At 46.1% G+C, this 57671-nt stretch carries 52 protein-coding genes (2 of these 52 only partly in view); 17 read left to right on the plus strand and 35 right to left on the minus strand.

Features of this window, described 5'->3' with window-relative positions:
- The 3 genes in view from AC4PM4_RS13350 to AC4PM4_RS13360 are tightly spaced (at most 47 nt apart) and all read right to left on the minus strand, a layout consistent with a single transcriptional unit that may run on beyond the window.
- Positions 1-494, minus strand: partial view of an extracellular solute-binding protein gene (locus AC4PM4_RS13350; protein WP_491613797.1) — the 5' portion only. The gene continues 1066 nt to the left of window position 1, outside the view; only the first 494 of its 1560 coding nucleotides appear in the window; its start codon is at positions 492-494; its stop codon lies off the left edge, out of view.
- 47 nt (positions 495-541) lie between these two features.
- Positions 542-1411 (minus strand): carbohydrate ABC transporter permease, encoded by an 870-nt coding sequence (locus AC4PM4_RS13355; RefSeq protein WP_072734581.1) that lies wholly within the window; start codon positions 1409-1411, stop codon positions 542-544.
- Positions 1412-1424: 13 nt separating this feature from the next.
- The gene (locus tag AC4PM4_RS13360) at positions 1425-2393 is read right to left on the minus strand and encodes an ABC transporter permease (protein ID WP_491613799.1); all 969 of its coding nucleotides are present in this window, start codon (positions 2391-2393) and stop codon (positions 1425-1427) included.
- A gap of 265 nt (positions 2394-2658) precedes the next feature.
- Between AC4PM4_RS13360 and AC4PM4_RS13365 the strand changes: the two genes are divergently transcribed.
- Entirely contained in the window at positions 2659-2916 is a 258-nt protein-coding gene (locus AC4PM4_RS13365) for a hypothetical protein (RefSeq protein ID WP_491613801.1), read from the plus strand.
- Between the two features lie 369 nt (positions 2917-3285).
- On the opposite strand, the gene AC4PM4_RS13370 is transcribed toward AC4PM4_RS13365, so the two are convergent.
- Positions 3286-3960, minus strand: coding sequence for a hypothetical protein (locus AC4PM4_RS13370; protein ID WP_079696279.1), 675 nt, complete (start codon positions 3958-3960; stop codon positions 3286-3288).
- Positions 3961-4307: 347 nt separating this feature from the next.
- Between AC4PM4_RS13370 and AC4PM4_RS13375 the strand changes: the two genes are divergently transcribed.
- On the plus strand, positions 4308-6593 hold the full coding sequence (locus AC4PM4_RS13375) for a helix-turn-helix domain-containing protein (protein ID WP_491613802.1): 2286 nt from the start codon (positions 4308-4310) through the stop codon (positions 6591-6593).
- 75 nt (positions 6594-6668) lie between these two features.
- Here the strand turns inward: AC4PM4_RS13375 and AC4PM4_RS13380 are convergent, their stop codons facing one another.
- On the minus strand, positions 6669-7694 hold the full coding sequence (locus tag AC4PM4_RS13380) for a hypothetical protein (RefSeq protein ID WP_491613803.1): 1026 nt from the start codon (positions 7692-7694) through the stop codon (positions 6669-6671).
- A gap of 181 nt (positions 7695-7875) precedes the next feature.
- On the opposite strand from AC4PM4_RS13380, the gene AC4PM4_RS13385 reads away from it, so the two are divergent.
- Positions 7876-9060: an aminotransferase class I/II-fold pyridoxal phosphate-dependent enzyme gene (locus AC4PM4_RS13385; RefSeq protein ID WP_274567973.1), complete on the plus strand. Its 1185-nt coding sequence runs from the start codon at positions 7876-7878 to the stop codon at positions 9058-9060.
- 124 nt (positions 9061-9184) lie between these two features.
- On the opposite strand, the gene AC4PM4_RS13390 is transcribed toward AC4PM4_RS13385, so the two are convergent.
- The 3 genes from AC4PM4_RS13390 to AC4PM4_RS13400 all read right to left on the minus strand — a co-directional run bounded on the left by AC4PM4_RS13390 (position 9185) and on the right by AC4PM4_RS13400 (position 12999).
- The gene (locus AC4PM4_RS13390; RefSeq protein WP_491613804.1) at positions 9185-11233 is read right to left on the minus strand and encodes an iron ABC transporter permease; all 2049 of its coding nucleotides are present in this window, start codon (positions 11231-11233) and stop codon (positions 9185-9187) included.
- Positions 11230-12225: an ABC transporter substrate-binding protein gene (locus AC4PM4_RS13395; RefSeq protein WP_072734586.1), complete on the minus strand. Its 996-nt coding sequence runs from the start codon at positions 12223-12225 to the stop codon at positions 11230-11232. Before AC4PM4_RS13395 ends, AC4PM4_RS13390 begins: the two co-directional genes overlap by 4 nt.
- A gap of 231 nt (positions 12226-12456) precedes the next feature.
- Positions 12457-12999 (minus strand): CueP family metal-binding protein, encoded by a 543-nt coding sequence (locus tag AC4PM4_RS13400; protein WP_072734587.1) that lies wholly within the window; start codon positions 12997-12999, stop codon positions 12457-12459.
- A gap of 281 nt (positions 13000-13280) precedes the next feature.
- On the opposite strand from AC4PM4_RS13400, the gene uppS reads away from it, so the two are divergent.
- Positions 13281-14051 carry an undecaprenyl pyrophosphate synthase gene (gene uppS / locus AC4PM4_RS13405; protein WP_090809769.1) on the plus strand — a complete coding sequence of 257 codons (771 nt, stop codon included), beginning with the start codon at positions 13281-13283 and terminating at the stop codon, positions 14049-14051.
- 2 nt (positions 14052-14053) lie between these two features.
- Here the strand turns inward: uppS and AC4PM4_RS13410 are convergent, their stop codons facing one another.
- On the minus strand, positions 14054-15007 hold the full coding sequence (locus tag AC4PM4_RS13410) for an alpha/beta fold hydrolase (RefSeq protein ID WP_491613805.1): 954 nt from the start codon (positions 15005-15007) through the stop codon (positions 14054-14056).
- A 111-nt stretch (positions 15008-15118) separates the two neighbouring features.
- Between AC4PM4_RS13410 and AC4PM4_RS13415 the strand changes: the two genes are divergently transcribed.
- The gene (locus AC4PM4_RS13415) at positions 15119-15832 is read left to right on the plus strand and encodes a MerR family transcriptional regulator (protein ID WP_491613806.1); all 714 of its coding nucleotides are present in this window, start codon (positions 15119-15121) and stop codon (positions 15830-15832) included.
- 116 nt (positions 15833-15948) lie between these two features.
- Here AC4PM4_RS13415 and AC4PM4_RS13420 read toward each other — a convergent pair whose 3' ends face one another.
- The 4 genes from AC4PM4_RS13420 to AC4PM4_RS13435 all read right to left on the minus strand — a co-directional run bounded on the left by AC4PM4_RS13420 (position 15949) and on the right by AC4PM4_RS13435 (position 21130).
- Entirely contained in the window at positions 15949-16986 is a 1038-nt protein-coding gene (locus AC4PM4_RS13420) for an NAD(P)/FAD-dependent oxidoreductase (protein WP_063565413.1), read from the minus strand.
- Positions 16987-17961, minus strand: coding sequence for an ABC transporter substrate-binding protein (locus tag AC4PM4_RS13425; protein ID WP_491613807.1), 975 nt, complete (start codon positions 17959-17961; stop codon positions 16987-16989).
- Positions 17962-18073: 112 nt separating this feature from the next.
- Positions 18074-19666: a helix-turn-helix domain-containing protein gene (locus AC4PM4_RS13430; protein ID WP_491613808.1), complete on the minus strand. Its 1593-nt coding sequence runs from the start codon at positions 19664-19666 to the stop codon at positions 18074-18076.
- A gap of 105 nt (positions 19667-19771) precedes the next feature.
- Positions 19772-21130, minus strand: a complete 1359-nt coding sequence (locus AC4PM4_RS13435; protein WP_488731489.1) for a PTS transporter subunit EIIC — start codon at positions 21128-21130, stop codon at positions 19772-19774.
- Positions 21131-21461: 331 nt separating this feature from the next.
- On the opposite strand from AC4PM4_RS13435, the gene AC4PM4_RS13440 reads away from it, so the two are divergent.
- Positions 21462-24113, plus strand: a complete 2652-nt coding sequence (locus AC4PM4_RS13440; RefSeq protein WP_491613809.1) for a cation-translocating P-type ATPase — start codon at positions 21462-21464, stop codon at positions 24111-24113.
- 154 nt (positions 24114-24267) lie between these two features.
- Positions 24268-25611 carry an MFS transporter gene (locus AC4PM4_RS13445; protein WP_063565409.1) on the plus strand — a complete coding sequence of 448 codons (1344 nt, stop codon included), beginning with the start codon at positions 24268-24270 and terminating at the stop codon, positions 25609-25611.
- 117 nt (positions 25612-25728) lie between these two features.
- Here the strand turns inward: AC4PM4_RS13445 and AC4PM4_RS13450 are convergent, their stop codons facing one another.
- Together AC4PM4_RS13450 and AC4PM4_RS13455 are read right to left on the minus strand one after the other, a co-directional pair.
- Positions 25729-26193 carry an SMI1/KNR4 family protein gene (locus AC4PM4_RS13450; protein ID WP_491613810.1) on the minus strand — a complete coding sequence of 155 codons (465 nt, stop codon included), beginning with the start codon at positions 26191-26193 and terminating at the stop codon, positions 25729-25731.
- Positions 26194-26225: 32 nt separating this feature from the next.
- Positions 26226-26882: a DUF2625 family protein gene (locus tag AC4PM4_RS13455; RefSeq protein WP_063565521.1), complete on the minus strand. Its 657-nt coding sequence runs from the start codon at positions 26880-26882 to the stop codon at positions 26226-26228.
- A gap of 131 nt (positions 26883-27013) precedes the next feature.
- Here AC4PM4_RS13455 and AC4PM4_RS13460 point away from each other — a divergent pair, with 131 nt between their 5' ends.
- A complete protein-coding gene (locus AC4PM4_RS13460) occupies positions 27014-28504 on the plus strand; it encodes a right-handed parallel beta-helix repeat-containing protein (protein ID WP_491613811.1) in 1491 nt (496 codons plus the stop codon).
- A gap of 135 nt (positions 28505-28639) precedes the next feature.
- Here the strand turns inward: AC4PM4_RS13460 and AC4PM4_RS13465 are convergent, their stop codons facing one another.
- The 3 genes from AC4PM4_RS13465 to AC4PM4_RS13475 form a co-directional block, all read right to left on the minus strand.
- Positions 28640-29623, minus strand: coding sequence for a sensor domain-containing diguanylate cyclase (locus AC4PM4_RS13465; RefSeq protein ID WP_274567997.1), 984 nt, complete (start codon positions 29621-29623; stop codon positions 28640-28642).
- A 29-nt stretch (positions 29624-29652) separates the two neighbouring features.
- Positions 29653-30459: an alpha/beta fold hydrolase gene (locus AC4PM4_RS13470; RefSeq protein ID WP_491613812.1), complete on the minus strand. Its 807-nt coding sequence runs from the start codon at positions 30457-30459 to the stop codon at positions 29653-29655.
- A 187-nt stretch (positions 30460-30646) separates the two neighbouring features.
- Positions 30647-32281: a DUF1593 domain-containing protein gene (locus AC4PM4_RS13475; protein WP_491613813.1), complete on the minus strand. Its 1635-nt coding sequence runs from the start codon at positions 32279-32281 to the stop codon at positions 30647-30649.
- Between the two features lie 369 nt (positions 32282-32650).
- On the opposite strand from AC4PM4_RS13475, the gene AC4PM4_RS13480 reads away from it, so the two are divergent.
- From AC4PM4_RS13480 to AC4PM4_RS13490, 3 genes are read left to right on the plus strand one after another with little or no spacing between them, the layout of a single operon-like run.
- The gene (locus AC4PM4_RS13480; RefSeq protein WP_488731493.1) at positions 32651-33301 is read left to right on the plus strand and encodes a hypothetical protein; all 651 of its coding nucleotides are present in this window, start codon (positions 32651-32653) and stop codon (positions 33299-33301) included.
- Between the two features lie 34 nt (positions 33302-33335).
- Positions 33336-33893 (plus strand): DUF1697 domain-containing protein, encoded by a 558-nt coding sequence (locus AC4PM4_RS13485; protein WP_491613814.1) that lies wholly within the window; start codon positions 33336-33338, stop codon positions 33891-33893.
- Positions 33894-33953: 60 nt separating this feature from the next.
- Positions 33954-34610, plus strand: coding sequence for a hypothetical protein (locus AC4PM4_RS13490; RefSeq protein WP_491613815.1), 657 nt, complete (start codon positions 33954-33956; stop codon positions 34608-34610).
- A gap of 5 nt (positions 34611-34615) precedes the next feature.
- Here AC4PM4_RS13490 and AC4PM4_RS13495 read toward each other — a convergent pair whose 3' ends face one another.
- The 4 genes from AC4PM4_RS13495 to AC4PM4_RS13510 form a co-directional block, all read right to left on the minus strand.
- Positions 34616-35803 (minus strand): MFS transporter, encoded by a 1188-nt coding sequence (locus AC4PM4_RS13495; protein WP_491613816.1) that lies wholly within the window; start codon positions 35801-35803, stop codon positions 34616-34618.
- Between the two features lie 110 nt (positions 35804-35913).
- Positions 35914-36870, minus strand: a complete 957-nt coding sequence (locus AC4PM4_RS13500) for a helix-turn-helix transcriptional regulator (RefSeq protein WP_063565397.1) — start codon at positions 36868-36870, stop codon at positions 35914-35916.
- Positions 36871-37130: 260 nt separating this feature from the next.
- A complete protein-coding gene (locus tag AC4PM4_RS13505) occupies positions 37131-38765 on the minus strand; it encodes a carboxylesterase/lipase family protein (RefSeq protein ID WP_491613818.1) in 1635 nt (544 codons plus the stop codon).
- A 170-nt stretch (positions 38766-38935) separates the two neighbouring features.
- Complete coding sequence (locus AC4PM4_RS13510; protein WP_491613819.1) at positions 38936-40192, minus strand: amidohydrolase; 1257 nt, start codon at positions 40190-40192, stop codon at positions 38936-38938.
- 362 nt (positions 40193-40554) lie between these two features.
- Between AC4PM4_RS13510 and AC4PM4_RS13515 the strand changes: the two genes are divergently transcribed.
- On the plus strand, positions 40555-40920 hold the full coding sequence (locus tag AC4PM4_RS13515; protein ID WP_491613820.1) for a VOC family protein: 366 nt from the start codon (positions 40555-40557) through the stop codon (positions 40918-40920).
- Positions 40921-41049: 129 nt separating this feature from the next.
- On the opposite strand, the gene AC4PM4_RS13520 is transcribed toward AC4PM4_RS13515, so the two are convergent.
- The 9 genes from AC4PM4_RS13520 to AC4PM4_RS13560 form a co-directional block, all read right to left on the minus strand.
- Complete coding sequence (locus AC4PM4_RS13520) at positions 41050-42273, minus strand: GNAT family N-acetyltransferase (protein ID WP_491613821.1); 1224 nt, start codon at positions 42271-42273, stop codon at positions 41050-41052.
- 256 nt (positions 42274-42529) lie between these two features.
- A complete protein-coding gene (locus tag AC4PM4_RS13525) occupies positions 42530-44011 on the minus strand; it encodes a methyl-accepting chemotaxis protein (RefSeq protein ID WP_090953601.1) in 1482 nt (493 codons plus the stop codon).
- Between the two features lie 310 nt (positions 44012-44321).
- Complete coding sequence (locus tag AC4PM4_RS13530; protein WP_491613822.1) at positions 44322-45365, minus strand: pectate lyase family protein; 1044 nt, start codon at positions 45363-45365, stop codon at positions 44322-44324.
- Between the two features lie 197 nt (positions 45366-45562).
- On the minus strand, positions 45563-46702 hold the full coding sequence (locus AC4PM4_RS13535; RefSeq protein WP_491613823.1) for a DUF4179 domain-containing protein: 1140 nt from the start codon (positions 46700-46702) through the stop codon (positions 45563-45565).
- Positions 46692-47240: an RNA polymerase sigma factor gene (locus tag AC4PM4_RS13540; RefSeq protein WP_491613824.1), complete on the minus strand. Its 549-nt coding sequence runs from the start codon at positions 47238-47240 to the stop codon at positions 46692-46694. Before AC4PM4_RS13540 ends, AC4PM4_RS13535 begins: the two co-directional genes overlap by 11 nt.
- 140 nt (positions 47241-47380) lie before the next feature.
- The gene (locus AC4PM4_RS13545; RefSeq protein WP_491613825.1) at positions 47381-47518 is read right to left on the minus strand and encodes a hypothetical protein; all 138 of its coding nucleotides are present in this window, start codon (positions 47516-47518) and stop codon (positions 47381-47383) included.
- A 54-nt stretch (positions 47519-47572) separates the two neighbouring features.
- The gene (locus tag AC4PM4_RS13550) at positions 47573-47707 is read right to left on the minus strand and encodes a hypothetical protein (RefSeq protein ID WP_491613826.1); all 135 of its coding nucleotides are present in this window, start codon (positions 47705-47707) and stop codon (positions 47573-47575) included.
- A 38-nt stretch (positions 47708-47745) separates the two neighbouring features.
- Positions 47746-48375 carry an SMI1/KNR4 family protein gene (locus tag AC4PM4_RS13555; protein WP_491613827.1) on the minus strand — a complete coding sequence of 210 codons (630 nt, stop codon included), beginning with the start codon at positions 48373-48375 and terminating at the stop codon, positions 47746-47748.
- A 35-nt stretch (positions 48376-48410) separates the two neighbouring features.
- Complete coding sequence (locus tag AC4PM4_RS13560) at positions 48411-48860, minus strand: DUF6386 family protein (protein ID WP_491613828.1); 450 nt, start codon at positions 48858-48860, stop codon at positions 48411-48413.
- A 100-nt stretch (positions 48861-48960) separates the two neighbouring features.
- Between AC4PM4_RS13560 and AC4PM4_RS13565 the strand changes: the two genes are divergently transcribed.
- The 4 genes from AC4PM4_RS13565 (at position 48961) to AC4PM4_RS13580 (ending at position 52154) form a co-directional block, all read left to right on the plus strand.
- Positions 48961-49773 carry a MerR family transcriptional regulator gene (locus tag AC4PM4_RS13565; RefSeq protein WP_072734608.1) on the plus strand — a complete coding sequence of 271 codons (813 nt, stop codon included), beginning with the start codon at positions 48961-48963 and terminating at the stop codon, positions 49771-49773.
- Positions 49774-49796: 23 nt separating this feature from the next.
- Positions 49797-50459: a GNAT family N-acetyltransferase gene (locus tag AC4PM4_RS13570; protein ID WP_161490590.1), complete on the plus strand. Its 663-nt coding sequence runs from the start codon at positions 49797-49799 to the stop codon at positions 50457-50459.
- Positions 50432-51595, plus strand: coding sequence for an alpha/beta hydrolase family protein (locus AC4PM4_RS13575; protein WP_491613831.1), 1164 nt, complete (start codon positions 50432-50434; stop codon positions 51593-51595). Before AC4PM4_RS13570 ends, AC4PM4_RS13575 begins: the two co-directional genes overlap by 28 nt.
- Before the next feature lie 181 nt (positions 51596-51776).
- On the plus strand, positions 51777-52154 hold the full coding sequence (locus AC4PM4_RS13580; protein ID WP_063565385.1) for a PilZ domain-containing protein: 378 nt from the start codon (positions 51777-51779) through the stop codon (positions 52152-52154).
- 67 nt (positions 52155-52221) lie between these two features.
- Here AC4PM4_RS13580 and AC4PM4_RS13585 read toward each other — a convergent pair whose 3' ends face one another.
- The gene (locus AC4PM4_RS13585) at positions 52222-53568 is read right to left on the minus strand and encodes a uracil/xanthine transporter (protein ID WP_072734609.1); all 1347 of its coding nucleotides are present in this window, start codon (positions 53566-53568) and stop codon (positions 52222-52224) included.
- Positions 53565-54149 (minus strand): ankyrin repeat domain-containing protein, encoded by a 585-nt coding sequence (locus AC4PM4_RS13590; RefSeq protein ID WP_072734793.1) that lies wholly within the window; start codon positions 54147-54149, stop codon positions 53565-53567. The genes AC4PM4_RS13585 and AC4PM4_RS13590 overlap by 4 nt, the downstream gene beginning before the upstream one ends.
- A gap of 184 nt (positions 54150-54333) precedes the next feature.
- Between AC4PM4_RS13590 and AC4PM4_RS13595 the strand changes: the two genes are divergently transcribed.
- A complete protein-coding gene (locus AC4PM4_RS13595) occupies positions 54334-55227 on the plus strand; it encodes a LysR family transcriptional regulator (protein WP_063565383.1) in 894 nt (297 codons plus the stop codon).
- A gap of 103 nt (positions 55228-55330) precedes the next feature.
- Here the strand turns inward: AC4PM4_RS13595 and AC4PM4_RS13600 are convergent, their stop codons facing one another.
- Both AC4PM4_RS13600 and licT read right to left on the minus strand, forming a co-directional pair.
- A complete protein-coding gene (locus AC4PM4_RS13600) occupies positions 55331-57250 on the minus strand; it encodes a beta-glucoside-specific PTS transporter subunit IIABC (protein ID WP_491613832.1) in 1920 nt (639 codons plus the stop codon).
- A 127-nt stretch (positions 57251-57377) separates the two neighbouring features.
- Positions 57378-57671, minus strand: the 3' end of a protein-coding gene (gene licT / locus AC4PM4_RS13605) for a BglG family transcription antiterminator LicT (RefSeq protein ID WP_053781440.1). 558 nt of this gene lie beyond the right edge of the window; 294 of the gene's 852 nt are visible here — the last part of the coding sequence; its start codon lies beyond the right edge, outside the window; the stop codon is at positions 57378-57380.

Here is a 57671-nt window from a genome sequence, read left to right on the forward strand (position 1 = left end):
CCCTGATTGGGGAACATATACATTTTACCGTCGGCGGACAGGGCAGCCTTCGCTTCCTCGGGATATTGCTTCATCCATGCCTTCAGATTCGGCATACTGTCCATATACTGCATCAGATCCACTAGTGCGCCCTGTTGACCAAACTTATTCGAATCCTTGCGATTGGGCATATACATCAGATCAGGCAGCGTTTTGGAGGCAATCGCCAGGTTCAGGCTCTCATCCAGCTTGCCGGAAGGTGTCTGCACTTCCAGCGTGACGCCCGTCTTTTCCTTCAACCAGCTCCAAATGGGCCAGCTCTTGGAATAAGGAAAAGTGGCATTGTTGTCCAGCAGGGCCGTGAAGGTCTTTCCCGCCCCGGTGGAGTTATCGGTTATTCCGGTACCGTTTCCTTTGGTATCTGTTTGCGGGTCGGCACCCTTGCCGCCACTGCACCCTGCCACCATCGTTACTGCAATCAGCAGGGGAAGTATTACCGATTTCCATTTACCCATAAGCTTCTCTCCCTTAATCTGAATTCGAGGTGCACTTCTTGCCTCACTTAACCTTTAACAGCACCAACCATGGCTCCTTTGACGAAATACTTCTGTACAAACGGATAGATGACCAGAATCGGCAGGGTTGAGACCATAATGGTCGCATACTTGAGCGATTCCTCCACCACCAGATTATCTCCCCCAATGGATGTTACGTCGCCTGAGCTTGCGCTGCCGGCCAGTACGAGATTACGCAGCAGCACTTGGAGCGGAAACAAATCGGGAGACCGTAGGTAGAGCAGCGGAAAGATAAAGTTGTTCCACATACCCACGGCATAGAACAGGGCAATCGTGGCAAAGGATGCCTTGGACAGCGGTACAATAATACGGATGAAGATTCCAATATCGTTCAAACCGTCCATTCGGCCCGATTCCTCCAGCTCTTTGGGGATGCCTGAGAAGAATGTGCGCATCAGAATGAGGTTCCAGGTGCTAACTGCACCCGGGAGAACCATGCCCCATACGGTGTCCACCAGATTCAGGGAACGGACCACCAGGAAGGTCGGAATCATCCCGCCGCTGAAGAACATCGTAATTACAATCAAGACTGTGAAGCTATTACGCAGTGCCATGTCTTTTCTGGACAAAGCGTAGGCTCCGGTGGAGGTGACCACCAGTGAGATCAGTGTGCCAAGCACGGTGTAAATGATCGTATTTCGGTAAGCCGTCCAGATTTGCGGATCGCCCAGCACCAATTTGTACATGCTCAGATTAAAGCCCTTGGGCCAGAAGGAAATATTGTTTTGGATGACGTTTACGTTGCTGCTGAGGGAAACCGCCAGCATATGAAGGAACGGATAGAGTGTAACCACCACAACGAACAGCAGGATCAGCGATGCCACAACGTTAAACCAGGAAAATCGGAGTGAGTTCACGCCACACCTCTTTCTACCATAGACTGGTCTCACTTAATCGGCGGCTGAGCCAGTTGGCCGTATAGATGAATATCAGACTGATGACACCCATGAACAAATCAATGGACGCACCATAGCTGAAATTCCCCTGTACCATGCCTACCCTGTAGACATACGTGCTGATAATATCCGCCGTATCGTAGATCGCCGGATTCTGCATCAGGAAGACTTTCTCGAAGCCGATCTCCAGCACTTTGCCGATATTTAGAATCAATGTAATGACGATCGCGGGAGATATACCGGGCAGTGTAACATGCCAGATTTTGCGCAATCGGCTTGCTCCGTCCATATCCGCGGCTTCATACAATTGCGGATCGATGGCTGTCAGCGCGGCCAGATAAATAATGGTCTCCCAGCCGATATGCTGCCAGATTTCTGACAGGACATAGATGCCCCGGAACAGCCCGGGCTCATTCATGAAATTAATCGGTCCAATGCCGATACCTGCCAGCAAATTGTTAATCAGTCCTCCGGTTGGGGACAGAAACATAATCACCATACTCGCCACAATTACATTTGAGATGAAATGCGGCAGATAGCTGACCGTCTGTACAAAACGCTTGAATGCTGCCTTTCGTACCTCATTCAGCAGAATGGCCAGTAGGATTGGAGCCGGGAAGCCGAACACCAGCTTATACAGTCCCAGCAGAAACGTATTCTTCATCAGCGGCCAAAAATCGGGATTCTCCAGAAACATCCGATAATATTTGAATCCCACCCAATCACTGGCCCAAATTCCTTTAAACAGATTGTAATCCTTGAACGTGATGACCAGACCAAACATCGGCGCATAACGGAAGATCAAATAATACAGGAGGCATGGCAGGAATAGCAGCCATAGCGCCTTGTTCCTGTTCCAGGTTCTGATCAAACGCGACTTCCGCCGAGGCGGCCGGTGCGCTTCTTTTTGCGGTTTGCTTTGCATTACGCCAGCATCAGCCATCGGCATGCCCCCTCTTGCTTAGATGAGTTAATTCGACTTATATGTCAGCTAACTTACCCTGGGATTCCGGGGTTCGTCTCCGAATTATAGCTATAAACCTTTAGAAAGCGCTATCTACATGTTATATAACTTTTCGCCTTTACTCCTTTTTTCCAGATATCCGCGTATAATTCAGTAAAAGTGTATATTGTTTGTGTCAGCTTTATGCCGCTATGATAGGATTAAACCACTCGATCCGGGGCTGTACTCAAGGGGGAATGTCATAATGAAGGGACTGTCTCAAAACACAATTCTAGCCTCACTCAATCGGATACTGACAGCCAACCTGGGCATTATGTACACCAACGTCCGGGGCTGCACTCTTTTGCCCACTTTGAAAAAAGGGAAGGTTTCGCTGGGTGAACTACCGGGAAACGCCAGCTATAGAAGTGAAGAAATTACAGACATCTGGGAAAGAGCAAGATCAGAGAGATATTATGTACAGTACCCATTACAACGAAAAATTGAAGAAGAGGTCGCGTGACATCAGAAAGATCAGCAACTTAATCTAGAAGGAAGTGGCGATACGTGGAAATGCCCGGCGATCAGGTTGCTGGTTGCTTACGTTTACTCATATGAAAGCAAACCAACCACCGAAAGCGATTATGAACGAAACTTCATTACTCAAATGCGCAGACTGCACGGATTGTCGCTGAAAAACAGATGTAAGAAGGCCGCATCTTCGCCCTTCACCGGATGAAGAGATGTAGAGCGGATTTCGCAACTGAAAAACGTGATATGGGACAGCGGTTAGTACTTGTAAATGCGAGGAGTACCCTTTGAAGACATATTTAAAATATGTGCCCGTTTAAACCATTGAAGACAACAATCTAATTGCTACGGGAAAATTCAATCAGTTCATTGTGCTCACCCATTCACTGTTATTCCAGATATCGGGATTGTCAATAATCTGAATTTCTCCACGTACAGTGGAATCATAACTATCCTTACTACTAGTATACCAATCAACAATAACTAACTTTCCATTCAAATTTTGCACAAGAAATTCAGTAGTTTCAGCAAAGTTACCTATATCCTTATGAACACGTGCATCTAATTTCAAATAATAAAAACTCTTATCCCCTCCAACATACTCTACTTGTCTAGCATCAATATCAACGCCTGTCACCTGATTATATGTAAGCTTGTTCTTAAGAAATAAATCATATTGAGATGAAACTTTTTTTTGCGTATATTGTTTAAGGTTTTCGTTATCGATATAAGTATCCAAATCAATGTCCGAGCCGTTCCAAATCGCTTTATAATATCCAGACAGAGCTTCTGCACACATTTTATAAGCCATTTCAGAATCCCCAGCAGATAGATCACTTTCGTTCTGAGCTAAAAATTCTGTGGGAACTTTTGATAAATCCCCTTTTGTGCTCAGCGAAATTTCTGTGTTTTTAGAATCCTTCCCATTCGTATCACCTACAACTACGGCAGTGTTATCTTCATTAGTACTAGTATTAATCTGTTCGCATGCGCTAAGGGTAAGCACAATCATTAATAACAGGTAAGCACGTTTCATTACAATTCCTCCACTGAAAATATTGTTCAACGCCTGTCATTAAGCAGGGGAAGTCCTTTTTGAAGCATAGCACTTTGGAGTGAGGCGCACCCTCTCTTGCTTAGAAGATTGTAAATTGACTTGAATGTGAGGTAACTTCCCTTGTAAATCCAATGTACATCTCCACATTATACCATTTACTAAAAGGAAAGCGCTATCTACATGTTATATAACTTTTCGCCTTTACTCCTTTTTTCCAGATATCCGCGTATAATTCAGTAAAAGTGTATATTGTTTGTGTCAGCTTTATGCCGCTATGATAGGATTAGCCACTCGATCCAGGGCTGTACTCAAGGGGGAATGTCATAATGAAGGGACTGCTTACAAGCAAATTTGCGCTGAATGGACTGTTTGTCAAGCTAATGCTGAGCTTCCTCAGTGTCATCCTGATTTTGGCTTCATTTAATCTGTTCTCCCATCTGTACTTAAGCAACAAGGTCTATCAGGAGATGGTCAGACAAAATGAACTAGGCCTTGCGCAGACCGTTGAAGGGTATGAGAATCATTTCCGACTGACCCAGAACATGATTCTGGCCCTCACTCAATCGGATACCTGGACAGCCAACCTGGGCATTTTGAGCCATATTAAGGAGAACCGCCGTTACGATATTCCCGCAGAGGTGAAGTCGGACCTCTCCACGCTGTACGCCAATCCTTTTCTGCATATCGACAATTTCATTCTCTATTTCAAGCAAGAAGACTATGTACTGGAGAAGGAAGGTCTTAGCAGTGCCAGCGATATGTTCGGTAAATATTATTATAGTAAAGAATATCCTCCGGACTATTGGAAAACTCAAACGATGAACAAACAGTTCCTGAAAGTAATGCCTGCGGCAGCTTTTACGGAAAATACCGTTCACTCATCCCGTTCTCTCGGTCAACTGATGCCCGTCATGATGAAAGCCATTCCCTACGAAGATGTGTACGGCATTGTTATGCTGGATCCACAACGTATGCAGGACACATATGGCGATGCCGCTAATAATCCGTTCTACATTCTGGACAACGAGGGACGCCTGCTTTTTACTACGAAGGAGGGGGAACTGCAGAATCCGCAGCTACCTGCAGACGGAAGCAAACATGAACGTATTGGGAATCAGTATTACTTCTATGAAAAAGGTAAACAAACCGGGTTTACTTATGTCCGGGTCACTCAGGCCGCGGTAATCGCCGCGGAAATGCGCGGCATGCAGCTGCTGCTGGCTTTTCTGCTTGGCGCTGCTGTACTAATTAGCGTGCTCTCCTCCCTGTTTTTCAGCATAAGATTAAACCAGCCGCTCCAGCGCCTTATTGCCGCTCTGGACCGAAATCCGGACAGCGGACCAGACAAATGGAGCAGTGTAAAAGAATTCGCCATGATCGGCGACCGCCTGAGCTCTATTCTGGAAAATAACCGTTACATTCAAAGCGACCTTGCGCAGAAGAACTCTCTCGTACGCCAGTACGCTTATATTCATAAAGTAAAGAATATACCGCTCAGCTCCTATCTGGCGGAGCTTGAGGATGCCCAGCAATCCGAGCAGCCTTATGTCTCCATTCTGTTCAAGGTAGGCTTCAAATTCCAGCCGGATGAATTCGGGCAACATACCCTGTTATTATGGAAGCTGATTCAGAGCCTGTTTACCAGTAGCAAAACCAATAGCGTGGCCATTCAGCCCGAGCAGGACCAACTGCTCTTGCTGCTGTTCGATCCAGGTCCACAGAGTGGTATTCTTCAAGCGCTCGATACACTGAAGGAGTTGCTGGCTGTCGAGGAAACCCTTTATCTGACCATTGCGGTAAGTCCGGTGTATTCCGGAGAAATTCCGTTTACCGATGCGTACAGCAATCTGTCCATGCTGTTAAAAGAGCGCAGGCTGAATGGGGAGACACAAGTTATTGTGGAGCCGCGTGCTTCTTCGTCAAATGCCTTCCATGTGAAGGTCACTTATGGGGAGGAACTGCACAACCTGCTGCAATCCGGCAATGAAGAGGCCGTATTCGCTTGGCTGGATCGCCAGCTGGAGCAACTGCAGCACAAGGATGCGGCCGCAGAAGACTTCCGCACCTTTGCCATCGGTGCAGTCGAACAGATCAGCAAGACGGTGATGAAGCTGAATTTGACGAACATCGAATCCGAGCTTCGATCTTCTCCTCCGGGAGAGGCATTTGCTGGTTTCCATTCCATGCAGCAATACAGAGAATGGCTTCAGGCGTTGGCTCAACCGGTACTTGCGGCAGTACGCAGCCAGCTGGAAACGCGTGATCCGGTTATCACCTTTGTGCTGGACTACCTGGATCATCATTATGGGGAAGACATTAATTTGAATATCGTCGCCGACAAGTTGAATTTAACATCGGGGTACCTCTCCAGTATTTTCAAGGAAAAGACTAACATCAACTTCAGCGAATATCTGAACAATCTGCGGGTTGAGCGGGCCAAAGAACTGCTTGTGAATGTAGATCTGCGAATTCAGGACATTGCGACACAGGTCGGCTATCAAAATGTGAACTCGTTCATCCGCATGTTCAAGCGTCGGTACGGGCTGACCCCCGGAGAATACCGCAAGCGTCATGCGGGTGATGAGCCATTCATCTCCTCTAGCCATGGCTAGCTAGACGTGAGCGGGCAAGGACTGAAGTTGTAAATACACAAATGCCCGCTTCGGAGGCGGGCATTTGTGTATGGTCTACATTAGAATTTTGGACAGGTGCACAAGAGCCATCGAAGGAATTCGATGTCCTTCAGGAATTTGTTCATAGAGCAGGTGCCCTTTCCCCGCTTCAATCATTTGTTGGCGCATAGTAGCAATACGACCCTTACTATGATCAATAAAACGAAAATCCACCTGTTTCAAATTTTGCATTTCGGTCATACACTCAAAAGTTTCTGCCTTTATCCCCTTATGTATCTCTTTCAGTTCCAGCACCTCCAATTGATCCGCAGTCCACAGGTTCTCATTCTCTTGCAGAGACTTCATGAAATCCAGTTCAAGCTGCCGCAGATTTTTCATGTGCGAGAAGTCGCACAACCGCTCAATCTTGGGTAGCGAAAGGTGAAGAAAGACCAGATGATGTAATGCTCCTACTGCATCGATCTCGGTCAGATTCTTTACGGACGATAACCTCAGCATACGGATATTCGATTCAGCCAGTACTTCGAGTGAACCAGCCAATGTACAGTGATCGAGAGCCAAATACTCGATAAATGGTAAGTCTACAACAAAATCAAGCTGATCAATGTCACAGTTCAGGACGAGGGTGCTCAACCGAATGCAGTCCTCAATCGGCGAGATATCGGGAAATTTCCCGCTAAGTGCGAGGTAATTCAAGTATTTGTAATTCCGGATGAAGTTTAGGTTTTGCTTTTTGGGTGAGCGAATGTTCAGAAACTCCATCTTTTGCAGCGCACTCAATATACTCAAATCTTGTGTTTGCTTGAGATCCAGCTGCAAAGCGGTGACATGTTTTAAACCAGCAAGTGCCTCCAGAAACTCTTCTGAATACCGCCCCTTCACATCTGTATTGGACACATTTAAAATCAAATCGGGTCGTTTGGCAAACACATGTTCATCCAGTGTTCGCAGATCATGCATCTCGTCCAGCCCGATAACAAAGCTAATCGTAGCCCTGTTCCGCAGTTGTACGATAGCCTTGTCCATTTTATCCTCGTTCCAGGGAACTCCACTCATCGAAGCGGCCCACGGTTCGTTCATTATTGGTCACCCTCCATGTCTCTGATACTTATCCATGTCTAGCTTTCCTTTAATTGTAAATCAAGAAGAGTACATTGAGAAGTCGAATACACATTTCGTGGTTACTTATCACCTGAAAACTCTGCTATAATACCTCCAAGTGTTATTCCCCAAGGGGAGATCAGGATGGAGGATAATCATCATGAAGTTTGCTAAACGTATGGAACATTTCAGTGAGGGGATATTCACACGTTTGCTGGAAATCAAGAGGCAACGACTGGAGAATGGAGAACCTGTCATCGATTTAAGTGTAGGCACACCCAATATTCCCCCTGCCCAACATATCATGACGGCTTTATGCGAGGCAGCAGCAGATGCTTCAAACTATACATATGCTGTAAATGATCAGAGCGAATTGCTGCAAGCAGTCAGTGAATGGTACAAGCGCCGTTACCATGTTGAACTGAACCCGAAAACCCAAATTTGCTCCTTGCTTGGATCACAGGAAGGACTCGCCCATATTTCTTTGGCGATCGTTGATGAAGGAGATTTAGTCCTTGTACCCGATCCTTGTTATCCAGTCTTTGCTGATGGACCTCTACTTGCAGGAGCCGAACTGTATTATATGCCCCAAAAAGAAGAACATGGATATGTTATTCAACTTCAGGACATTCCTGAAGCTGTTGCGCGCAAAGCAAAATTCATGCTTGTATCCTATCCCAACAATCCGACGACAGCAATGGCACCCGATCAGTTCTATCTGGATCTAATTGATTTTGCCAAGAAATATGACATTATCGTTCTTCATGACAATGCATACAGCGAGCTAGTGTTCGATGGGAAAACGTGCGGTAGTTTCCTTGCTTATCCCGGGGCGATGGATGTCGGCATTGAATTCAACTCGTTATCCAAAACCTATGGATTGGCTGGGGCACGAATCGGCTTTTGTGTGGGGAACCCGGATGTGGTATCTGTGCTTAAAAAGTTGAAATCCAACATGGATTACGGCATGTTTCTTCCGATTCAGAAGGCAGCCATTGCTGCAATCACAGGGGATCAGAGTGAAGTTGAGCGGGTCAGAGATATCTACGAGGAGCGCAGAGATATTCTTTGCGAAGGATTCAGCAACCTCGGTTGGCATATTGCCAAACCCGAAGCCAGCATGTTCATCTGGAGTCGGATTCCAGACCACTACGATACCTCAGAGCAGTTTGCCATGGATCTGGTTACACAAGCGGGTGTAATCGTAACGCCTGGGAGTGCCTTCGGACCTTCGGGAGAAGGATATGTGAGATTCGCTTTGGTTCAGGATAAAGAGACGTTGCAGCAAGCGATCCTATCGGTAGATAACAGTGGAATGCTAAGAGAAAAAACAACGAAGTTATAACACAAATGAAAAAAAGCTATCATAATAAAATATCCCCTCTAGGTAAGCAGTGAGAAAAGAGAACATGTCTACATGAACTCAACACTGAAAACCAGAGGGGATTTTTTATTTAAGGATCGAATGTTTAAGCTGATTTGCGCCAGTTGGAACGATACATTAAATAAAGGAAATACGGCGTTCCAATGATTGCAATTAACAATCCGGATGGAATCTCGGTTGGTGCCATAATGGTCCTTCCGATTGTATCCGCCAGCACCAGCATCACTGCACCGACCAAAGCCGACAGAAACATCGACCGTCTTAACTTGTTTCCCGTCAACAGACGGACCATATGTGGGGCAATTAGCCCGATAAATGCAACCGTTCCCACACAGGCGACTGCACCTGCGGCAAGCAAAACACCAACGGTCATAGCCAGCAGACGCGTCCGACGAACACTCAAGCCAAGACCGGAAGCACTATTATCGTCGAATACCAACAGTTCGAATCTTCGCGCCAGCCACCACGCAAGCGGGATCAAAATCAACAGGAACACCCCAATGATCTTCACTTGATCCCACGTACGTGCATAAGTACTGCCTGTTAGCCAGATAAAACCGCTACTGCCATATACAGCGCCGCGAACAATCAGAACCTGAATGCCTGCGCCTGCAATTGCAGACATGGCGATACCCAGCAATACAACTGCGGAAGGATTGAGACCCTTCTTCCAGGACAAAGAGAATACGACTGCTGCAGCGAGCCCTGCCCCAACAATCGCCGCGATAGGCAGCAAGAACACCGGAAGACCAGGCCATAGGATGATGACCATCATCGCACCCAAGCCTGCACCTGACGATACGCCCACGATGGACGCGTCAGCAAGCGGGTTGCGAACGGCCATCTGAATAAGCACACCGCTGATCGCCAGCGCAGCACCTGCACCTGCGGCGACAAGAGTTCGCGGAATGCGAAGCTGCACAATGGCCGAGTATAGCCCATCCGATTGAAACAGGCTTGGCAGAAGATCAGCCATTGGAATGCGCATCCCGCCAAACATCGTACTAAGGAGAACTAATGCTAACGTTAGTACCGTAAAGATAATAGCAATAGGGCCGAATGCCCAGCGACGCGAACGTGCTCCTGTGCTCATTGAGGTAGACATGCCTGATCCATTTGCTGCCTTCATGCGTGTAAGTACAAGCCAGATTAGCCATGGTGCACCAATGATTGCCATCACGGCCCCTGTCGGCAACTCCAGACTGGAGTTATGAACCATCTTGGCAAGTACGTCTGCACCGACTAGCAGTGCTGCGCCCCACAAGAAAACACCAGGCAATAACAATCGATTTGAACGAATTCCACTCAATCGAACCAGATGAGGTGCCACCAAACCCACAAAGCCAATTGGCCCAATTACACTGACAATGACCGCAGCCAGCAACACAGCAATAATTAACCCCGTGGCACGGGCCATGCCTACTTTTTGCCCGAGTGAGGAAGCAGTTGATTCATCCAGTTCCAACATATCCCACTGCCGGGATAAAACCAGGGCAACGATCGTAATTCCAATGACCCAAGGCCATGCGTAAATTACACCGCTCCAGTCATTCTGAACAAGCGTTCCTGATCCCCATAGAAATAATGCCTGAGTCTCCTGAGAGAAGAAAATATGCAGCGCGCTTGTAAAAGAACCAAGTACCATCGATACAATCATGCCGGACAGCGCAAGTCGCACCGGACTTGACGTTCTCCCCCCGCCCATGAAGTAGGCTGCGGCAGCTGCCAGTAATCCACCGAGTACGGCGAAAAGGAAAGGCGATTGCTGCATCAAGCCTGGGAAAAAAATCGTTCCCAAAACCACGACAAAATAGGCCCCCGCATTGATGCCGAGTGTGTCCGATGCCGCGAGCGGATTGCGTGTAATGGTCTGTAACAACGAACCAGCAACAGCAAGCGCCCCTCCAGCGAGTATACCGATTACTGTTCGCGGCATGCGCAGATCCCAGATCATATTATGTTCCAGTGTGTCCTGCCTGCCCATAAGTGAATCTACAACCGTATGGAGTGGAATTGAAGCTTCTCCATAACACAGGCTTACAAAAAAAAGCACGATGAGAGCGGTTAGACCGCCCCCATAAATGCTTAATGTACGCCAGTTAAACACTGGTCGGGAATGTTGGACCGAACTCATTGGGTAATCGCTCCAACAACCCCGTCAACCAGAGCTTTGGACGAGATAGGTCCACCAAACGTCCATGTTGTGCTATCCAGTTGATAAGTGCGTTTATCTTTGACAAAATTCAGACCTTTCCATACTGAATTGTCTTTCATTGCTGTGCCAAAAACGTCATCATCCGGTTGTGTGATGTAGATGAAGTTGCTGTCCTGAACAGCAGGCAAGGATTCAATACCCACCGTTGAGAAGCCATATCCTTCAATCTTGTCCGGCTGCCAGTCGTTAACCAGTCCAACCTTCGCCAACGTGCCAATTACGACAGCGTTATCGGTAAACATGCGAAGACTTGCTGCATTTTGATACGTAAATGCTTGTGTCAGTACATAATGGAATTCCGATTTGTCGGCAGCAGCAAGTTTATCTTTGGCTTCTGTATAGTGCTGATCGAGTTCATCGAGTACCTTCTTCGCTTGGTCTTCTTTTCCAAGAGCAACCGCGATATTGTTGAACGTTTCCGTCATTTTGTCATAATTATAGCCATCACCCGTATACAGGTCATATTCAAGCGTTGGTGCAATGGCATTGAGCTGATCATAGATATTCGAATTGGAATTGGCGATAATCAAATCCGGCTTCAAAGCTGCAATCGCCTCCAGATTTGGCTCGTCACGTGTTCCAACATCCGTCACCGTGTCATCCAAAGCTGCTTCGGGAGTCACATAGACTTTATAGTTGGCGTTATCTGCACTACCTACTGGCTGAACACCCAGTGCTACTACATCTTCCGTATATGTCCATTCCAGTGTAACAACTCTCTTAGCTGGTTTGTCCAGTTTGAGCTCTCCACCACTATGTTTAACTGTAACAGGACCTGCTGTCTCTTCAGTCGGCGTGCTGCCGGAAGAGGCATTTTCATTTGTATCTGTTGTGCTGCTGGCTTTACCGCAACCTGTCAGAGCAAGCGCCAAAACCGTCAGCAATAAAAATCCGTTTAAGCTTTTTTTCATATCCTACTTCTCCCCTATTTATATGTATTTATATGATAACAATTATCATTATCACTAATGGATTATCCCGTAGGATTGCGATTTTGTCAATTCAAAAGAGTTATTATTTTCATTTTGCAAAATCTTCACTGTCACAGCATAAACAGAAAAAAATGAAAGAACCCGCATTCAAGGCGGGCCTGGATCACATCGAGTCTTTTGAAATGATGTTAGAATGCACCGTACGACGATTTAACTCAACTGCATCGTTGTGATGCACGTATTATCTTCTTCATATGTAGATAACTGTGTCTCTGCAACCTTTCCATCATGCACCACACGAATGAGGTATGACTTATCTCTGGCTAACCAAAAATCCATAAAACCGTTGGAGCCGGCCTTCATCTCAGCATCCTTCATAAGCGTATTTCCTTCAGAGTCATGAATCGTCACAATGAACTTCTTATTCTTCATTTCGCCCTGACATCCGGTCAGGCTATGAATTGCACAAGGATGAGTCTGATCCACATAGGGTGCAATGGAAAGGAAAAACTCCTTTTCAGGCAAGTCGTAGGTTGTCGTTTGGTTACCTTTATCCGTGACGATTAACTGGGTGGCATTAATGGAAGCCGATTCCGGTGTCTCCTTGCCTGTACTGATATCTTCTACTAATTTCTTAATATTGGGTGCTTCCGCGTTACCTGCCTCTTCTGTCCCCACATTGTTTGCAATAAGGAAGGCCCCCAACACAATTACAACCACTAAGCTGGCAATGATCCACATTTGTTTTTTCATCTGGAGTTCATCTCCTCGTCCGTTTTGGTTTATTATAAGGGAAAATACACCAACATTTAAGTGAATAAACGCATACAGCTGGAATGTAAAGGTTTTGATATAAAAAATCCTGGAATACGACGGTCGACTCATGTTCTGCACGATACTAATGTAGTAACCTATCATGGCTTGTCCCTGTGCAATCCTATATAATAACCATAAATTATGGAAATCATTTCGAACATTTGAATCCATTATACGTGTCTAACTTATTCTAGCTTGAGGATCAGGAGGAATTTCCAATGAAGAGGTACCGTGTACATAAAGAAAAACCGAATACACCCCATTCTATCGACTGGAACGGATTAATCCCAAGGCATATCGCAATCATGATGGATGGAAATGGAAGATGGGCTACGCGAAAAGGATTACCTCGAAGTGCTGGGCACTATGCAGGAATGCAGACAATGCGGGAAACGATAAGCATGTGCCACAAAAACGGGATTGCTTCGCTCACTCTTTACGCCTTCTCTACGGAAAACTGGAAAAGGCCCAAGGAAGAGGTCGATTACATCATTAGTTTGGTGGTCGAATTTGTACAGGATACAACTGTTCAGGAACTGAATCAGAATAATATCAAAGTTAATTTTATTGGTGATATCTCAAAATTCCCAGAAGAAACACAGGAAGCGATGCGCAAAGTGGTGGAACTAACCCAAACGAACAGCGGGATGGCTGTGTATTTTGCGATGAATTATGGGGGTAAAAACGATATTGTACAAGCGATCAAAACGTACATCGTAGAAAATAATGAAGAAAACAAAGAAACCTCGGAAATCTCCGAGGCGGATTTTGAAAAGTTTTTGTATACCGGACTCAATCCTGCCCCCGATCTGCTGATCCGAACCAGTGGGGAGAAACGGTTAAGCAATTTTCTATTATGGCAAGCCGCTTATTCCGAGCTCTGGTTCACGGATGTGATGTGGCCGGATTTCAATGAGCAATTGTTATACGAATCCATTCTGGATTATCAGCAGCGCAAACAAAGAGCTTTAGACGATATCACACAGTAATATCAACTTGTTTTTGCCGATCCTGAGCTTAAATGACTTTTTAACCAGGGATGGATAATAGGGAGAACGGTGCTGGGCTGCATGGCTTTGGTGTGATCCATATCCGCTCCCTTGATGATTTCGACGGTCCAGCCGAGGTTTTCAAGAACGGATTTATGCTTTTGCAATCGTCCAGCGATATCCACCGTCACATTGCCAAATTTCTCACCGTACACAATCGTATCTTTCTCTCCTGCAAAAGCCAATCTGGGGATATTCAACTGAGTTTGAATACGTTGGTCATCGAAATCAATTAAACCTTGATACAAGGTCGCAAATTGTTTCGTTTGAGCCGGATCGATCTTTAACTCCAAGTTGTCCCAATCCAATTGATCCGGACTCAATTCTTCAGCTTTCATTAGAGTTTCTGCTGAGTGTATTTCTCCCGTTTCTTCATACTGCTTCAATGCTCCCTCATATGTCCTTATGGTCACTACTCTCATTTCCTCATACGGCCCCTCGTATGGCGGGAATCCTCCCATAATGAGACTTTCCATTCGGTCAGTCCGCAGGGCTAACTGCAGCCCGGCGAGAGCCAGCCAGGAGTATCCATAATAACTAAATCGATTCACATTCATCTGATCCGCAATTCGTAACAAATCCTGAGCGATATATTCGGGCGTAAAATGTTCCGGATGGGGATGTGCCATATAGTGGCCTTCATAATCAAAATGCAGGATCTGAAATTCATCGGAAAGTCCGTCGATAAACTTTGCACCCAATTCAGGATCAACCCCCCATAACTTTAGGGTTTCAGCTTCTTGTCCAGTTACGGACTTTTTGGATATGGGCAGCATTATGACACTACGATCTTGCGCTCCCGTCAGACCCACTTCAAGCTGCGAGCCATTTAACAATGTAATCATTTTCTGCAATTGAACCAGTCCTTTACTGTTGATATCCTCAGTGTATAACATAGATGCAATCTTTCGGTTTTCATTATAAAGTGTGGATAAAATATGGACTTTGGCGCGTTGTATGTTAGTGTAGCACTTGAAGGTTTTACTTGAAGCATGAGGAGAAGAAACATGAACCGAACATATACACCTGGGCAGATTGCCACAAGGCTGGATGTAAGTACAACTACACTGCGACGGTATGAAAAGGAGAACCTGATTCCTGACGTTCCACGGACCGCCAGCAATCACAGGTACTATACCCCTGTTCATCTTCAGGCGTTTGTCGCCATTCGTTTATTATTGAAAGGGTATGAGATTCCCGTTGCATATGAGGTTATGAGAAAAGTAAAACAGGGTGATACAATCGATGCCCTCTGGCTTATAAACCAACAGCTGTACAACAGCCAATTGGAGAAGCATCGAATGGAAGACATATGGAAGATGGTGCAACAGGTGGATTTTGCTAACGATCGAAAGGTTGGAACGACGGAGGCGGTGACGATTGGAAAAGCTGCCGAAGCAGCCGGGGTCAACACTTCTGCTATCAGGCATTGGGAAACAGAAGGCTTGATTTGCTCCGAAAGAGACCCTAACAACGGTTATCGAATGTATACCCGAGCCGAGTTAAGAAAGATATTGGTCATTAGCAGTTTAAGAAAATCCGTCTACTACATTGAACATATGAAAGAGCTTCTGAACACTGTCGGCACGCAGGATTATACACAGATTAATAATGCCTTCCAACTGGCTCTGCAAAAGCTTAACAGCCAACTGTCCCTGCAATTTGCAGGCGTGAAGGAACTTATGACATATATTGAATTATTTCAGGAACCACAGGGGTAACTTATTGGTTAGTTGAGATTGGATGTTTTAATAAAAAAAGCCCGACACATGTTCGAGAAATTATTCTCAATACCGGTCGGGCTTCTTACTGTTACTTCACGTTCTAACATGCTGATTTACAGGGTAGAAATGGCTTTGTTTTTCTCAAAGAACCTTGCATTATGGGACGATACTCCTGCCATATCGGAAGCGGTCGGCTCCAGATAGAGCTTGGCACTATTCACTGCGAGTACGGCATCATTAAATGCACCAGCAATCAGACGGACTTTGCTTCCATAGGTAATGAAATCACCTGCTCCGAAGATTCCCGGCTGACTTGTGCACATTCGCGGATCAACCGAGATACCGTAATCTTCACGTTCCAGTCCCCAATGGACCAGGTTACCGAAATCACGATCGTATCCATGACTTACAACCACTTCATCCACTTCAATTGGCATGATCTCCCCATTGTCTACATGGGCAAGTTCGACGCGGCCTATTTTGTCTCCTGTACCATATAAGCGCGAGATGCTGTAAGGAGTCAAGACTTGGGCAAAAGCTTTCATCTGGGCAACAGGCAGCTCATGTGCCGTAAACTCCTGGCGTCTGTGCACCACAATGACCTCCCGCGCCAATCCCTCCATTTCATTCGCCCAATCTATTGCGGAATCCCCGCCTCCCGAGATCAGCACACGTTTATCCTTGAATCTGGACAGATCCGTAATGGTATAGTGTAGATTCGTCAGCTCATACCGATTTGCGCCTTCAATATCCAGCTTCTGAACCTGCGTCATGCCTCTGCCTGCACATAACAAAATCGTACGCGTGTAATGACGCTCTCCTGTCTTTGAGGTGAGTACAAATACTTGATCATCGCGTCGTTCCATCTGAGCAATTTCCTGGCCGAATACAATGGTTGGATCGAAGGTTCTTGCCTGTCTTTCCAGGGAATCAATCAATTTCTCACAACGAATCGGATCAACTCCACCTACATCCCAGACCAGTTTCTCCGGGTACGTGCGCATAAATCCGCCCAATTCCTCTTTGGCTTCAATGATTTTGGTACGCATGGCTCTCATCCCGCTGTAAAATGCAGCATACATTCCTGCCGGTCCGCCACCAACAATCGTTATATCGTAAATGTCCAATTGCTGCTCTGCTTCAGTATTCATCTAGGGCACCAACTTTTCAACGACATAATCCAACAACTTGGCCGACCCAATAGGGCCCACACCTGTTACAAAATCACTCGTTTTCAGCGGAAAGACATGATTGTCTTTCACTGCGTTCAAATTCGCCCACACTTTGCTTTCTTTCAGGTTATCCATGGATTGCTTCGTATCATAGCCTTTCAGCGTCCTGTCTTCTAGAAATATATAATCCGGGTTCATTTCCGGCAAAAATTCCAGGGAAAACTGGCTAAACCAATCTGTAGAGTCTTTGATGACTTCAGGGCTGTTCAGACCCAAAGTATCATAGAAAAAGACACTGCTGCTTCCTCCTTTGGGACCCATGAAACGGTAACGATTGTGCTCTACTCGAAGAACCAGCACGGTTTTGCCGCCGATGGCTTGAGAAATTTTCTCCTGTGCCTGCTTCGCCTTCTCATCAAATTCAGCCAGCACTTTGGCAGATTCCTCTGTCTTGTCAAAGACGGCAGCCAACTTCGGCATGGCAATCTGCATTTCACTGTTGGAATCCAGAGCCACCGTTGGAGCAATCTTGGATAGTTCATCATATACGCCTTGCTCCATACCTACGCCTGCGGTAACAATTATATCTGGTGACAACGTCAGCAATTGTTCATAATTATATTGATATTGTTCCGCTTCAATCATTTGGACCCCGTGTTCCTCAAAATAAGACGCACGATAGTCCGGTTCAATCTCCGGAACAAATATAACCATCTGCGGTGTAACGCCCATCTCGATCAAGTACTCGGCATAGATGGAATCCAGTACAAGCATATTTTGAGGATTCGTAGGAATCGTCACCTCTCCAAACTGATCCCGAACAACCTTCGTCTCATTTTTCTCTGCCGTTTTTGCTGAAGCTTCCACTTCTTTATCAGAAGTACCGGAACAGGCGGAAAGCACCAAACTTAGTGCCAACAGCACCATTCCCAGACCCTTAAACCTTCGTGACATGATCTACTCTCCCCTTATGTAATGTTGATAATGATAATTATTATCAAATACTAGCAAATAGGAAGAGATCCTTCCATAGGAGATGGTGCGTATTTAGTTGGATTATTGTGCTCTACCATACATTGGTGACCAGACTATTCACAATTTCATTCAAAATCATTTGCTGTCCAATAATTCCACGGCCATCCACCCACAGGCGAGTATCCACGAGAAATACCCTGTTGTTTTTTACAGCCTTCAAGTCATTCCATTGAGAGCTCTCCACTAACTTCTTCATATTTTCTTGAGCACTAAAGTGCTGCATAACTCGTTTCTCCACAAACAGGTAATCGGGATTGGCTTTGGCCAACAAGTCGAGTGAGCAAGGATTAAACCACGCCTCCCCTGCTTGCAGCGGCTGTGGCAGAGTTAAACGGAGCTGTTCGTACAGTAAATGGGATACCCCATTAGAATGACCACCCAAATATCGATAACCGAACGGTTCTACCCTCAGCACCATCACGGTAGAGGAAGATTGGACAAGATGCTGTAGTTGCTGCTGTGCTGCGTTTACTTCCAATTTCATCTGCATATGCAGTTTATGGGCTGTATCTTCTCGATGAAACACGCTTGCCAGTTGATGGAGCAGAGCCTCCACATCGTTATTTAAACCGGTTATAATGGGTGCAATTGTGCGCAGCTTTTGCTTGATCTCTTCTGTCCAAAAATTTCCCATAATGCATTCGGGCTGAACTTGCCGAATCAGTTCCACATCCAGCTCATATTGCGACACTTCCATCATCTTCACCTGATGCATGTCAAATAGTTCACGTAGATGTTCAGGCAAAAGCAAGGGAGTTACTACAACCGCATGTGGAATAACCCCCAAGTGAATCAACACTTCCGCACAAAGCGGGGAAAGACATACGATTTTACGCTGGGGTAACGTTTGTGCATAATTTCTCGGGGACACACCCGTTAACTGTTTGAAACGACGACTGAAATAATGAGCATCCTCGAATCCGGTCTTCTTCGCAATGTCCTGAGATGTTGCCGTTGATAACAACAGCTCCTCTTGAGCACGATAGATCCGGTAATGAGCCAGATAATCCAGAGGCGGCTTTCCAAAGCGCTCACTGAATTTGCGGGAATAATGCCAGGGACTGATGCCTGCGATCTCAGCCAATTGCTTGCGTGTGATGACCTGTTCATAATGCTGCTGCATGTAATCCACAGTGCGGAGAATGCTTTGTTCCACGGTCGGTTCCTCTTCTAACAGCTCCCGGTATACATGTTGCAACAGTTCATACACCAAAAGCTGATTTCCTACACGGATTACATTGGGATTAGGAGAACCATCTCCATTCCAATGTTGGCTAAGACTCGCCAGTGTGCCACCGGTTAATTTTACTTTTTGATACGTGTCCCCTGACGGTACATGCCATTCATATTTCACTACTTCACCTCGGTCTGGGAACATCGCGTATGTATCGAACTGAACATGCCATCCGGCCAGATCCAGATTGCCACCCTCAATCACTTCAATCACGGTGTTTTCTTGCACTGCAACTAACTCCCCATAAGATAGCTGAACCCTATGTCCATTAATATTCCAGATCGCTCTACCATCGAGGATGAGTAGTAAAGCATGACTAGGAAAGTGATGCAGCTTGCCCGCCGTCATCCATTGGTCTGTCAGTGGCTTAGTTGACTTCCATTGAGCCATCCACTCTATGTTGTTGAGCATTTTTGTTATCCTTTCTGTGGCTGTCCTATTATTAACTCTACAATACACGAAAGCCCGCACCATCAGGTACGGGCTTTTCTTAATTTATACGTGTTTCCGTTCCTTTCCTATCATCCAATAGGTGAGCACACCTGACACACAGAAGGAAATAATCAAACCAACACAGACATGTAGCAGATTCAGACTCCCTTCCTCCATAAATAGCGGAATTTCCAGCAGACTTCCGGACCCACCCAATGCAACTGCTTTGACGGACATCAGCCCGAAATACAGTCCTCCTGCAGCACCGCCCAGCAATGCCGAATAAAAAGAGGCCCTCTTTCTCATATTGACCGCATACATCGCAGGCTCTGGGGTACCTAATAAAGCAGTTCCTGTTGCCCAGAAAGCCAGCTTCCTGAATTCCCGCTGTTTGCTTCTTAGCCCAGTAGCGAGTGAAGCTCCTGCTTGTGCAACGAAGGCAACTAACATGACAGGGAGAATGAGGGAGAAACCATTAACCATCAATTCATTGATTATGATAGGTAAAAGCCAGTAATGAAATCCAGCGATCATCATTAGGGAATAAACCGCTCCCAGCAGCATAATTGCTACAATCGGGGCATCATTCAGTAGTGAATCTACCACATCCGGTAAATGCTGATCAATCCAAGTACCAATTGGACCGAGTATCATTAGAACCAGTGGAACTAGAATCAGAAACGTCAACAATGGAGCAAGAATTCCTTTAAAAACTCTTGGGCTTTTTTGCTCAACGACTTTATCCAGATAGGACGCCGCATATATCGTCAAAATCACCCAAATTGAAGCTGAAAAAAAGACCGCTTGTGACACAATGGGTACACCCATAAAATGAACATCCTCTTCACCTGACAATAAAGCGGTCATTTGCGGGTAGAACATTAGTCCGCCAATCGCTGCGGCAACATAAATATTGCTTTTTAACCGATAGGCTGTACTGAGGGCTACCAGGATTGGCAACAGATAATACACACTATCTCCAATGGATTTAAATATCAGGAATGTCTGACTATCCATCAGTGAGGATTCGTTAAATAACGTAATGACGGCTAGAACAATCTTGAGCACTGCAGCTCCCAGGATGGCGGGCATCAGAGGCCTGAACACATCGGAAATAAAATATAACAATGATTTTTTACGGGTACGCCTTGTTTCAGGCAGTCCGTCCCCTTCTGCTTTCCCCACTCCCATGCCCTGTAGCGTATTATTTAGTTGGGAGGACTCGTCCTCATATGCTATGGAGCAATAATCGCCTGTTATACGAATATCGGCGCCAAGATCCAATACATCAGATACTGATAGATCCATTCGAGTACGGTCACGCAATGTCAGCGTAGTGGTATCCATGTCATGCTGCACATGACGAATATTTTCCTTTCCCCCTGCGAGTTTCAATAGTGCTTCGATTTGCTTGTCATTCATATGTACCTTCTCCTTATGCTGCGGTAAACCCGAGTTTTATGATATGCCCTTATCTATATACGCATTTCCATGAAAAAACTTCAATAGGATAAAAAAACTAATTCCCCTTTTATTTCATGGTTTTTGCGCAAGGTACAATGACCTAATCAAAATAAACAGCAAAAGTATATCCAACACACCGCATTGCAAACGAATGAGATTTACCAGACGCGGAGATTCTACCTATGGAGTTCATAAATTTGATAAAGTTTCACTGGTTCTTAGACGCCTGCAAGGTTATATACACAAGGAAACCTAATATCTGAAATCTATGATCCAAGGAGCTGGTCATTTGCAATATTACAGACATAGTGCAGAGGAGACACTTCAGGACGTTCAGAGTTCCACTAATGGGCTCACAACCTCTGAGGCTGCGAAGAGACTGGAGACGGAAGGCTATAACGAGATAAAAGGAAAAGCTGCAACACCAATTTGGAAGCTGTTTATTGAAAATTTTAAAGATCCTATGGTTATCGTGCTGCTTATCGCAGCCACTGTTCAGATTGTCCTTGGACACCTGATCGAATCGCTAATCATTTTTCTCGTCATTCTGTTAAATGCGGTAATCAGCGTTGTGCAGACCAAAAAGGCCGAAAGTTCCCTGGATGCACTCCGGCAGATGTCTGCTCCCGAAGCCAAAATCATTCGTGACGGGCAGAAAAAAACGATTCCCGCGCGGGAACTTGTTCCCGGTGATATTGTCTTGCTGGATGCAGGAGATTATGTCCCTGCAGACGGCCGCATTTTGGAATCAGGCAGCTTGCGCGTCAACGAAGGCATGCTGACAGGAGAATCCGAAGCAGCGGAGAAACATGCAGATGCCATCCCGGAAGAAGCTCCGATCGGTGACCGTCGCAATATGGCATTCAGTGGATCACTGGTGGTGTATGGTCGGGGTACGCTTGTCATTACGGGTACAGCACTGAAAACGGAAATCGGCAAGATTGCCGAATTGATTGAAAATGCAGAGGCGAAGGAAACTCCGTTGCAACGGAAATTGGAATCCTTTAGTAAGAAGCTTGGCTTCTTTATCCTAGGCTTGTCGATTCTTATTTTCGCCATCGAAGCAGGACGTGTCTGGTTAACTGAGGGAACGGAAAATATCGGGCCATCCATTGTGAATGCCCTAATGTTCGCAGTTGCCGTCGCTGTCGCCGCCATTCCAGAAGCCCTTTCCTCCATAGTGACGATTGTATTGTCTCTGGGAACGAACAAAATGGCCAAGCAGCACGCCATCATCAGACGTCTTCCAGCCGTGGAAGCTTTGGGTTCTGCCAGCATCATCTGTACCGACAAAACAGGAACGCTCACTCAAAACAAAATGACCGTGGTGGACTATTACATTCCCCATGGCACGAAAGACCAATTCCCCGATGATCCCAAACAGTGGTCTGCAGAGGAACGGCGCTTGTTACATATTGCAGTACTCTGCAATGATTCGAATATTAACCAGGAAGGCAAGGAACTCGGTGACCCAACCGAGGTGGCGCTCATTGCCTTCAGTAACCGGGTGAACAAGGATTACAATGAAATTCGTGATCAGTTTCCGCGTGAAGCCGAGCTTCCTTTTGACTCGGATCGGAAATTGATGAGTACTGTGCACACATTTGAAGGACAGACGGCTTTGCTGACCAAGGGTGGCCCGGATGTGCTGTTCAGTCGCTGTAGTCATGTTTTTATGAACGGAGAAGTTCAGCCATTGACGCCTGAGATTCGCATACAGTTTGAAGAAAAGAACGAAGCGTTCTCCAAACGGGCCTTCCGTGTGCTAGCATACGCCTACAAAAAGTTTGATGACAAAAATCAGGTCACGGTAGAGGACGAATATGATCTAACACTTGTTGGTCTGACAGCCATGATTGATCCACCGCGTGAAGCGGTATATGGTTCCATCGAAGAATCCAAGAAGGCAGGCATTCGCACGATCATGATCACTGGCGACCACAAAACAACAGCCCAAGCGATCGGTATTGATATCGGACTTGCAGGCCCGGATGATCTGGCCCTTACCGGAGCAGAGTTGGACAAACTGTCGGATGATGAACTCGATCAGCAGCTCGAACATATCTCGGTGTATGCACGTGTATCTCCTGAAAATAAAATCCGCATCGTGCGTGCGTGGCAACGCAAAGGCAAGATTGCAGCGATGACCGGAGATGGCGTCAACGACGCACCTGCACTGAAACAGGCAGACATCGGCGTAGCGATGGGCAGCGGGACGGATGTCGCGAAAGACGCGGCAGCCATGATTTTGACGGATGATAACTTTGTCTCCATCGTGAATGCAGTCAGTGTAGGGCGTATGGTATTCGATAATATCAAAAAAGCCATTGCGTACCTGTTTGCAGGAAATCTTGGGGCGATTATCGCCATTTTGTTTGCACTTGTAGTCGGCTGGGTGAACCCATTTACGGCCCTCCAGCTGCTCTTCATCAATCTGGTAAATGATTCCCTGCCTGCTATTGCACTGGGTACGGAAAAAGCTGAACCGGATGTCATGCGGCGGAAACCGCGGGATATCAACGAAGGTATCTTTGCCGGCGGAACATTGCAGGCTGTCATTACACGTGGTGTTCTGATCGGGGTGGCTGTTATCGTGTCCCAATATATTGGACTTGGGATCTCGGAGGAAATGAGTGTGGCAATGGCCTTCACGACCCTGATTCTGGCACGGAGTCTGCAAACTTTTGCAGCGCGCTCCAACACACAGACGATTTTCCAGGTCGGCTTCACCACTAACAAATATGTCCTCGGCTCCATCTTGGTTTGTCTCTGCCTGTATGGAATCACGCTGATTCCAGGGGTTCGCAGCATCTTCGCCATCCCGGCAGCCTTTGGCTGGAATGAGTTCCTTATCGCAGGGGGACTTGCTCTCGCAGCGGTCATTCTGATGGATGTCATCAAGTGGATTCGCAATCGTGGCACACCAGCTACTACGTCCTAAAAATAATCAGATGAAAATGCTCATGTGCAAAAACGACGTCCTGGGTCAGGACGCCGTTTTTGTTTAACCACCCAATGAATTCGTATGACATTATTGCCATATACATAGATTGAGCGTAAAATGGTTTATTGAATTCATAGACAGGAATGGTTACGTGAAAGATAAAATTGTAATGCCTCTCTGGACTTGCTGCCTATTCATCGTTGTGATGAATACCACCATGTTTAACGTCTCTTTACCCGTTATTATTCATGATCTTCAGATTACATCAGACCTGGGGTCCTGGGTCATTTCAAGCTACTCCATTGGTTATGCCTTGTCGACGGTGATTTACAGTCGATTGTCTGACCGTATTCCGGTACGCAAATTGTTGACGGTGGGATTGCTTATTCTGGGCTTATCTTCATTGCTGGGATTATTTGCGCACAGCTTTGCGATCCTTTTGCTGACACGTATTTTGCAATCTGCGGGTGCAGGAGTCATGGCCGGGCTTGGACTTGTCATCGCGAGCCGTTATATCCCAGTGGAACGACGCGGAGCTGCCATCGCACTGATCTCATCAGGAAGTGCCATGGCGTTTGGGCTTGGTCCCATTGTCGGCGGACTCATTAGTGAGTACTGGGGCTGGAATGGACTTTTCGCCATTACGGTGCTTGTCCTGCTTGCACTGCCCGTACTGCTCTATTTTCTCCCGCGTGAAACGGCCAAACTGGAGAATCCTTTTGATATGATCGGTGCTGCATTAACCGTGATTAATGCAACCACCCTTCTGGTTGCCATTACTCAGCAGTCTTGGTTATGGCTGGCCATCGGTGTCATTTCACTTGTTGTGCACATCGTGTATATTCGCAGGGCGAGCCTTCCTTTTGTGAATCCACATGTATTCCGAACACCCGGGTTTACCCGGCTACTGATCATCGGCTTCTGTGTTCTGGTCGTAAATCTGGGGAATCTATTCCTGATGCCGCTAGTGCTCGCTGATCTGTTTGGACGCTCGTCACTGGCTATTGGTCTGCTGATTGCTCCTGGAGCCATCGTCTCGGCATTCTGTACCCGTTTTGTAGGTCGCTGGATCGATCGTTATGGCAATATACGTTTTCTGATGATCGGACACATTTTGCTTGCCGCAGTGCTTGCTCTGTTTATGCTGGGACTGAATCAGTCTGCCCTGATCATCACCGGAGGATATCTCTTCTTCTCCCCGGCACTCTCCGCCTCCATAGCTTCACTGAATAACGAAGCGTCTCGGGTGCTGCCCAAAGCGCAAATCGGTTCCGGTATGGGCTTGCTGCAGTTGATCCAGTTTTTTGGCGGTTCGGTATCCGTAGCTGTCTGCGGGCTTATGCTGCACGGCATTCCGGGTGTTCCGGTAGAGGAAGCCTATCATTATGTATATGGGTGTCTGCTTTTAGTCTGTCTGATCTCGCTTGTCATCGTGGTCTGGCATAACAAAGCTGCACGATCGAACTCTACGGCTACAATGACTGAGACTGGATAGGTTGTAAACTAGGATGTATTCTATATCATTCAATCACAACATTATTTATTCAATTGAGTAAAAGGCTCGCGCATAGCGCGAGCCTTTTGTTGTTCACCCCATTATTCAAACGGTGAATCACTCAACTGGATCACTCGGTCTGGTTTTTAAACAAGCTATGAATGCATTGAAGTTGGCAGCGATCTCACGTACATTTTCCTCCAGCAGTTGCTGGGCTTCCTCCGGGGTCTCTGATTCACTCTCAGCATCTTCACGCACTATCGCCTCTTCATGATCCATAACCAGTACGGCAGGAGATTCTGAATTCTTTCGGTAATCCAATAAATAGTTGTTGCCGCTGCTGACACTCCAAGCAAACGGAATAATCCGGCGTGGATCGGGATTCACATCATCTACCAGATTGGTGTTATTTGCAATGAACTGATGATCGAGAGCGGAGAAACGAATTTCCCAATCGACAACCTCTCCATTTTCAATCATATCAAATGCTTGAACGCCAGACTCCTGCTGAAACTCCAGATATTCGTGGGGAAACACAATACCGTAATGCTTCTGAATGTTATCGATATTCAAGTTATTCAAACTCTCCCTCCGTACAGCCCTGTCGTACCACATCATTTCCCAGCCAATGCTGCCTTCCAGGCCTCCTCCACCGCTACAGGAGCTTTGCTGCTACTCTCGCCGCCGCCCTCCTCCGTCCAAAGCGGTGGATAATATGCAAATACTTGTCCTGTCTGAAGCTGCCCCATGTCGTTTTGCCAACCCTTCCAGCGAAAGGTCTGATAGTACTGCTCCAGATCACCGTTAGCCAACCAGTTGATGAAGCCTGAATAAGCCAGTTCTGTCGATTCCCATTCCAGCGTGTCAGGGGCAAAATAGTATACATGTCCCGTACGGCCATACTTGCCCATATCCATTCCGAAAAATCCACCCGCGGCATCGTAGGCGACGATCATCATGCCTTCCAATGCGGGTACACACAGCTTGTCTCCCAAACCATTCCAACTGGTCAGACTCCCAAAAATGCGGTCACCACCCGATCCAAGTAACGTAATCCAGCCATCATCCAACAGGATTCCCTCGGTCTCATAGGCAACGGCTCCCAAATAGGATTTGGTGCTTACTTGGAGGCGATAGAGCGCATCCTCTCCGACCTCCCGCTGTGCAGGAATATAGGTGTATTTATTTTGTCCATGGTCCAACAGCTCCTTGAGTTCCTCCCAAGCGTGATGTTCCCGATCCACTAATTCGTTTGCAGATAGTTTATGCATGATCATTTCTCCCTTCCAGCTGCTGCTATTCCTCCACACATGCTTGTTTTGTATGAGCATATCACGCCCTAATTCACCATTCAAATCTGCTATAATAAAACTTCATAGTCAATTCATGAGGAGGAATCAACTTGTATCGTATTACTACAATTGCACTCCTGGCCCTGATCCTGTTCGCAACCGGTTGTCAGAAGGATGAGACTTCATCCGTCCCTTCTCCCGAGGCTGTGCAGGTACCGGATACCCAGAAGATGTATTACATATCACCACAAGGAAACGATTTGAACAAAGGAACCATTCAAGCTCCCTGGAAAACGTTGCAGCATGCTGCCGACCATGCTCCCCCGGGAAGCACCGTTTATTTGCGGGAAGGTGTCTATCACCAAAAAGTCAAAATCACTCGAAGCGGTAATTCCTCCGGCAATCCAACCCTGTTTTCCAGCTATCCGCAGGAGAAGGCCATCATTGATGGTGAAGGTCTGTCGGTACGCGGCATAGAGGGTTTGATTGAAGTCGAAAATGCCAGCTATATTACGATTCAAAATCTCGAAATTCGCAACTTTACAACCTCACTTCGGGGACAAGTGCCTACTGGAATATATGTTCACGGGTCAGGAGAGCACATTCAACTCCTGGGCAATACCGTTCATTCCATTGCCAATGATGCTAAACCTTCAGAACCCAATTTACAGGGCAGGGACGCCCATGGAATCGCGATTTATGGTACGGAGCATCCCCAAGCATTACGGGATATTATCATCAAGGATAATGAACTGTATGATCTCGTGCTAGGTTCAAGTGAGTCACTCGCAGTCAACGGGAATGTGGATACGTTTGCCCTACTCGACAATACGATCCATGATACCGACAACATCGGCATTGATCTGATTGGGTATGAAGGAACTTCCGAGGACGACACTTACGATCAGGCGCGAAACGGGATTGTACGGGGAAACGAAGTCTATAATATTTCTTCCAATCTTAATCCGTCTTATGGAACGAACCTCCCCAATGATAGCAATTCTGCCGGGGGAATCTATGTAGATGGAGGCAAAAATCATATCATCGACCACAATCGGGTATATCGTAACGATATCGGAATCGAGATTGCTTCGGAGCATGCTGGGCGTTCCACCAGCCACATTACGTTGCAGGATAATCTGATTTTTCATAACAGGCTTACCGGCATCGCCATGGGCGGCTATGATGAGGAACGCGGTTCTACGGAGGACAGTACGATTATGTACAATACGTTAGTGGATAACGACCTGCTGGATGCAGGCAATGGGCAGTTATTCTTGCAAGCCCGAACGAAGAACAATACGTTCAAACGAAACATTCTCGTATCGGGCAGCTCTGACGTGCTCATTTACAATGAATACACCAGTAATTCGGGGAATGTGTTTGATCACAATGTGTACTACTCCTCTGCACCACAAGAAGATACGCTGTGGGTATGGAAAAACACGGAGTATTCCGGCTTCACCCCCTACATGGAGGGATCAGGAAATGAGGCACAATCATTGTATGTAAACCCCGAATTTATGGATGAGGCCAACGAAGACTTCACTCTCCGAGCTGGTTCTTTCGCCGAAGGATACGGCTACCTTGCACCGCGATAATGATTATGGAAGAAGAACAACCAATTCAAGTCAGCTGTCCCGTTTCAAACAAAATAAAAGAGCTTGCGCATAGGGGCACTTCCCTTATGATGCAGGCTCCTTAATGTTTTCCTGTTTAACTGTTTAACCCAGCCCTTAATTTCTTACAAGCTCGGCTGCATGGGTCACCCGATTTCGCCCACCCGTTTTGGAGGCATAGAGCGCTTTGTCCGCTTTTTGAAACAAAGACTGATCTGTATCTTCCTGCGAAACCGTAGCTGCGCCAATACTCACTGTAATGTTATACTCGCCCCAATCGGCGGAATCTACCTGTGAACGATATCTCTCCGCTGTAGCCACAGCTTGCTCTCGATCACAATTCGCAAGAATAATGACAAATTCCTCTCCGCCATAACGCGCCACCACATCCGTGCTCCGTGACACCGATTGCAGCAGGCCTGCCAGATTGCCCAGCACCAGATCTCCAATCGGATGTCCATACGTATCGTTGATGTTCTTGAAATGATCAATATCAACGACCAGAAGGGAGAAAACACATTGAGTTTCCCGGAAGAGTGCCAGACTTTCCACCATTTTATCCTGAAAAAACCTGCGGTTCTTGAGTCCGGTGAGCAGATCCGTCGAAGCCATCGTCTCCAACTGATCATTCACTTTGATTAACGCCTGCTGCTTCACCTTATATTCTTCGTGCAGTCGTTCAAGTTCCTTGTTCGCATCATTTGTGGCTTGATACAGTTCCTGAAGTTTCGTCTTGGTGTTCATTATATCCTTCTCATGTTCAATTCGCTTACGCATCACCACAACCACACAATCTACTACGCTTTCCCCATCGCGAGTTTGGCGAATCCCGTTAAGCAAAACTGGGACATCCTGCTGATCACTGGTGCGAAACGTAAAGTACATCTCGTCCACATGTCCATATAACTGGATGTAGGGATAGAAATACGTATGAAAAAACAGCTTGTTGGTCACCGACATAGTGGACTCAATATGCCGTCCCAATAGCTCATTGCGTTCATACCCTAGCATGGTCAGCAGGGTTTGATTAATCGTTTTTATGATGCCCGAGTCAGAAATGGAGAAGTATCCACAGGGTGCCATATCTAATTGTATATCCATGGATTAACTGCCTTTCCTCTCATTTTACTTTACACGCTCTGCAAATACTCTTTAATGAAGCGGCTTGTCTCTTCAGGCTGACTTAAATGTGGATAATGCCCCTTCGCCGTCATCTGTTGAAGTCTACTGTTCTTCAGATGCGCATGCAAGTAATCCCCCACTTCAACGGGAGCGATGCTGTCATCCGAGCATTGAAGAATGAGCGTAGGTACCGAGGCACGCTCCAATTCATTCCGACAATCCGAGAAAAACGTCACCTCCGCAAATTGTCTGGCAATATGCGGATCTCTCGAACAGAAGCTTTTTTCCAACTCTTCCGTCAGCTCTTTCCGTTCCGGATTCTGCATAACAATCGGAGCGAGATAGCTGGCCCAACCAATAAAGTTCATCTGCATCATTTCCAGCAGCTCATCAATGTCACGCCGATCAAATCCGCCATAGTAACCCGGAAGATCGTTTACATAACGCGGGGAAGGCCCCAGCATGACGATTTGCTTGAAATATTTAGGTTCATGAATGGAAGCAAGCATGCCAATCATACTGCTGACCGAGTGTCCAACAAATATGACATCTCTCAAGTCGAGCGCTTCCATAATCTCCAGCACATCCTGGGCATATCCTTGAAGATCACTGTATTTGTTTGAATCATAATAGTTAATTTGAGATTCACCTGAGCCTACATAATCGAATAAAACAACTCGGTAGTTCTCCGTAAAACTCGGAACAATATAGCGCCACATATCCTGATCACACCCAAATCCATGTGCAAAAATAATCGTTTGGCTGCCTTTTCCCAACAATTTCACATTGTTACGCACGAGGACGTCAATCGTCATCCAAATCACCTCTCTGAGGTAGTATCCTTTTGCTTTGACCTATCTGGTTATTATATCGGAAATTGTTGGGTTATGGATAAGAAATATTAATTTTCATTACTTTGGATACATAAAGAACAATCCACTTTGTATGCCAAAAGGCCCTCTCATCACGAAAGGGCTCTTTGTACTCATTTTTTATTTTTGGCTATTTTACAGTGAGAATCACACGTTGATAATGCTTCAACTGATGCTCCCCATCATCCTGTACTTCGGCTACGATATGAATGGTATCGCCCGATTTGGCATCGTCAGGTACGTTGAACGATACAGCATCGGTGTCACTGCCCTCCAATTGAATCGTATCCAACTTCTCGCCCTTCGCCAGTTCACGATGTAATCCAAGTTGCAGATCACCCGCCATCTCAGGCTGAACTTTCTCCTCCTGGACGTTGGAATCTTTGTACGTATCTGCTTCAAAATATCTCCACCATTTGTAGGTGAGCTGATCTCCATCCGGGTCCTTTCCTTCGGCATGAAGGGTTATTTTCTCACCCGGACTGACGGACAGATCCAGTCCTTCCTTAATCGTTAATGACGGATTATGGTTGGCTGCTTCAAAGGTATCTGCTACGGCCCAATCGGCACGAGCCGCAAAATCATTCTGAATATCGTCAAACCATCTCATCAGAGAGTATTCAGCCTCATATCGTTTAGTATACGGATCGTAATCAAGAACGTTGTTCCTGAACAGCTTGTCATTTACCACACCGAAGCGTCCTCCCCATCCACCGAAGGAAGGGTCTTCCATACTGCGCAGCCCATTGTCAATTAGATAGAAGAAGGATGGAGAATCACCCTCGGATATAAAATCGTATTTGTCATATTGCGGATTCTTCTTCAGATATTCAGCACTACCGCGCTGCTCTTCTTCCAGCTCGCCTTCAATCATTTTTCCATCACCCATGGATGCATACATATCCAACAACTTGCCATGACCATCCAGAATGTTTTTGAGCATCCAATCCCCATGCAGCTTGCTGTTGACTTCCTCTGTATGGAATTTCCACGCATAGGCAAAATGCCAGAAGTTCGATTGGTCGTTCAGAATGCGAATGTCAGGCCAATTTTTTGCAATATAGTCGTTATAGCTGTCATCCTGATCGAGGATGATGTATAGCACCAGTTTATCACTGACTTTTTTGCGAATCGTTTCCCACTCAGATGTGCCCTTGTACTGTTCTTCAATCGATTTCAGTGCTCTGGCTGTTGTATTTGTACCGCCCCAGGTCTGCACAATCAGATCTCTGGAATCATCGTCGAGGAAAAGCGTTTGGAGAAATTCGGAACCTTCTGTTTCTTTCTCCATCTCCCCTTTGTCGGAGATATTACCGATTTTGGTCATCTTGCGAAGCTGTTCCGGCTCCGGATATCCCTCTGCATGTTTGGACAAGTTGGGATAAATTTCGCCATAGGCATCAATCATGTCGTAAACCCACTGTGTACCTATCCAGCGGAAAGGTTTGATTCCTGCTTCCTCGTCGCCCGCATAATGATACACTGAACTGGTCAGCACAATGCCCGCCAGATCCATTTCATTAGAATATAATAGAAAACGAATCACCGAGTTCATATCATCCACTTCACCATCGGTTGTAATCACCTTTCTCGCTTTGGTTGCGGAATGATCTGCCGTTTCTGTAGATTCATTTTGTTCCTGTTCTGCCGTCTTGTTGGGCGTTTCAGTAGCCGTTTGCGGTGTTTTGGATGCGCATCCACTGACAATCAGAATCATACTGAGGCAGCCAGCCGCCAAAACGTTTAACCATTTTCTTGTACTCATGTTCGTGATCTCCCCTTTCTTGTGTTCCACGCGATGTGTTTTTGGGAATGTCTGCGATGTTGGTCTACTACTTAATATGGTCCGTAAAATGCAAAAAAACCCAAACATCAATATGAGCTGGACAGAGTCCACGCATATCGACATTCAGGTTTTGCCTGCCAAAGCAGTAACAATCCTCATTTGAGAAAAAGTATAACACTTTTCTGGTTTAATGTAAACGCATTCAATATTACTATATAAATTGAACTAAAGAATATTTATATAACCAGAGGGTGTAAGCTTTTCCCATTTTGATATATGCTTATGCTTATGACTATGAATGAATGTAACTGTTTGAAAATAGCCTAACACCAGGAGGGATCAGACACCTTGGAACAGCTGAATGCTGCCCTAATCCGTTTTGTGGAGCAGCAAGATTTATATAATAAAGCTTATGGACTTTTCAAAAATCATGATCTGCGTCCTCGTGAACAACAACACCAGCTGCAAGTGGACGAACGAATCCCGCTCTCTCCAGAGCTCCAATATCTGTACATCCACTACGAGATGATGGATGAACAGGCCAAGGGCACACTCAAAATGAAAAATGCAGCCGTCGAGATCGGTGATGCAGCTCTAATCTCCTTTGTTGCACCTGAACATCTCCATCGTCAGCAACTAGGTCACCGCTGGATCGGAATGAACGAACCTTATGAGGAGTCAGCCTCTTGGCAAAAAAATCATGTCGTCATTGCGAATTTTAACGATGATCCGATAATTGTAGATACAGCAGCACCGAACTCTCCTGTATATGCTGCTTTTGCAGGTGAAGAACCTCAGCTTATTGCCGATTCATTAACAGTGTTTTTTAATGCACTGGCCATCCTGATTGAAGCTGCACGGGCCTATGCTGGGGAATTGAAGGACGAGGAAACTTATGAAACCAAACCCGAATATCTGGAGCATGTCGAACCTATATTGAATGATTTACTGGGAGAAGAGCATACTGCACATTTATTCGAGTATTTGTCATTTTGTTGAAATTAAAGGATCACAAGATACGGAGGGTTGAATCATGATTTATGTTGCTTTGCTTCGGGGCATTAATGTGGGCGGGAATAATAAAATCAATATGAAGCAGTTAAAAGGAACGTTTGAGCAAGCGGGCTTGCTGGACGTGGTGACGTATATCAACTCAGGCAATATTATCTTTGTCGATCATCAGGAACGCGTGGATGCGAATACGGAATTATCCCAGATTCTTGAACAAGCCATAGCTGTCGATTTTGGCTTACAGATCAAGGTGATGGTACGTAATCTGGATGAAGTTCGAACTGTTATTCAGGGACTACCGGAGGACTGGACGAATGATGCCACGGCCAAAAGTGATGTCATGTTCCTCTGGGATGAAGTGAATGATGTTTCAGTTTTGGACAAACTGCCCATCAAACCGGAAATCGACACATTGCTATATGTTCCCGGAGCCATTTTATATTCCGTCAATAAAGAACTTGTCACCAAAAGTGGTATGAACAAGCTCATAGGCTCCAAGGTCTACAAATATATGACGGTCCGGAACGTGAACACGACCCGCCAGATATACAAGCTGATGCAGGCTGCGGCTGAGAGATGATCAAGGCCAAGTGAAGTGTCTTGCCAGTTTTCAAAGCTTATGTATATCGGAGGGGATTGCATGAATCAGGAGCGGACATGGAACGTTAGCATAAAATCTGTGAAGCGGGAGGACTTTTATTTTGCCCCGAATACGGCTTGGCAGGTGAAGGTACCAGCTTACCGAGTGCACTTCAATTCAGATTGCGAATTAAGGCTGCATGCTCAAGATCAGATTTTGATAACTGTTGGTGAGGTTGGAACAGCAGGCTGGTCCGCATTTATTGGAACGGCAATCAAATGCGGACCTGATTCGATCCTGCTGTACACAAGCCCCCAGTATGAGTCACGATTGATGGAAGCCTGGCAGTTTGAAATGATCTTCTCACCACTCAATTCCATAGAAGGTGCCCAGAACGTGATCGATACGTTGGGGTTCTTCCCACCCTTTCACTACGATGAACTAACCAATGTGAAGCTGCAAAACGCAGATCAAGGCGATAAGTTTGAAAATCTGTCCCTGACGATTACGCATACTTCCACAGACGGGTTGGAACAGCCCCTCGACTTTAATTTTGAAGACGTCCAGTTTAAGGACATCTCTCCCGCCGAGGAAAGCAATGTCTGCTTGCAGCTCAGCTTCGCTTACGAGGGTGAACAGATTGGCGTGCAACTGGACGCGATAACCGGATTCGCAGCGAGATTTCTATGCCGCAAAGTTGTGGTTCAGTTAGGCTAGTAACATTACCCGGCAACGGAATGGGTTTGAGTTTTTCTCGATCCCAACATGACTGCACCCATGACTAGAACCAACAGAGCTACCAGCATGAATGGAATATGTTTATCCACCTGATACAACGTTGTTGTGAGTAAAGGGGTAATCACGGCAGATATGCCCTGAATCGCTGCAACCAATCCGGCTGCGCCGCCCTGTTGTTCTTTGCTGACCGAAAGAGAAGCTCCTGCCATGAAACCAGGCATCATGAGACCCGAGCCCATGCCGAACAGGAAGAATGAGAGATAATAGATGACCAATTGACTGGAGATCAAAAACAAAACCATGCTTGCGAGCAGAAAAAGGGACCCGAGCAAAATCATCGGCCGCGGCTGCCATTTCAACCACTTCATCTGGATCACCTGCATGATCAGCATCGCAGCCCCGGAGAACATCAGTCCGAACGAAACCATTCGGGCTGTAGCCCCTGGAGATAATGCGAGTTGATCCTGAAAATAAAATCCACCTACAACCTGTACCGTCATAATGCCAATCATCGTAACCAACCCGGCAGCAAGATACATACGCAAACCGCGTTGGAGCGGGTTAACCTTGGGCGCTTTCTCCTGAATGACCGGCTTGGCAGCAGGAATGAGCAACAAAGCAATGATAAACGCCGCAACCGCAATAAAAATACCAAAATAAAGCGGCCACAACAGACCGATTATGGTAAAAGCACCTGCAATCGCAGGGCCAAATACAAGTCCCAGCCCATTGGCGGCACTAATAATCGCCATCCCGCTTCCCCGTTCTTCTCCTTCCGTCACATCTCCCATATATGCCTGTGAAGAGGATAGCACTGCCGGAATGAACATACCAATCAAGCTCCGCGTTACAATCAGAAGGGTTAACAAAAGTCCCCCTCCGATCCACGCATTTAATCCACTATACATCGCCAATGCAAACAACGCACAACTTATGGACATGCCTATGAATCCAATCAATATGATTGGTTTTCTGCCTTTCAGATCACTGAATCTGCCCCATACCGGACCCATCACAGCCATGGCGATGGACCCGAGTGAAATAATTAGCCCGGAATGACTTTCTTTCATCCCCAGCTCACGAATAAGTGGCGGCATAATGGGAGCAATAAGCATAAGACCCAACATGGCTGCAAATACGCTAAAAAAGATACTTCCTCTGATTCTGTTCACGCTCATACACTCCTTTATTTTTCAGTACAGTATCCACTGTACCTGGAGTATACAAGGCTGAGAGAATCTCGACTGCCTCCATACGGAACAATTAACGGTTAGACGGATTATTAATATATTTTTTTCATTTCCGATGGCTTCACGCCGAATTTGCGATAGAATTGCTGGGAAAATGCACTGATGTTACTGTAACCAACCGCTATCGCTGCCTCAGTGACGTTATTCTCTTGACTGCGCAGCAATTTCATGGCGTTGTCGAGACGAATCTGGCGCAAATATTCAAATACGGTAGTGCCGAACAGCGCCTTAAAGCCTTTTTTCAATTTAAAATCATTCAGACCCACCTGTTTGGACAACGCCAGCAGGGATGGAGGGTCCACCATACTTGCCTCCATAATCTCCCGGGCGGTATGCAGCTTCCTTATATCCTCTCTGGAAAATCCCGAAGGAATAGGAGCCAGATCAAACAGCTGAATCATAAACCGATTCAATATCTCCAATGCGGTCGCTTCCATCATTAAGGAAGATCTATAGGGGTTGTTCAATTCCCCAATCAGACTTTCAATCATCGTTCGAATTCTGTGATCCAGCTGAAATATGATGGGTTTGAACACACAATGTCCCAAAATGTCCTGAAAACGAATGGACTGGCTCGTTGCCAATTGTGCGCCAGCATAATTGAACAACGAGATCGGAATTCCGATGGCAAAAGAAGTATAGTTCTCCTGCGCAGGCGGATGGAACCAGGCTTCAAAATCACGCATCATGATGAGTGCTCCCTGTCCAGTGGGCAGCGTATATTGCTGACCGGATATGTCTACATAGCGCGCACCTGACAAGGCAAATTGCAGCTCAATGATGGGAATATTCGATGCAAAGAACGTAGAGCATGGTTCACTATAATTAATCTGAGAATACACAATTTCGATACCACTATACGTGGTTACTCTTTTTATATTGCCACTGCCCGCTTTAGCAGAGAGCAGGTACGTATTTTCATCTTGCTGACTGAATGGTTCCTGCGTTAAATAATGTTGGTATACAACGGCTAACGAATCGAAACCCATGTGTTCTCACCTCGTCTATAACTTGATCTTAACTCCAGAAAGAGATTTGTCTAATTGAGAATAATTCTCAATAATTCTACCTCAATTTTTGCTTTTAGACCAGCCCCATGACGAAATTACTACACTTCATACCGAAAAAATCCAGAATCCGCCTGTAGAAATGGAATCTTCACATTGAAGAATGAGGAGATACGCCCGCAACTAAAAAAGGACACTAGAGCTCATTCTCTCGTGTCCTTTCGCATGACTTAATCCCGTCCTTATTCCCAGAAAAAACGTCCGGCAAATACCTTCTTCGTCAGCAACTTGTATGTTTCCTCTGGCAATTCTTTTTTCATCTTCGCCATCACGGCGTCCTTGCCTACATTATAATGCGTAGACATGCCGATCTCCGCTGTCGTATCGGTTGCGTCCAGATGCATAATTGGTGCTTTGGCATCTTTTGTCCAAGGTGTCCATTCGGCCAATTCCGATGATCCACCACAACCCGGGTTGTCTGTATAGAGGAACTGCTTCAGATAAGCTGCCATCGCGGAAGACAATGCCTCACGGCCTGGTTTGTTCTGTTCACTAAAATAACCTTCAGGGAAAAGAGCGGCAACGCCGTCTGCGTGTCCTGTGTAAAAGTCCATATCCGCGCCATGCGGTGCGCCCAGCAATGTTTGCAGCCTTTCGGAAATGACCCCAGGCTTTGTGCCCCATGCAAAACGATAGGCGTATACAGGTGGCTGTCCCGCTTCACTTGTCAGGCGCTCGGCTACCCGCTCCGCATTGAAGCCTGCATAAGCCTCACTGCCATATTTCAGAGCTGCGGCATACTGTTCGGCCTTGGTTTCATCTGTAAACAGAGTTTCATCATGAAATGAGGGTACAAAGTATGGATCACCGAAAGCAAAGCTGGAAAACTCAGTTTCCAAACTGCCCAGCAGAACAGGAACTTGTGCATAATTACCGCTGTTGATGGCATCGAATCCCTCTTTCGGAATGACTGTACCGTCACGGAACAAATGTGGGAATGGCTGCATACGAATCGCCGTTGAACCATATACAGTGACCAGCTTGTCAGCAGGCAACTCACGCAAATAGCTGGCCAGCTGTGCCTGAGACTGCTTGCCGATCCATGTTCCCGCATGTTCAATAGAGGTCACTTTACCCACTTGCACGAGCAATTTCACAAATGCATCCTCGGATTTTTGTTCGCCTTCCTCCGGTGCAGCCGTGGTCAGACCACCACTGAAAGCAGCTAATTTCTGAAATAGCCCTTTGCTTAGCGGTGAGATTAACGCTGCCAGAACATTACGTGCTCCTGCCGACTGCCCGGCCAACGTAACATTGCCTGTATCTCCGCCAAAGCCCTCGATATTATCCTGTACCCACTGCAGTGCACGGAATGCATCAAGTAAGCCATAGTTGCCCGAATCATCAAGGGGATTTCCGGTTTTCAATGCAGCATTTTGAAAGAATCCAAGAGCTCCCAAACGATAGTTCACCGATATGATAATGCTGTTCGTGTTACGCGCAAGTTGTTCACCTTGAAAATCCTTGCCTGATCCGGTCATATTCCCGCCGCCGTGCAGAAACACCATAACCGGAAGCTTCGAACTGGTTGTATTTGGACGCCAAATATTGAGATACAGTGAGTCTTCACTTCCGGCTATCGTTTCACCGGATAACTGTAAGCTGCACGCAGCAAATTCCTTGGCGGTTCGAGTCCCTGTCCATGCATCCGGTTCACGCGGTGCTTTCCAGCGTAATTCACCTACCGGAGGTGCTGCATAAGGAACACCTAACCAGCCGAGCGTACCGTATTGTTCATAGGTTTTTCCATCAATGGCTCCATATTTCGTCTGCTGCAATGTTTGAGGTTTGAACCCCTGATCTTGTTTATGTTTCATCCAACTCTGCTCCAAGGTTCCACCGCCATTGAGCTGTGCCTGCAAAGCTTATGCAGTCGCTTCAGCCAACTGGCGATTGGTACGTTCGCTCTTGCTCCTGCCTTGAAGCGCGTTCACCTCCTTAACCGATATGTAAGTGAAAGCCTCTCCTTGGTTGTAGTTATATCTTTCTAGAGCGTTCGTGCCAATCTCTCCAGCAGTTCCACCGCAGGAGCTAGCACTGCTTCATCAATATCGAATTCCGGATGGTGATGCGGAGCAGGCAGCTCGCTGCCAATAATCATATACGTTGCTTTCCCACCTTGTTCCTGTACACGCCTAATCATGTAACTGGCATCCTCACTTCCGAGTGAAGCACCATCCGAAATAGCCTCCGCATGGGTAAATCCTGCGATGCCTTCACTTTGCTGTACAGCAATCTCTGCAAGCTCCATATCACAGTGAATAGGGACTGCACCGCCAATGACTTCAACCGTAGAGCTTAACTCATGCATCGCCGCGCTGTGCTCGATGATCTGACGCACCCGTCGCTCCAGCTCACGATTCGTTTCTTCTGTCGTTGAACGGGTTTCAATCACCATCCGTGCGTGCTCGGGAATAATATTGGCCCCTGTTCCGCCTTCAAGAATACCCACATTAATGCGTGTATCTGCCGTGCTAAACCGAGGCAACGCATGAATATTAAGGAGTGCTGTAGAGGCTCCCAGCAAAGCATTCCGTCCTTCCTCCGGTGTAGCTCCGGCATGAGAAGACACACCTGTAAAATGGGCTTCCAGCTTGGTCGTTGCCAGGAATCCAGCAGACGCCCCTCTGACATGACCGGATGGCACACCTGTACCCAGATGTATGCAGAACAGACGGTCCACCTGTTCCAGCATGCCTTTTTCGACCATGGCATACGCACCACGCACACCTTCTTCAGCAGGCTGGAACAGCAGACGGATCTTCCCGGCGAACTTTCGGTTACTCAAACGTTCTGCAAGTGCAAGCCCAATGGCTGTATGTCCATCGTGCGCGCAAGCGTGCATAATGCCTTCATGACTGGAGCGAAATTTCCCCGCTTGTGGTATATGTTTGTCTGACTTGCTCTCACGGATCGGAAGTGCATCCATATCGAAACGGAACGCCGTTGTTGGCCCTTCCATTTCTCCTTGTAACTCAGCGACAACCGCCGTAAATCCCCCTCGCATCTGCTGCACAATCGCTGAATCTGCCCCTTCATCGATGGCACGCTGATATGCATCTTCCAACACTTCAGGGTTTGGCAGACCTCGCCGCGATGTGTCATCAATCGCATCTTTTCCATAGGCCACATGGTAACCCAGTTCCGTTAACATCTGCACGACTTTGGTAGCCGTACGAAATTCGGTGAATCCCAGCTCGGGATGTTCGTGAAGGTCTCGTCGAAGCGCAATAATATCAATCATGGTCACTCACCTCTCTCATCAAGCTCTCTATTTCATCATACATACACCTTTACACTACGAATTCTATATTATGGGTCGCTAATCCTGTTTCGCGTTACTTCTACACACATGCTTCACGCCCATAATGGGGACCCTTCGTGTCACAGGATGCGATTGATCTGATTCAATAAAAAAGTTGCCCGCTCATTGAACGGCACTCTTAACCAAACTGCCCAAGAATATTCTTGGGCAGTTTTTCGATTTCACTTTTAAGTGCAACTTCTATAGGCAAAGGTAACGTGGTATGGTAGGCCCACGCACAAGCTTATCGTATAATAAGCATAACGTTGATGAATATGGCGCAAAAAAAGGAGAAGCTCATGATGTTGATTAGACTAAATTGGATCACACTGCGGGTACACGATCTGGAAGCATCGCTCCGCTTCTACCACGATTTGCTCGGGCTGCCGATTCAGCGCAGATTCGAAAGCCGTGGACGGCAGATCGCCATGCTCGGACCAGAAAATGAAACGAAGCTGGAACTGATTGAGGGCAGCGAAACCACACTCAAGCCAGAGGCCGGTGTTTCGATCGGCTATGAGGTAAGGTCGCTGGACGAAGCCATGGAGCAACTCGCCGCATTAGGCATCCCGATTGTACGAGGCCCCGTCCAGCCCAATCCGCATCTGAGGTTTATTTACATTACCGACCCAGATGGCTTCGAAGTGCAGTTGGCCGAACATGTATGATTAAGGCGCAATTATTTTTGAGGCGAATCTAAATAAGTGTACGTTTCACGATGACTGACCTGTTGTGTGTGGAGCCAAACCTACACGCGCACCCCACATAGGACGGCGTCAGCGCGCTGTTGTGCAAGTTTACAGCTTCATCCGACGCATCAGCGGCACACCTACTCGATTCAAAAGCCGTTCAAGCAGCAGCCAGCACCAGCGTCTGCTCATTGGCAAATGGCGCTCATACACGGCAGAATACTCGAAATCCGACACAGCGCCACGGTTGCGTTTGAACTGCGCAGCACCAGCACTCTCATGCAACAGATGACCGTTCTCACGGGCCTGTCCAATCAGGCAAGCTGATAGCATACGGTACAGTCCGATAGACTGGGGTAGCGCCGTATCGTAACCGAATAACGGCGTTGTCATCACCCCATTCCGACAGAAGTATCCCATAATCGCATCTATACGCCCTTCCTTTCGCAGACCATACAAGGTCAGTGTTCCCGAAGCTTTTGCTGTCGCAATGAACTGTTCACTGAATTGCGGATTATCATAAGAGTATTTTTCGAGGTATAGCAGCCTATACAGCTCCGCAATTCGCGGAATATCTTCCTCCGTCAAATTCGATCCGGAAACGAATTCATATCCGTGCTTGGTCAACAATTCGTAATCCCGCTTCAGCAGCCAGCGCGACTTCGCATTGCCGAAATTCGGATCATTCGCCTGGTATAGATAGATTTGCCGGCTCGGAATTAGTTGACAGCCTGCTTGCTTCAGTTCTCCCGTCAGATCGGAGTGAAGCCCTGGGCACAAGGAGCGAAATATGACGGCATGCTCAGGATAACGTTCCCTTACTGCTGCAAGCAGACAAACAGCCTGCTCTCCGGACATGGCTGGATACAGGTTTGTTGATAACAGCCAATTGTTGATATGTACAACCTTGTTTATTTGTGATTGCCGCATTCCCCACCCCACCACACTAAGCAGCGCGAAAAGCCCCTTTTCCAGCAACGGTTTCCGAAGCATCGTCAACTCCTGCTTGGCATACCTCACATAATGCGTATAAGGTGAACAAACGTAAGAATTTTCATACTCTGCATCATTTACCGTCAACGGAAGCACTAGATCGTCAATTCGAGCAATGAGTAAGGTTGTGTTTACATTTATAATGAAGTCCCGCGTCCCTTGTAACATCATGGGTTCCAAATACGCTCTTGCATCTCTACCATCCTCGGTGTTAGGCCAGTCCATATCTTGGAGCGAATTCAGATCATAGAAACGAACGCGACTATCGCGTCTTTCATTCTTCGCTGGATCTGTAAGATCGCGGCTATCCGTCTTCTTTTCCATTAGTGCATTCTTCACGTTCTGCTCCCCCAATTACCCAAACTTCCTGCCATCAATTGTTTTTTTACAAATTCCTATTCCTCCCATTATAATGGGCCTGGATGAGCATCCACAATTGTTTCGTTAAAAACGGGCGGAGAGATAAGCTATCTAAAAACAAAAAAAGCCTGCCCCCACATCATGGTTGGAGACAGGCTCAGTAACTGAACTTCGAATATAAAATTGGTGTAATCAGGTGACTCCGATGCAGTAGGCTAGCTTCAGCCTAAGTATTTTACAGCGTACCCGTTGCAGAACCTACTTCGTTCTTATCGGATACCAACTCGTTCAGGTCCACAATCAGTTGCTCCAGTTCTCCGAAGCTGTCCACCATCTTCTCGGTCAGGTTGCGCTGTTCCTCCATACTGGCAAGAATTTCTTCCGTAGCAGCACTCGATTCCTGAGTCACACTTGAAATTTCTGAAACCTCATTAACCACTTTCGTAGAGGATTCCCTCATGGTGACTGAACTACTCTCGATATCTGCGGCCTGATTCAATACTTGCTGAGAATTGCTGTTGATCGTACGGAAAACTTCTTCTGCCGTTTGCACACTGTCTTTTCCTGCTTCCAAAGCGAGTCGAATACGCCCAAACCGATCCGTCAACGCCTGTGTCTGTCCTCTCAAACGGGACAAAATAGCAGCAATATCACTGGCCGAATGGCCGGAGTGTTCTGCCAGCTTGCGAACTTCCTCCGAAACGACTGCAAACCCACGTCCATGTTCACCTGCACGGGCTGCTTCAATCGCTGCATTGAGCGCAAGCAGATTCGTCTGGTTCGCAATATCCAAGATGCTGTTCAGCATTAGCGACATGGACTCACTTTCCTCGTTAAACTTACTCATATCATCGGCTGTGGTATTAATCGTTTCATACAGCTCCTGCATCTGAACATTCAGTTGATCCATCTGCGCACTGCCTGTTTCCGTGCTCGTTGCCATGCTGGCTGACAGTTCTTTCATCTGAAGTGAGTAGGAAGCAACATCGCGGATATGCTGATCCGACAAGGACAAGGACTCTGAAATTTCAGCCACACTGGTGGCCTGGAATTCAACCCCTTTGGCCACCTCGCTGAATCCAAGCGTTACTTCATGGGTAATGGAGCCGGTGTCGGTTACTTTTTGCTTCAGTTGATCCGTATAACGAGATAGGCCCTCTACAGATTCTTTGACCCTTACAAGCATTGTTTCCACTCTCATTTTGGAATGCTCTACTTCTTGCCAACGCGCTTCGCTATCCCAAAAGAGTCTTTGATTCAACTGGGAAACCAGCATCAGAATGGCTCCCGTAAGCGCAAACAATCCTACATCAACAATATGGCCAATAAATTCCTCGGAGCTCTTTGTCTCCACCAGAACGACCTGAATAATACTGATGATAAACAACACGAAAAATCCGGTAGTGAACAGTTTCTTGTCTGGATAGAGCAACAATACTGAAGTGATGACCAGACTTAAAGTGATGTTAACACTTCCCCAGCCTGCATAGACTCCACAAACCGTAATCAGGAGTGTACAAAGCCACGGGATCACATGAATATACTTCTTTTTGATATTGGCGTACGTTACCCAACCGGTGAATAAAATAGCTACCCCACTCGAAACAAGCAGCTTGGGTTCCAGAAAGGCCATACCAAAACCGATGGCAACAATAACCCACAGGATGATACAGATCAGCTTGTTCCTTTTCCAGATGATTTCGTCATAACGATTCATGAATTTCCCGTCCTTTTTATCAATTAAATACGATGGTGAAACATTTCTGTACTATCTTTTATCAGTCTTTGGTCCTTGCTTATGAATAAATCGCAAAGTCCTAGGGCTTTGTTATAGTACATTAGGTCTTCATAAACATGAAAACACACTTAATGTATATCGGAATTTTATTATAAATTTTTAATATATGAAGGAATATAATATGTACTTATATTTCAGGAATTTTATTTGGTTTTCTCCATAGTAAAAAAATAGTAAAAACCCGCATCAGGGATACGGGCTTTCACATGTTAAGAAGATCAGCTACCTTTTATTTCCCGAACACAAGTGTGTTGTTAGACGAACCTGAATACTTGGTGACAAACTCGCGGGCATAACTGGCTGTCTGTACTTCATAGCTGTAGTTGGAGCTCGGTCTCCAACTCGTTTGAGGAGAGGATGGACTGCTTAACGCAGGTGTGCTGCCTGTATCCGTAAATTCTCCGTTTCCTTTATCATCCAGAATGCCGCCTTTTTCAGCGCCTGCACCGAAATAATTGTTTTCAGAATATATGCGTGCTTTCTCGCCAATGGTAATGGCCTGGTTAAAATTGTTGGCGTAATTGTTTTTGATATGGAAATAACCGTATCTCATGAGACCAGGACCACGTACATATAGGTTTTCAAAATAGTTATTTGCCATCGTTACATGAGGTACACCATTATAGCTGCTGTTGCCATCATTCGGATATCCAAGAATAATTCCGTATTTGTGGTTTGCAAATTTGGAATTGCTGATCGTAATATAATCTGCGCGATCCCCAATGTACAGGAGCTTGTCCAGATCACTTCCGCTCGGGCTGTAGCTATGGCCGGAGAACGTCACGTGATCAATCCAGTAGTTGGAGCCTGAAGTAATATACATCTGGATATCGTCGTTAGCATTAATATTGGAAGCGTGTTCAAAAGTCAGATTCTGAAAAATGACATTGCTTGAGCTGGACGTCGATCTGAAATGAATGTTCGTCAGTGTGTGTTTATCAAAGGAGCCTACCAACGTTTTGTTCGATCCAAATTCGACTTTCTGCAACGTAGAGGAAGAAATATTTTGTTCAATAACCAGTATTTTAGCTGTTGTGCCTGCCATATGTGTTCGCAGATCGTTCAGATTGCTGATGTAGATGACCTGACCGTTCTTACCACCTGTCGTAGCTGATTTGGATACACCACTCTCATTTTTGGCGTTACCGGCAAAACCTGTTAAACCATTCGTGCCTGTGTTGGGATAACTGGCCGCACCATATGTAGCGGGTGCCGTGGAGACCGTCAACAATAACAGTGTTACAGCGAGTAAAAGAATCGAAAATTTCTTCAAAATTTCACCATCCTTTATAATTTTATCCTGAAATACAAGTTGATTATATCGTGTAACATCAGATGTGACAATACAAAAATTGCAATTTAACCAATATTTTTATTTTTTTGCAACAGCAGTCCCCGTATAAGAAAAATGAAAAGACGACACAAAGTCATCTACAAAAACCATGACTTTGTATCGCCTTCTTCTAAATCCTATTTGATTTTCAGTTCCAGCTTATGTTTCTCCACTTCCTGCAAGTCATCGTAAACTTTGCCGGGTTCAGTTGGTATTTTCAATACAAGCGATTGAGGATCGTCCAGCATATTGCTGCTGTAGTATAAAATCATCCCGTCTTCTGTTTCGCTACCTCGATACATTAGAAGCTTGGTCTGCTTACCATTCTTGGTTATAGAAACAATCTCGTAAGGATGTACTGATTCACTTATAGATTGTTTGGTTTGGAAATCAAACTTTTTATTAGGTTCATAGACAAGTTTGGCTTGTATAATAAGTGGAGACATCTCGACTTGAGATAACATCACCTCATGACCGCCAATCGTAAATAACTGATTAAGTTTTATAATTTCCGTCTTGGGAACCGAAAATTTGGGGTCTAAGTCAAAAGAAATCTTCATCAGTTCTGAATATCGCATTTCGGGTCGCTTTGTCCCTGTTTTTGGGTCTGCTAGCTTCCCCGGATCGAGGGAGACGATTTGAAAGTCGAGCATTAACTTTTCAGGAAATGCATCAGTTCGTTTGAGGTTAATCGCAGTTCGACCGTATATGATATGGTTCCCTTTGGGTACTTGGACTCCCCCCGCATTACTATCATCAAATTTATGATTGGTCAGCATGTCAGTTACCCTGGAACGGTTCACCGAATATATCTCCTGAGAAGCATCCGTCTGGGCTGTGTACAAAACGATTATCTTGTTTTCATCCGCCATCACTGCATTGACGGTTAACTGATATATTCCTGATTTCACAGAACGATTCACGAGCTGTACATAACCATTGTTAATTGCGGATGTAATCGTATTGCCCTCTACATCCTTTTCAGCCAACTCCCGAAAAGGTTCAAGAACTCCCCAATTCTGTGCGGGCTGGCTGTACATTGCCTGTTGTGGTGTACCGCCAAGTGGACCCATCAGCAGCCATCCGGCTGCCAGAGCGGTTACGAGCACCGCCGTAATCCACTTTAATTGCACATGACCTGTCATTCGCCGGGTTCTGGCCTTTGCCAGACCTCGCTGAATGGCAAAGGCCGTGTCCGCTGGATTCAATTGTTGTCTCTCCAGCTTAGCCTGGGAAGCATCTGCAAAAAGTGCATGTTCCTCCGGACTAGTTGTCATGCCAATCCCCCCTGTTCTTCATCTGTTTCCGTAACAGTTCCAACCCTTTATGCTGCCAGGTCTTGATGGTACCCTCCGGTTTGCCGAGAATGGAGGCAATCTCAATTGACGTCATGTCGTTATAGTATTTCAACAGTAATACATGGCGGTATTTTGGTTTTATTTTCTCAAGCATGGACCACATTGCAAGTCTGTTATCGCTGCGTCCTCCAATGGCAGACTCGGATATCGCCTCCTCCAACCCATCGCTTGGCAGTGGTGTAGCCCGTTTGCGACGCCTTTGTTCATCAATGCACACATAGATCAGAATACGAATAATCCATGATTTGAACGCCTTCTCATTTTTCAGAGAGCGACGCTTGATCCAGGCCCGGCATGTCATCTCCTGCACCGCTTCTAGTGCATCGTGACGATTACGCAGGTAACTGTAGGCAATGGAGATCAGCGTGTCCTGATGCTCCATGATGGATTGGACAAATGCCGTCTCGTCTTCGCTCTGTACAAACAGCATCTTTTTCATCTCGGCTTTGGTATCCACCCTGCAATCCCCTCCTTCTCTCTCTTTCTGTGGTTTAAGACGGATGAACAAGCCAAACCGTTTTTTATTTATTTTCCATCACAAAAAAGCCCCGCCTAATCCTGAGGAGGAAGCTCTTGTATTGATTTCCGCATCATTATTTAAAGTTCAAACCATTCCAGCTCAGCGTCATCCTGATTCGTAGCTGCTCCCATCTGCCTTAGCCAGTTTGCTGCGAATTCACCTCCTACATGAAACAGACAATATATGTATAACTCTCCCTCTACAATCTCATTCATTCCCGATGCCACTTCAATCGAGACTTGTAGAGCTTCAGGCTAGGGCGAACCCTCCTAAAGCAACGCAAACCCATCTTCATAATGCTCCAACTTATACAAGTCTGAGAAGGTTACGGACTCCGCCAGTCGCTTCACAATCCGAGGCAAAATGACAGGATTTGTTGTTCTGATGCCATATTCCCAGCCCACATGGTACCTCCTTTAATCTAAAAGTTAGCTAAAGGCTACTACTCTTGCTCATTCAATTCATTGATCGAGCGGTCCAGCCACAATTCATACCAGTCCATAAAACCCAGCCGCTCCGCGTTGCCCATATAATGATCCGGATAAATCCCATTACTGTTCGCTCGATCATCGGTCCAGATCTCTCCGTAGGACAATCCCTTCACGATCAGATTGAGCGAGACGCCACATCCAAAATCACTGATTCGCAGCATCCCTGCCGACCATTTCGGATCATAATACTCATGTTCAAGCGCTGCCCACTCGTCCTCTTCTTTGCTGTCGTCGTACCAGTCCACATCCCAATTCCAGGATTCCACATGTGGAAACGGCTCAGAAATTGCATTCAACTCATCATCATAATTCATCACCAAATATATGCCGTTCTCCGGCTTTTCCAGCCCATAATAAGGACCTGTACCACCACTTCCAATCCCAAGCAAAAAAGCTTGATACTCTTCAGGCAGCGCTATCTTCCATTTCTGTTCAAAAGCTTTAATTTCGTCCAATGTCCATACCGGAGCTATCTCATATTGATGATTCTCTGCCCCAAACAGATTCCGCTTCGGGTCCAGAGTCTGGAGTTTGTTCAACTTTCCCTGTATGCGTTCCAACTGTACCTTATACATTTCCATATCCATATGCCTCCTTCCATCACGGACTTATAACGTCAGATGCGGATCAAGTCATTCAAACTATTTTCGCTTTGCAGACTGGGTTTGATGGTAATCCATATTTGATTGCTTTCCCTCAATATCATGCACGCATAATTTCCAGGTTCCATCTGGAGCAACACGCCGCCGCACGATTCATCGGGCTCCAATTCACCCCCACTGACATCATCGGCAGCCCCCAGATACACGTTACCGGAAGGGACACGTAGATGGTATACCTGTGCAATCTCCAGTTCCTTCCCCGCATCATCCAGACCCCATGTCACCTCATACTGTCCATCTTCACCCAGATTCAGAAACAAACAGTTGCCTGCATTTACCTCTGTCAGTTCATCTTCCGCAATAGACCACCAGTCCGGTGTGTCTCCAACACGATGTTTTAACGTCCCCAGATCGTACAGGCACAATGCTGCCGTATCCGTGAAGATCTGAAATTTCCCGTTCATTCTATCTCTCCTTTCTAATTCAAAATAAACACCTTGACCCTAGGTCAGACCTAAGGTTTATAGTGGAACTATTCCATTCAAGCAGACAGGAGCCAGCTTAATGAACAAATACATTACGATTAGCGAATTATCCAAATTAATGCATGTTTCAATCCATCAAATTCGATACTTTGAGGAAAAAGAAATACTTTTCCCGGCATATGTGGATACCAACCACTACCGTATGTATGGAATGGATGAGATCTACCAGCTTTCTCACATTCTTTTATTGCGCAAGTTGAATGTCCCTGTTCAGCAAATCAAAGAGTGCATGCTCTCCTATTCCGCAGATGACTATAACCGATTATTAACCGATTCACTTCGAGCTGTACAATCACAGATTGATTCGTTAATGCATATGGAACAATTCATTCAAGGCATATTGCAGGAACAGCAGGAATGGATCAGCCAATCCCAGCAGGATCAGTGTATACCCATATATGAGATAAAGGAAATTCCTGTTCGGCATTTCACCACTTGGATCACCATCCAACCAAACGAATCTCTGCATGCCCGTGCACTTTATCAGCATCGTACGGATCAACCTGCATTGTTTGAAATTGATTTACACTACTTGTATACCTTAGACCAGGTTGCAGTCTGTGTTCCGTTTTCTAATGCTACCAGCGATTCTTTTGTTGAAAAAGGGTTATATCTAACCAGATCATTCACAGTGACATCCGAAGAAAATATTGCCCAGGAAATTCATCACCTTAAGGAATATGCATTTCAAGCCACTTACGTGCTGGTAGACCCTATAATCTTGATTGAAAAGTCCTATCTCTCCATGTTAGGAACTGATCAATTACACTATGAGATTCAGGCCAGAATTGAGGTCACTCCTCCTAAAGTGAAAGAAAGGAACCCATTATGAACCTCACGACTCCAATTCAAATTGTGGACTATGATGATCAAAATCAACATCAACTGGCTGTCCGAAAATTAATAGTCCATTCTTTTGCAACCAAGTTTGAGGCTCTTGTTCGGCTCGCCCCAACGGAAATAGTTGACTTGCTTGGCGCTATATGGATTGATCAGGGAAACTCACCCTCCGATAGGCAGTTCATTGCAATGGATGGAAACCAGGTTGTCGGGGTTCTATGCCTGAAATGGTGCCTCAAAAACCCCCTACAGATAAAAAAGGAGATCCATCACATTCCACTCCGTAAGCTTTGCAAGCAATACGGACTACGCAATGTCTGCATGTTTATGGTCGGAATGATTGCCCTGGAATATAAGCCAAGTCCACACGAATGTTATATTGAGCATTTGGCTGTAGCTTCAAGTCACCGAAAGCGTGGGATTGCCAGACAGTTGCTGATTACTGCTCAGCAGTTTGCAAACCAACATCTCCATTGTAAATATATATCTTTGCACGTATCCAGCAGCAACACACAAGCCATTCGTCTTTACCAACAATTGAACTTCAGAGTGGAATCATCACACAACAGCATTTCCCGAAAATTCCTGTTCCGTGAACCTGAATGGATTTTCATGATGATCCCTATCTCTAACATACAGGAGGCATTTCAGTGTTTAAACAACAGCCCCCTAGACTAAGATTATTTACGACCTCAGTTTTCAAATGGCTGATCGGTGTAACAATCATCATTCTGGCTATTGTGTCTTGGCTGCTCATTCAGAACACATTCAACATGAAAGAAACACGCATCTCCATTCCAACCTCATATGGACAATTAACGGGTATACTCACACTGCCCAAACAGCATTCAGATAAGGTTGGCCTTGTCGTTTTTGTACATGGTGATGGTCCGATTAATGCCAGTTATGACGGTGGGTACCGACCTTTGTGGGAAAAGCTTGCCATGGCGGGGTATGCCTCCCTCTCGTTGGATAAACGTGGTGTTGGCGGTTCCTCGGGAAACTGGCTTGACCAAACCATGGAGGATCGTGCACAGGATGTCTTAACCGCCATTGAATGGGCCAGAAAAGAACCCTCTATTGATCAAGATCGAATTGGTTTGTGGGGTGCCAGCCAGGCTGGATGGGTCATTCCAAACATCGTGAAACAAGATCCGGATATTGCATTTAGCATTTTGGTTTCCCCCGCCATCAACTGGATTACACAGGGCAGATACAACACCCAGCAGGAAATGCTCCAGAAGGGATATACCGAGGAAGAGATCACTGCAAGGCAGCTCTATAATGACCAGGTTCTGCAGCTGATTCGAAACAAGGCCACCTATGATGAATATAAACTCATAGCTAATAAGGACCAACTCATTTCCAAGGAGCGTTGGACGTTTATCGTCAACAATGTGGAATCAGATGCCACAGATGGGCTCGTTTCGTTTCATAGCCCTGTTCATCTCGTGCTTGGAGGTCAAGATATAAATGTCGATGTTCAAGAGACAGAGCGCGTGTATCGTCAGATGATTCCACAATCACTGCTCAGTGTAACCAAACTACCGGATGCTGATCATTCGATACTGCCCTCTTCACTGGTACATTCTACGTTCAAAACCTATGCAACGGCCTTGTTCTCGCCACGAAAACTAATGGACGCACAGTATTTGGATGATATTGTTCAATTCTTGAACTCTATTCACGCAGTTGATCAACCGTTTGTTGCACACTTCCGGTTCCCAATCGATTCATTTCTCCTGAAATTCTTAAGAAAAATGACGCAATTTGATCCGCTCCATCCCCTTTTGATCCGCAGGCGAGATTATTAGAACCATATTTAACCATTATATCAAGCCCGGCACACAGGTTAAAGGTACTCAAGAGTTAACTAGGTTCATGTTATACATGTGAAGAATTAAGGTGTTAGCAAACAAGGTTATTCTCTTCATTTTTTTAGCAAAAATGACGATATAATCATAACTGACTTTTTGTGATTTTGTGGAGGAAACCATGGCTATCAACCTTAGAAGAGAACCTTTTCGCTATACTTTAAAGGAACCGATAATGTTCGAAATTTTTATACTCAGCATTAACGGCGCCTCAGCACCACCCAAACCCATTCAAGCGGAATTATGCGATATCAGCCGATCCGGTTGTCAGCTTTCATTTCCGTTAAATCTGCATGTGGAGTCCAATAACATCCGAATCGGCATGAACTTGCTGCTTTTTGAAGACCCCTTGTATTTGGAAGGAACGCTGCGCTGGGGCAAAGAAGAAAATAACCAATGGCACTACGGCGTACAGCTGGAGATCCAGCAAGGCAATCATGAGCGTTTATCCAGAGAAATGAGAATGCTTGCGGGGCAAGGCAAAATTATGGTGAAGTAACCCGGGAAGCACGAATCTAACAAAAAAAACAGCCCAGTGAACCGGACTGTTTCAATATTTTAAATTTTCAGGCTGCTTTGGTAGCAGTCGTAGTATTGTCCATCTTGGACCAATCCACTGTGGTTTCGAGCAAAAGTGACACCACAACCCCAATGACAAGCCCATTGCTAATGATCGGAATGAGATACATGGGCAGAGCATGAAACGCTTCAGCAGGGATGTTCATTACAGCAACACCTGTAAGAACAGGCAGTGCCACACGATAGATGGTTTTGGAATTAAAGGTGGTGCCTTCAAGTGTTCTTAGGGCTGTACCGAACATTTGCAAATAGGCTACAAATAGAACGGCGCTCCCTACACTGGGAGGGATTTGTGCGAAAAAGGCTGTCACGGAAGGTGTAAGTCCCAATATACATAACATGCCTGCTCCAACAACAAACGCAGCCCGTTTCAGAATGCGGGTGCTCTCCAGGAATCCGATTGAAGAAGCAAATAATCCGAACGGCAGTACACCTACACACGCAGATAACATGGTGAATAGTCCCGTGAGCATGTACGATCGTTTATATTGTTGGCTGGTCGTTTGCACTCCATATATTTTTTCGACGGAGCTTAATGTGGTGATGGAGTTCGTCATATTCACCAGCCCAACAAAAAAAGCTGTGATGACGATTCCCGGTTCCCACTTCGGCGTCCCCCATGGAAACCAGGAAAACAGGTTTAAATCCTGTTGACCTGATGCTCCTGCATGCTGTCCAGGGAACACAAAACTGTAGGCAATCCACCCCGTCACGATGCCAATCAGGATGGAATAGTTGCCAAGCTTGCCTTTTCCCTTAAGCTGGATTAAGGCCACAAGAAACGCAATAGCAACGGACAACGCCGCTACAGGCAGGTTGAATGTGCCAAACTCGGTGTATCCAACCATGCCTTTGAAGAAATTCATGGTCAATTGAATCGTCATCAGAAATAACATCGCACTCTTGACCATTGGTGTGAACAGCTTCTGAAGCACATGCGCCGCTCCAAGCCCGCCAAGGATCATCATCGTCAGCCCAGCTAACAGGAAACCCGCAGCCAGTCCTCCCCCAATACGTTCCAAACTCATTCCTGCCGATGAAGCCGAGGCCGTTAAGCTTAGCGTCAGCCCCCACCATAACCCCGAGGGACCATCCATCACGGCATAACGATGGCCAAAGAACGCCTGTAATATACACACAGCCCCGGTAAGCAAAAAGGCATGCTGCATCGACGCAGCAATGGCCTCCGGTGAAAGCTGAAAATTGTGTCCGATGGATAACGGCACCACCACTGTGTTGGTAAACAGGAAGAAAAACCACTGAATACCTGCCAATGCAAGCGATGACGCACCCTTTAAATTATTTTGCAAAGATTGCTCTTGATGTCTGTTCATGATTGGGTTAACATTCGCTCCATTTCTTTATAATGATGCCTCCGGGCATGCGCAAATGCTGTAACGCCGTCCCGGTCAGCAATGGAAGGATCGGCACCATATTGCAAAAGCAATGCTACGATCTGCTGATGGCGAGTGCCGCCATCCCCCAGAATGACCGCTTCCAGCAAAGCTGTCCAGCCCAGATTGTTGATATGGTTCACATCCACATCCGTGCATTTCAGAAGGATCTCCACAATATCGACATGACCTCGATCTGAAGCAGGAATCAGAGCTGTGCCCCCAAACCGATTCGTAATCTGGGTATCGGCACCTGCTTTTATAGCCAGTTCGACCATTTTACGCAAACCTTCCGCACTGGCATACAGCAGCATGTTGTCCAGTCGTTGATCCTGGATGTTCACATCCGCTCCCGCTTCAATAAGCATACTTGCCGTCTCTGGCTTGTTGCCATGTACCGCGGCCATCAGAGGTGTCCGTCCTCGCGCATCCCGGTCATTCACTCCGGTTCCTTGTGCGATAAACCGCAGCACATCATCTGTATGTCCAGCTTCAGCAGCTGCATGTATTGTTTTCAGCATCGCACCTTCACCCTCCAATTCGTCGTCATCCTCACGGCATATATTCGATAGATCATAATCGACATGTGTGATTTGCAGTGTTTAAATCTTATGTATGGTAACATAGGATGGAAGTATAATAAAAATACATGTTTTGTTGGTTTCCCATATGAAAATCATATCGCTGCAAATAAGGAGAACACACGTGGATATCAAACAATGTCGCTATTTCATCGCGATTGCCGAGGAGAGACAGATCACGGCGGCAGCGCGCAGATTACACATGGCTCAGCCTCCTTTAAGCCAGCAGCTCAAGCTGATGGAAGACGAGCTCGGCGTGGCTTTGTTTGAACGCAAAGGACGCAGCATGGAGCTGACACAGGCGGGTCGAAGCTTCTATGATTATGCGGTCACAATGACCAAATATATGGAAGAAGCCGTCATGGAGATGCAAAGCTTCAGGTATGGCATTCGGGGCAAGCTGTCGCTTGGCATTAATACCATTTCAGATCGTTTGATCCCACAGGCGCTCCAGCAGTTTCGGACAACACACCCTCAGGTGACTTATAAAATTCAGCAAAATGAATCTGCACAGCTCTGCCAGCTCTTGGGTGAAGGCAAAATTGAGCTTGCCTGTGTACGGATGCCTGTCAAAACAGAGCAATATGAAGTGCTGCATCTACCGCAGGAAGCTCTCTTCTATATTTCCTCCACACCACTGAAGTCAGCGGATGAGCGCGGGATTTATTTTCAAAAGCTGGCCGATATCCCTCTCTTGCTTCCTAGCACTGAAGGACTCGGGATGTTCGAACTGATATTACAGAAATTCCGTGAGCATCACGTGAACCCTTCGATTGCGGGCGAATGCTCGGATATTAACATGTTGTTGGAACTTGTGCGACTCGGTTTTGCAAGCTCCATCGTGCCCCATACGGTTCTTCAGCTTTATCATGAGCATCCGTTCCATATCTATCGTATTCAAGATGCGCAATCTAACGTAGATTCTGCGCTTGTGTGGCATCGCAATCGTCATCTTTCCAAGCCCGCGCAGCACTTTGTACAATTGGTTCAGGAGCTGCTGCCTTCTCGCTCGGTGTAGTGTCCAGCAAATATCAGCCATGAAGAATATCGTCCATATACTAAAAAGCAGCAGCCTTGCCGGAATAATTTCATCCGGAAAGACTGCTGCTTTTTGATGTTCGTTAAGCTTTTGCCGTGAACAACAATTCTTTTTCCTTAATCGTTGTACGTCCGGCAGACTCAATTGAATTATATTGATGCATGTTCGTAATGATGACCGGCGTAATCGTTGTGTAACCGGCTTTTTCGATTTCTTCTCTGTCGAATTCCATCAGTACATCACCAACGGCAACCTTCGCTCCTGCTTGAACTTTAGGGGAGAAGAATTGACCTTTCAGTTTCACGGTATCAATCCCGATGTGAATCAGCATTTCAGCGCCGTCATCACTAACGAGACCAATGGCATGTCCACTCTTCGACAACGAGAATACTGTACCGTTAATTGGAGAAACCACACGGCCTTCCGACGGCTGAATCGCAAACCCTCTACCCATAATCTCTTCCGAGAATGCTGGGTCTGGAACTTCACTCAGTGATTTAACTTCACCAGTAATTGGGCTAAATACGTCTTGATCCAGCGCTTTAGTTTCTTCGATAGCAGTTATTGCGGAAGCAGAAGTCGTTGCCGCTGGTGTTGTAGGCTCAGCAGCTGGCGTAGCTTCAGCCGATTGTGGAGCATTGTCTTCTTGGAAACCAAGGATGTACGTCAGTACTGCTGCTACTACGATGGCAATCAAACCACCAGCCAGAGCGTAGAGTAACGTGCTAATTGCCGGACTGATAAATGCTGCAATACTTGGCAGACCCACTAGACCTGTAAGTACATAAGCTTTAACATTGACGATCCCCATGAATCCACCTGCAACAGCTCCACCGATCAGGGCAGCAATAAATGGTTTTTTGAACTTCATATTGATCCCGTACATTGCCGGTTCCGTAATCCCCATAATAGCCGTAAGACCTGTGGAATAAGCAAGCGATTTAGTTTTACCATTTTTCGATCTAAGACCAACACCAAATGCTGCACCACCTTGTGCCAAGTTAGCTGCAAACATCAGTGGAATAATAAAATCGTAACCGAGTGATGTCATCGAACCAACAATGATCGGCAGCAGTGCATAGTGCATACCCGTAATGATCAGAAGTGACATCGTACCACCAATCAAGATACTTGCGAATATAGACATATTGTCGAACAACCAGGAAATACCACCTGACAAACCATTACCGAGTACTGTACCCAATGGTCCAACTGTCATCAAGGTCAGAGGAACCATAATTAACAGGGTAACCGTTGGAACAATCAGAAGCTTAAGTGAAGCATGTGTAACACGATCAACCGCTTTCTCTACATAGGAAGCAATCCAGATTGCGAGAATAATTGGAATAACCGTAGAAGAATAGGTTGCTGCTATAACCTTAATGCCCACAAATGTGGTGTCACCATTGGCAAGCAAGGCTGTAATCGTCGGATGCATAATCCCCGCTGCCAACGCTGCAGCAATATACATATTGCTACCGAGCTTACGTGCAGCACTGATCGCCAGAATGATCGGCAGGAAGTAGAATGCACCATCACCGATAGCAGATAAAATGATATAAGTTGAACTGGTATCAGACAACCAACCTACAGCTACCAGGATTGCCACGATCCCTTTGATCATACCGGCACCTGTAATCGCTGGCAGAATCGGCGTGAATATTCCGGAAATAAAGTCGAACAATGCACTTACTGGATTTCTCTTTTTCTTAACCCCAGTCGAAGTACCGGTTGATCCAGCGTCTGCATTCGGGGATTTGGACATGTTGCCTACAAGTGCATTATACACAACGGGCACATCGTTCCCGATAATGACCTGGAACTGTCCGCCATTCTCCATAACGCCCATAACGCCAGGTGTATTTTTCAGCGTCGCTTTGTCCGCTTTTTTGTTGTCATTCAGGTTAAACCGGAGTCTTGTCATACAGTGTGTGACTTGATCGATGTTCTCTTCGCCACCAACAAGCTTCAGAATATCCTTGGACAATTGTTGTTTATCCATTGTGTTTTGCTCCTTTTATGTGTAATGAAGGTTAAAAAAAAACCTAAACACTGAATAATGACAAAGCAGTTTCAGCTTATCATTATTCAACGTTTAGGTTTTGCCTTTTTTGCAGTAACAATCCCAATTATTCAATTGTTTGTTCAGTTCTGACAACTCGTTCAATATGAATGGTCAGATATAGGATTTCTTCCTTGGATAAGACCCGGCTATAGATCTTGCGAGTATAGTCGTTAATCTTACAGGCACAAGCATGTGCCTCAGGATATTGTTTGCTCACCAGGTCATGAAGCGGATTATCTGCTTCCTTATCTTCAATCGCTGTACCGTGTAGTACGCGCTGAGCAAAGAACTTCAAATGTGTCAGGAATCGATAATAACTCAGCGAATCCTCATCCAGCTCAATAACAAAGCTGCGTCG

The organism is Paenibacillus sp. MDV22-iso6 (genome assembly GCF_058408365.1).

Excerpts from the sequence above, each read along its gene's own strand:
- AC4PM4_RS13360 (WP_491613799.1), bottom strand. The coding sequence starts at position 2,393 with ATGGCTGATGCTGGCGTAATGCAAAGCAAACCGCAAAAAGAAGCGCAC.
- AC4PM4_RS13365 (WP_491613801.1), top strand. The coding sequence starts at position 2,659 with ATGAAGGGACTGTCTCAAAACACAATTCTAGCCTCACTCAATCGGATA.
- AC4PM4_RS13370 (WP_079696279.1), bottom strand. The coding sequence starts at position 3,960 with ATGAAACGTGCTTACCTGTTATTAATGATTGTGCTTACCCTTAGCGCA.
- AC4PM4_RS13375 (WP_491613802.1), top strand. The coding sequence starts at position 4,308 with ATGAAGGGACTGCTTACAAGCAAATTTGCGCTGAATGGACTGTTTGTC.
- AC4PM4_RS13380 (WP_491613803.1), bottom strand. The coding sequence starts at position 7,694 with ATGAACGAACCGTGGGCCGCTTCGATGAGTGGAGTTCCCTGGAACGAG.
- AC4PM4_RS13385 (WP_274567973.1), top strand. The coding sequence starts at position 7,876 with ATGAAGTTTGCTAAACGTATGGAACATTTCAGTGAGGGGATATTCACA.
- AC4PM4_RS13390 (WP_491613804.1), bottom strand. The coding sequence starts at position 11,233 with ATGAGTTCGGTCCAACATTCCCGACCAGTGTTTAACTGGCGTACATTA.
- AC4PM4_RS13395 (WP_072734586.1), bottom strand. The coding sequence starts at position 12,225 with ATGAAAAAAAGCTTAAACGGATTTTTATTGCTGACGGTTTTGGCGCTT.
- AC4PM4_RS13400 (WP_072734587.1), bottom strand. The coding sequence starts at position 12,999 with ATGAAAAAACAAATGTGGATCATTGCCAGCTTAGTGGTTGTAATTGTG.
- uppS (WP_090809769.1), top strand. The coding sequence starts at position 13,281 with ATGAAGAGGTACCGTGTACATAAAGAAAAACCGAATACACCCCATTCT.
- AC4PM4_RS13410 (WP_491613805.1), bottom strand. The coding sequence starts at position 15,007 with ATGTTATACACTGAGGATATCAACAGTAAAGGACTGGTTCAATTGCAG.
- AC4PM4_RS13415 (WP_491613806.1), top strand. The coding sequence starts at position 15,119 with ATGAACCGAACATATACACCTGGGCAGATTGCCACAAGGCTGGATGTA.
- AC4PM4_RS13420 (WP_063565413.1), bottom strand. The coding sequence starts at position 16,986 with ATGAATACTGAAGCAGAGCAGCAATTGGACATTTACGATATAACGATT.
- AC4PM4_RS13425 (WP_491613807.1), bottom strand. The coding sequence starts at position 17,961 with ATGTCACGAAGGTTTAAGGGTCTGGGAATGGTGCTGTTGGCACTAAGT.
- AC4PM4_RS13430 (WP_491613808.1), bottom strand. The coding sequence starts at position 19,666 with ATGGCTCAATGGAAGTCAACTAAGCCACTGACAGACCAATGGATGACG.
- AC4PM4_RS13435 (WP_488731489.1), bottom strand. The coding sequence starts at position 21,130 with ATGAATGACAAGCAAATCGAAGCACTATTGAAACTCGCAGGGGGAAAG.
- AC4PM4_RS13455 (WP_063565521.1), bottom strand. The coding sequence starts at position 26,882 with ATGCATAAACTATCTGCAAACGAATTAGTGGATCGGGAACATCACGCT.
- AC4PM4_RS13465 (WP_274567997.1), bottom strand. The coding sequence starts at position 29,623 with ATGGATATACAATTAGATATGGCACCCTGTGGATACTTCTCCATTTCT.
- AC4PM4_RS13470 (WP_491613812.1), bottom strand. The coding sequence starts at position 30,459 with ATGACGATTGACGTCCTCGTGCGTAACAATGTGAAATTGTTGGGAAAA.
- AC4PM4_RS13475 (WP_491613813.1), bottom strand. The coding sequence starts at position 32,281 with ATGAGTACAAGAAAATGGTTAAACGTTTTGGCGGCTGGCTGCCTCAGT.
- AC4PM4_RS13485 (WP_491613814.1), top strand. The coding sequence starts at position 33,336 with ATGATTTATGTTGCTTTGCTTCGGGGCATTAATGTGGGCGGGAATAAT.
- AC4PM4_RS13490 (WP_491613815.1), top strand. The coding sequence starts at position 33,954 with ATGAATCAGGAGCGGACATGGAACGTTAGCATAAAATCTGTGAAGCGG.
- AC4PM4_RS13500 (WP_063565397.1), bottom strand. The coding sequence starts at position 36,870 with ATGGGTTTCGATTCGTTAGCCGTTGTATACCAACATTATTTAACGCAG.
- AC4PM4_RS13505 (WP_491613818.1), bottom strand. The coding sequence starts at position 38,765 with ATGAAACATAAACAAGATCAGGGGTTCAAACCTCAAACATTGCAGCAG.
- AC4PM4_RS13510 (WP_491613819.1), bottom strand. The coding sequence starts at position 40,192 with ATGATTGATATTATTGCGCTTCGACGAGACCTTCACGAACATCCCGAG.
- AC4PM4_RS13515 (WP_491613820.1), top strand. The coding sequence starts at position 40,555 with ATGTTGATTAGACTAAATTGGATCACACTGCGGGTACACGATCTGGAA.
- AC4PM4_RS13525 (WP_090953601.1), bottom strand. The coding sequence starts at position 44,011 with ATGAATCGTTATGACGAAATCATCTGGAAAAGGAACAAGCTGATCTGT.
- AC4PM4_RS13535 (WP_491613823.1), bottom strand. The coding sequence starts at position 46,702 with ATGACAACTAGTCCGGAGGAACATGCACTTTTTGCAGATGCTTCCCAG.
- AC4PM4_RS13545 (WP_491613825.1), bottom strand. The coding sequence starts at position 47,518 with ATGAATGAGATTGTAGAGGGAGAGTTATACATATATTGTCTGTTTCAT.
- AC4PM4_RS13555 (WP_491613827.1), bottom strand. The coding sequence starts at position 48,375 with ATGGAAATGTATAAGGTACAGTTGGAACGCATACAGGGAAAGTTGAAC.
- AC4PM4_RS13560 (WP_491613828.1), bottom strand. The coding sequence starts at position 48,860 with ATGAACGGGAAATTTCAGATCTTCACGGATACGGCAGCATTGTGCCTG.
- AC4PM4_RS13565 (WP_072734608.1), top strand. The coding sequence starts at position 48,961 with ATGAACAAATACATTACGATTAGCGAATTATCCAAATTAATGCATGTT.
- AC4PM4_RS13580 (WP_063565385.1), top strand. The coding sequence starts at position 51,777 with ATGGCTATCAACCTTAGAAGAGAACCTTTTCGCTATACTTTAAAGGAA.
- AC4PM4_RS13585 (WP_072734609.1), bottom strand. The coding sequence starts at position 53,568 with ATGAACAGACATCAAGAGCAATCTTTGCAAAATAATTTAAAGGGTGCG.
- AC4PM4_RS13590 (WP_072734793.1), bottom strand. The coding sequence starts at position 54,149 with ATGCTGAAAACAATACATGCAGCTGCTGAAGCTGGACATACAGATGAT.
- AC4PM4_RS13600 (WP_491613832.1), bottom strand. The coding sequence starts at position 57,250 with ATGGATAAACAACAATTGTCCAAGGATATTCTGAAGCTTGTTGGTGGC.